The 55745-nt window shown below is 60.6% G+C and carries 53 protein-coding genes and 1 pseudogene (1 of these 54 running past the window's edge); 29 read left to right on the top strand and 25 right to left on the bottom strand.

Features of this window, described 5'->3' with window-relative positions; translation table 11 throughout:
• Positions 1-195 precede the first annotated feature (195 nt).
• Positions 196-513 carry a DUF2845 domain-containing protein gene (locus ACWKV4_RS19145; protein ID WP_483833741.1) on the top strand — a complete coding sequence of 106 codons (318 nt, stop codon included), beginning with the start codon at positions 196-198 and terminating at the stop codon, positions 511-513.
• Positions 514-532: 19 nt separating this feature from the next.
• On the opposite strand, the gene ACWKV4_RS19150 is transcribed toward ACWKV4_RS19145, so the two are convergent.
• Positions 533-1108, bottom strand: coding sequence for a xanthine phosphoribosyltransferase (locus ACWKV4_RS19150; protein ID WP_483833740.1), 576 nt, complete (start codon positions 1106-1108; stop codon positions 533-535).
• A 14-nt stretch (positions 1109-1122) separates the two neighbouring features.
• Positions 1123-3132 carry a DNA helicase Rep gene (rep, locus tag ACWKV4_RS19155; protein WP_483833739.1) on the bottom strand — a complete coding sequence of 670 codons (2010 nt, stop codon included), beginning with the start codon at positions 3130-3132 and terminating at the stop codon, positions 1123-1125.
• A gap of 246 nt (positions 3133-3378) precedes the next feature.
• Here rep and ACWKV4_RS19160 point away from each other — a divergent pair, with 246 nt between their 5' ends.
• Positions 3379-5061: a putative bifunctional diguanylate cyclase/phosphodiesterase gene (locus ACWKV4_RS19160; protein WP_483833738.1), complete on the top strand. Its 1683-nt coding sequence runs from the start codon at positions 3379-3381 to the stop codon at positions 5059-5061.
• Here the strand turns inward: ACWKV4_RS19160 and ACWKV4_RS19165 are convergent.
• Positions 5054-6448 (bottom strand): NorM family multidrug efflux MATE transporter, encoded by a 1395-nt coding sequence (locus ACWKV4_RS19165; RefSeq protein ID WP_483833737.1) that lies wholly within the window; start codon positions 6446-6448, stop codon positions 5054-5056. The two genes, ACWKV4_RS19160 and ACWKV4_RS19165, sit on opposite strands and share 8 nt — an antisense overlap.
• Positions 6449-6572: 124 nt before the next feature.
• Between ACWKV4_RS19165 and ACWKV4_RS19170 the strand changes: the two genes are divergently transcribed.
• The gene (locus ACWKV4_RS19170) at positions 6573-7493 is read left to right on the top strand and encodes a LysR substrate-binding domain-containing protein (RefSeq protein WP_483833736.1); all 921 of its coding nucleotides are present in this window, start codon (positions 6573-6575) and stop codon (positions 7491-7493) included.
• A gap of 147 nt (positions 7494-7640) precedes the next feature.
• Positions 7641-9626 carry a methyl-accepting chemotaxis protein gene (locus ACWKV4_RS19175; protein ID WP_483833735.1) on the top strand — a complete coding sequence of 662 codons (1986 nt, stop codon included), beginning with the start codon at positions 7641-7643 and terminating at the stop codon, positions 9624-9626.
• Between the two features lie 52 nt (positions 9627-9678).
• Here the strand turns inward: ACWKV4_RS19175 and hglS are convergent, their stop codons facing one another.
• Entirely contained in the window at positions 9679-11067 is a 1389-nt protein-coding gene (gene hglS / locus ACWKV4_RS19180) for a 2-oxoadipate dioxygenase/decarboxylase HglS (protein ID WP_483833744.1), read from the bottom strand.
• Between the two features lie 246 nt (positions 11068-11313).
• Here hglS and amaB point away from each other — a divergent pair, with 246 nt between their 5' ends.
• The 3 genes from amaB (at position 11314) to bla (ending at position 15119) form a co-directional block, all read left to right on the top strand.
• The gene (gene amaB, locus ACWKV4_RS19185) at positions 11314-12804 is read left to right on the top strand and encodes an L-piperidine-6-carboxylate dehydrogenase (RefSeq protein ID WP_483833734.1); all 1491 of its coding nucleotides are present in this window, start codon (positions 11314-11316) and stop codon (positions 12802-12804) included.
• Between the two features lie 32 nt (positions 12805-12836).
• A complete protein-coding gene (gene amaA, locus ACWKV4_RS19190; protein ID WP_483833733.1) occupies positions 12837-14126 on the top strand; it encodes an L-pipecolate oxidase in 1290 nt (429 codons plus the stop codon).
• A 120-nt stretch (positions 14127-14246) separates the two neighbouring features.
• Entirely contained in the window at positions 14247-15119 is an 873-nt protein-coding gene (bla, locus tag ACWKV4_RS19195; protein ID WP_483833743.1) for a class A beta-lactamase, read from the top strand.
• Between the two features lie 19 nt (positions 15120-15138).
• Here the strand turns inward: bla and ACWKV4_RS19200 are convergent, their stop codons facing one another.
• Positions 15139-16044, bottom strand: a complete 906-nt coding sequence (locus tag ACWKV4_RS19200; protein ID WP_483833732.1) for a LysR family transcriptional regulator — start codon at positions 16042-16044, stop codon at positions 15139-15141.
• A gap of 166 nt (positions 16045-16210) precedes the next feature.
• Between ACWKV4_RS19200 and ACWKV4_RS19205 the strand changes: the two genes are divergently transcribed.
• Positions 16211-17452, top strand: coding sequence for a cation:dicarboxylate symporter family transporter (locus tag ACWKV4_RS19205; protein WP_483833731.1), 1242 nt, complete (start codon positions 16211-16213; stop codon positions 17450-17452).
• Between the two features lie 20 nt (positions 17453-17472).
• On the opposite strand, the gene ACWKV4_RS19210 is transcribed toward ACWKV4_RS19205, so the two are convergent.
• From ACWKV4_RS19210 to ACWKV4_RS19235, 6 genes are all read right to left on the bottom strand, one after another.
• Positions 17473-19071 carry an argininosuccinate lyase gene (locus ACWKV4_RS19210; protein WP_483833730.1) on the bottom strand — a complete coding sequence of 533 codons (1599 nt, stop codon included), beginning with the start codon at positions 19069-19071 and terminating at the stop codon, positions 17473-17475.
• Between the two features lie 25 nt (positions 19072-19096).
• Positions 19097-20338: an OprD family porin gene (locus ACWKV4_RS19215; RefSeq protein ID WP_483833729.1), complete on the bottom strand. Its 1242-nt coding sequence runs from the start codon at positions 20336-20338 to the stop codon at positions 19097-19099.
• A gap of 602 nt (positions 20339-20940) precedes the next feature.
• Positions 20941-22434: a YifB family Mg chelatase-like AAA ATPase gene (locus ACWKV4_RS19220; RefSeq protein WP_483833728.1), complete on the bottom strand. Its 1494-nt coding sequence runs from the start codon at positions 22432-22434 to the stop codon at positions 20941-20943.
• Positions 22435-22565: 131 nt separating this feature from the next.
• Positions 22566-23258, bottom strand: coding sequence for a hypothetical protein (locus tag ACWKV4_RS19225; protein WP_483833727.1), 693 nt, complete (start codon positions 23256-23258; stop codon positions 22566-22568).
• Positions 23259-23403: 145 nt separating this feature from the next.
• Positions 23404-24984, bottom strand: coding sequence for a hypothetical protein (locus ACWKV4_RS19230; RefSeq protein ID WP_483833726.1), 1581 nt, complete (start codon positions 24982-24984; stop codon positions 23404-23406).
• A gap of 21 nt (positions 24985-25005) precedes the next feature.
• Positions 25006-26442: an OmpA family protein gene (locus ACWKV4_RS19235; RefSeq protein ID WP_483833725.1), complete on the bottom strand. Its 1437-nt coding sequence runs from the start codon at positions 26440-26442 to the stop codon at positions 25006-25008.
• A gap of 297 nt (positions 26443-26739) precedes the next feature.
• On the opposite strand from ACWKV4_RS19235, the gene ACWKV4_RS19240 reads away from it, so the two are divergent.
• From ACWKV4_RS19240 to yghX, 4 genes are all read left to right on the top strand, one after another.
• A complete protein-coding gene (locus ACWKV4_RS19240; RefSeq protein ID WP_483833724.1) occupies positions 26740-27879 on the top strand; it encodes a hypothetical protein in 1140 nt (379 codons plus the stop codon).
• 137 nt (positions 27880-28016) lie between these two features.
• Positions 28017-28796 (top strand): substrate-binding periplasmic protein, encoded by a 780-nt coding sequence (locus ACWKV4_RS19245; RefSeq protein ID WP_483833723.1) that lies wholly within the window; start codon positions 28017-28019, stop codon positions 28794-28796.
• A gap of 40 nt (positions 28797-28836) precedes the next feature.
• Positions 28837-29247, top strand: coding sequence for an NUDIX hydrolase (locus tag ACWKV4_RS19250; RefSeq protein ID WP_483833722.1), 411 nt, complete (start codon positions 28837-28839; stop codon positions 29245-29247).
• Between the two features lie 96 nt (positions 29248-29343).
• Positions 29344-30231, top strand: a complete 888-nt coding sequence (gene yghX, locus ACWKV4_RS19255) for a YghX family hydrolase (RefSeq protein WP_483833721.1) — start codon at positions 29344-29346, stop codon at positions 30229-30231.
• A 6-nt stretch (positions 30232-30237) separates the two neighbouring features.
• On the opposite strand, the gene ACWKV4_RS19260 is transcribed toward yghX, so the two are convergent.
• Both ACWKV4_RS19260 and ACWKV4_RS19265 read right to left on the bottom strand, forming a co-directional pair.
• Complete coding sequence (locus tag ACWKV4_RS19260; RefSeq protein WP_483833720.1) at positions 30238-31155, bottom strand: LysR family transcriptional regulator; 918 nt, start codon at positions 31153-31155, stop codon at positions 30238-30240.
• A gap of 54 nt (positions 31156-31209) precedes the next feature.
• The gene (locus ACWKV4_RS19265) at positions 31210-31491 is read right to left on the bottom strand and encodes an accessory factor UbiK family protein (protein ID WP_483833719.1); all 282 of its coding nucleotides are present in this window, start codon (positions 31489-31491) and stop codon (positions 31210-31212) included.
• Positions 31492-31900: 409 nt separating this feature from the next.
• Here ACWKV4_RS19265 and glnK point away from each other — a divergent pair, with 409 nt between their 5' ends.
• From glnK to sutA, 4 genes are all read left to right on the top strand, one after another.
• Positions 31901-32239, top strand: a complete 339-nt coding sequence (gene glnK, locus ACWKV4_RS19270) for a P-II family nitrogen regulator (protein ID WP_002555808.1) — start codon at positions 31901-31903, stop codon at positions 32237-32239.
• Between the two features lie 35 nt (positions 32240-32274).
• A complete protein-coding gene (locus ACWKV4_RS19275; protein WP_483833718.1) occupies positions 32275-33609 on the top strand; it encodes an ammonium transporter in 1335 nt (444 codons plus the stop codon).
• 210 nt (positions 33610-33819) lie between these two features.
• On the top strand, positions 33820-34242 hold the full coding sequence (locus tag ACWKV4_RS19280) for a secondary thiamine-phosphate synthase enzyme YjbQ (protein ID WP_483833717.1): 423 nt from the start codon (positions 33820-33822) through the stop codon (positions 34240-34242).
• Positions 34243-34333: 91 nt separating this feature from the next.
• Entirely contained in the window at positions 34334-34654 is a 321-nt protein-coding gene (gene sutA / locus ACWKV4_RS19285; RefSeq protein ID WP_483833716.1) for a transcriptional regulator SutA, read from the top strand.
• A gap of 109 nt (positions 34655-34763) precedes the next feature.
• Here the strand turns inward: sutA and ACWKV4_RS19290 are convergent, their stop codons facing one another.
• From ACWKV4_RS19290 to lptM, 6 genes are read right to left on the bottom strand one after another with little or no spacing between them, the layout of a single operon-like run.
• On the bottom strand, positions 34764-35471 hold the full coding sequence (locus ACWKV4_RS19290; RefSeq protein ID WP_483833715.1) for an HAD family hydrolase: 708 nt from the start codon (positions 35469-35471) through the stop codon (positions 34764-34766).
• 2 nt (positions 35472-35473) lie between these two features.
• Positions 35474-36370, bottom strand: a complete 897-nt coding sequence (gene xerC, locus ACWKV4_RS19295) for a tyrosine recombinase XerC (RefSeq protein ID WP_483833714.1) — start codon at positions 36368-36370, stop codon at positions 35474-35476.
• Between the two features lie 2 nt (positions 36371-36372).
• Entirely contained in the window at positions 36373-37095 is a 723-nt protein-coding gene (locus ACWKV4_RS19300) for a DUF484 family protein (RefSeq protein ID WP_483833713.1), read from the bottom strand.
• 19 nt (positions 37096-37114) lie between these two features.
• Positions 37115-37945 (bottom strand): diaminopimelate epimerase, encoded by an 831-nt coding sequence (dapF, locus tag ACWKV4_RS19305; RefSeq protein WP_483833712.1) that lies wholly within the window; start codon positions 37943-37945, stop codon positions 37115-37117.
• 6 nt (positions 37946-37951) lie between these two features.
• Complete coding sequence (gene lysA / locus ACWKV4_RS19310) at positions 37952-39199, bottom strand: diaminopimelate decarboxylase (RefSeq protein ID WP_483833711.1); 1248 nt, start codon at positions 39197-39199, stop codon at positions 37952-37954.
• 8 nt (positions 39200-39207) lie between these two features.
• A complete protein-coding gene (gene lptM / locus ACWKV4_RS19315; protein ID WP_483833710.1) occupies positions 39208-39345 on the bottom strand; it encodes an LPS translocon maturation chaperone LptM in 138 nt (45 codons plus the stop codon).
• A gap of 176 nt (positions 39346-39521) precedes the next feature.
• On the opposite strand from lptM, the gene cyaY reads away from it, so the two are divergent.
• Together cyaY and ACWKV4_RS19325 are read left to right on the top strand one after the other, a co-directional pair.
• Positions 39522-39854: an iron donor protein CyaY gene (cyaY, locus tag ACWKV4_RS19320; RefSeq protein ID WP_483833709.1), complete on the top strand. Its 333-nt coding sequence runs from the start codon at positions 39522-39524 to the stop codon at positions 39852-39854.
• A complete protein-coding gene (locus ACWKV4_RS19325) occupies positions 39854-40075 on the top strand; it encodes a DUF1289 domain-containing protein (RefSeq protein ID WP_483833708.1) in 222 nt (73 codons plus the stop codon). Before cyaY ends, ACWKV4_RS19325 begins: the two co-directional genes overlap by 1 nt.
• Here ACWKV4_RS19325 and ACWKV4_RS19330 read toward each other — a convergent pair.
• The 4 genes from ACWKV4_RS19330 to argH all read right to left on the bottom strand — a co-directional run bounded on the left by ACWKV4_RS19330 (position 40053) and on the right by argH (position 44922).
• Positions 40053-42878, bottom strand: a complete 2826-nt coding sequence (locus ACWKV4_RS19330; protein ID WP_483833707.1) for a class I adenylate cyclase — start codon at positions 42876-42878, stop codon at positions 40053-40055. The two genes, ACWKV4_RS19325 and ACWKV4_RS19330, sit on opposite strands and share 23 nt — an antisense overlap.
• A gap of 72 nt (positions 42879-42950) precedes the next feature.
• Complete coding sequence (locus tag ACWKV4_RS19335) at positions 42951-43196, bottom strand: TIGR02647 family protein (protein ID WP_483833706.1); 246 nt, start codon at positions 43194-43196, stop codon at positions 42951-42953.
• A gap of 51 nt (positions 43197-43247) precedes the next feature.
• The gene (locus ACWKV4_RS19340) at positions 43248-43517 is read right to left on the bottom strand and encodes a hypothetical protein (protein WP_483833705.1); all 270 of its coding nucleotides are present in this window, start codon (positions 43515-43517) and stop codon (positions 43248-43250) included.
• 10 nt (positions 43518-43527) lie between these two features.
• The gene (gene argH, locus ACWKV4_RS19345) at positions 43528-44922 is read right to left on the bottom strand and encodes an argininosuccinate lyase (RefSeq protein ID WP_483833704.1); all 1395 of its coding nucleotides are present in this window, start codon (positions 44920-44922) and stop codon (positions 43528-43530) included.
• Positions 44923-45226: 304 nt separating this feature from the next.
• On the opposite strand from argH, the pseudogene ACWKV4_RS19350 reads away from it, so the two are divergent.
• The 8 genes and pseudogenes from ACWKV4_RS19350 to rsd form a co-directional block, all read left to right on the top strand.
• Positions 45227-45346: pseudogene (locus ACWKV4_RS19350) on the top strand (sensor histidine kinase); the annotation flags it as partial.
• The gene (locus ACWKV4_RS19355) at positions 45343-46089 is read left to right on the top strand and encodes a LytR/AlgR family response regulator transcription factor (RefSeq protein WP_483833703.1); all 747 of its coding nucleotides are present in this window, start codon (positions 45343-45345) and stop codon (positions 46087-46089) included. The pseudogene ACWKV4_RS19350 and the gene ACWKV4_RS19355, both read left to right, overlap by 4 nt.
• A gap of 118 nt (positions 46090-46207) precedes the next feature.
• Positions 46208-47149, top strand: coding sequence for a hydroxymethylbilane synthase (hemC, locus tag ACWKV4_RS19360; RefSeq protein ID WP_483833702.1), 942 nt, complete (start codon positions 46208-46210; stop codon positions 47147-47149).
• Complete coding sequence (locus ACWKV4_RS19365; protein WP_483833701.1) at positions 47146-47895, top strand: uroporphyrinogen-III synthase; 750 nt, start codon at positions 47146-47148, stop codon at positions 47893-47895. Before hemC ends, ACWKV4_RS19365 begins: the two co-directional genes overlap by 4 nt.
• A gap of 27 nt (positions 47896-47922) precedes the next feature.
• Positions 47923-49092 (top strand): uroporphyrinogen-III C-methyltransferase, encoded by a 1170-nt coding sequence (locus tag ACWKV4_RS19370; protein ID WP_483833700.1) that lies wholly within the window; start codon positions 47923-47925, stop codon positions 49090-49092.
• The gene (locus ACWKV4_RS19375) at positions 49089-50324 is read left to right on the top strand and encodes a heme biosynthesis HemY N-terminal domain-containing protein (RefSeq protein ID WP_483833699.1); all 1236 of its coding nucleotides are present in this window, start codon (positions 49089-49091) and stop codon (positions 50322-50324) included. The genes ACWKV4_RS19370 and ACWKV4_RS19375 overlap by 4 nt, the downstream gene beginning before the upstream one ends.
• Before the next feature lie 210 nt (positions 50325-50534).
• Positions 50535-51023 carry a disulfide bond formation protein B gene (locus ACWKV4_RS19380; protein ID WP_483833698.1) on the top strand — a complete coding sequence of 163 codons (489 nt, stop codon included), beginning with the start codon at positions 50535-50537 and terminating at the stop codon, positions 51021-51023.
• A gap of 197 nt (positions 51024-51220) precedes the next feature.
• Positions 51221-51691: a sigma D regulator gene (rsd, locus tag ACWKV4_RS19385; RefSeq protein WP_483833697.1), complete on the top strand. Its 471-nt coding sequence runs from the start codon at positions 51221-51223 to the stop codon at positions 51689-51691.
• A gap of 5 nt (positions 51692-51696) precedes the next feature.
• Here rsd and ACWKV4_RS19390 read toward each other — a convergent pair whose 3' ends face one another.
• Entirely contained in the window at positions 51697-52356 is a 660-nt protein-coding gene (locus tag ACWKV4_RS19390; protein ID WP_483833696.1) for an FKBP-type peptidyl-prolyl cis-trans isomerase, read from the bottom strand.
• Positions 52357-52523: 167 nt separating this feature from the next.
• On the opposite strand from ACWKV4_RS19390, the gene ACWKV4_RS19395 reads away from it, so the two are divergent.
• Positions 52524-53249, top strand: a complete 726-nt coding sequence (locus ACWKV4_RS19395; RefSeq protein ID WP_483833695.1) for an AlgP family protein — start codon at positions 52524-52526, stop codon at positions 53247-53249.
• Here ACWKV4_RS19395 and ACWKV4_RS19400 read toward each other — a convergent pair.
• Complete coding sequence (locus ACWKV4_RS19400; protein WP_483839551.1) at positions 53246-53740, bottom strand: TIGR02444 family protein; 495 nt, start codon at positions 53738-53740, stop codon at positions 53246-53248. The two genes, ACWKV4_RS19395 and ACWKV4_RS19400, sit on opposite strands and share 4 nt — an antisense overlap.
• A gap of 1 nt (position 53741) precedes the next feature.
• Here ACWKV4_RS19400 and ACWKV4_RS19405 point away from each other — a divergent pair, with 1 nt between their 5' ends.
• The gene (locus ACWKV4_RS19405) at positions 53742-55652 is read left to right on the top strand and encodes an ATP-binding cassette domain-containing protein (protein WP_483833694.1); all 1911 of its coding nucleotides are present in this window, start codon (positions 53742-53744) and stop codon (positions 55650-55652) included.
• 31 nt (positions 55653-55683) lie between these two features.
• A protein-coding gene (rhtB, locus tag ACWKV4_RS19410; protein WP_483833693.1) for a homoserine/homoserine lactone efflux protein crosses the window boundary here: on the top strand, positions 55684-55745 show its 5' portion. The gene runs 571 nt beyond the window's last position; the window shows 62 of its 633 coding nt (coding positions 1-62); its start codon is at positions 55684-55686; its stop codon lies off the right edge, out of view.

Consider the following 55745-nt stretch of genomic DNA (forward strand, 5'->3'; position numbering starts at 1 on the left):
GAAGTCTTTTGAGTACTTACCCATGAAAAACGCCCCATAAGGTTGGATAGGTGTCCAACATTTGGGGCGCAGTTCAATTTGTAGGAGCCAGCAAAGCTGGCGAACAGGAGGTTGCAGGTGATGTATTGTCAGGGTGCAGTCACATTCGCCCGCTGCGCTGGCTCTTACTGGTGGCGGGGCTGAAAGGGGGGTGATATGAATACAGGTGGGTCTTTAAAAGCGTTTCCATTGCTCTGGGTCGCCCTTGCCCTGGCAGGCTTTCAAGGCCTTGCGTATGCAGACATGCGCTGTGGAACCGCTCTGGTTGCTCAGGGCAACTCCACTTACCAAGTGCAGCGCAAGTGCGGGCCGCCCGCGCACCGTGAGGTCATGCCTGCGGCGCCGAACCCTAATCAACGCGGCCACAATCACGCGGCAACCATTGAGCACTGGGTCTATGGGCCGCGAAACGGCGCCTCTTATCAGCTTAAGTTCATCGACGGGCAACTGGTCAAAATAGACTCGTCGCGTTGATCACTTCCGCTGCCAGGGCTTAGCTTGGCAAAAAGGTTACGGTACCGCCAACCAGCGACGCGACCCGCGCCAGGGACTCCACTCGGTAGCCTTGCTCATCCAACTGCGCGCGCCCGGTTTGGAAGGATTTCTCGATTACGATACCCAAGCCAGCCACATGGGCGCCGGCTTGATGGATGATGGAGATCAGTGCCTGGGACGCACGGCCGTTGGCCAGAAAATCATCGATGATCAGCACGTGATCGTCCTTGGCCAAGTGCCGAGGAGAGATGGCCACGGTGCTTTCGGTTTGCTTGGTGAACGAATACACCGACGCGGTGAGCAGGTGTTCGGTCAAGGTCAGCGAGGCATGTTTGCGGGCGAAGATCACCGGCACCCCAAGGCACAGGCCGGCCATGACAGCGGGAGCGATGCCAGAGGCCTCGATGGTGACGATCTTGTCAATCTTCACACCCGCGAAGCGGCGGGCGAATTCTTCACCGATGGCTTGCATCAGGGCAGGGTCGATCTGGTGGTTCAGGAAGGCGTCGACCTTCAATACCTGATCGGATAAAACGATACCTTCTTCGCGGATCTTGTTATGCAGGGCTTGCACGGTGGTTCCTCGGCTCAACGCTTGAGCATGGCACGAATGTCGGCCAATGCATGGTTGCCCCGGGCGGCTTTTACCTCCACGGGGGTGTCTTGCAAACCTTCCCAGGCCAGGTCGTCCGGGGGCAGTTCGTCCAGAAAGCGACTGGGTGAACAGTCGATGACCTCCCCATATTGCTTGCGCTTGGCCGCAAAGGTGAACGCCAGGGTTTGGCGGGCGCGGGTAATGCCCACGTAGGCCAAGCGACGTTCTTCCTCGATGGTATCGGCTTCGATACTGGAACGGTGGGGCAGGATTTCTTCTTCCATGCCCATGATGAACACATAGGGAAACTCTAGCCCCTTGGACGCATGCAGGGTCATCATCTGCACGCCATCGGCGCCTTCTTCTTCCTCTTGCTGGCGCTCAAGCATGTCCCGCAGCACCAGCTTGCCGATGGCGTCCTCGATGGTCATGTCGCCGTCTTCGTCTTTTTCGAGGGTGTTCTTCAAGGCCTCGATCAAGAACCACACGTTCCCGATACGGTAGTCGGCGGCCTTGTCGCTGGAGCTGTTCTGGCGAATCCAGTTCTCGTAGTCGATATCCGTGACCATGGCGCGCAGTGCGGCAATGGGGTCAGCCTGGGCTACCTGATGGCGAACGCTGTCCATCCAGCGCTTAAAGCGCTGTAGACGGTCTACGAAGCGGCTGTCCAGGTGTTCGCCCAGGCCGAGCTCGGCGCTGGCGGCATACATGGAAATACGCCGCTCGGTGGCGTAGTTGCCCAGCTTTTCCAGGGTCGTCGAGCCGATCTCCCGGCGGGGCACGTTGATCACCCGCAGGTAAGCGTTGTCGTCGTCCGGGTTCACCAGCAGGCGGAAGTAAGACATCAGGTCTTTGACTTCTTGGCGCGCGAAAAAGCTGGTGCCGCCACTCAACCGATAGGGCACCTGATGGTGCTGCAATTTCAGCTCGATCAGCTTGGCCTGGTAATTACCCCGGTACAGGATGGCGAAGTCTCGGTAGGGGCGGTCGGTGCGCAGGTGCAAGGTGAGGATCTCCATCGCTACCCGCTCGGCCTCGGCGTCCTCGTTCTTGCAACGGATCACCCGAATCTCGTCGCCATGACCCATTTCGCTCCACAGTTGCTTTTCGAACGCATGGGGGTTGTTGGCGATCAGGGTGTTGGCACAGCGCAGGATGCGGCTGGTAGAGCGGTAGTTCTGCTCCAGCATCACAACCTTGAGCGAGGGGTAATCCTCTTTGAGCAGCATCAGGTTTTCAGGCCGCGCGCCACGCCAGGCATAGATGGACTGGTCATCGTCGCCCACCACCGTAAACTGATTGCGCGTGCCGATCAGTTGCTTGACCAGCAGGTACTGGCTGGCGTTGGTGTCCTGATACTCGTCCACCAGCAGATAGCGCACGCGGTTCTGCCATTTTTCCAGGATGTCCGTGTGTTCCTGAAACAGTTTGACCGGCAGCAGGATCAGGTCATCGAAATCCAACGCGTTGTAGGCCTTGAGGGTGCGCTGGTAGGCGGCATACACCACGGCGGCGGTTTGCTCACGCGGGTTACGGGCATTGGCCAAGGCCTCTGGTGGCAATATCAGGTCGTTCTTCCAGTTGCCGATCATGTGCTTGATGTCGTCGGCGCCGTCGTCCCCGGAATATTCCTTTTGCATGATATCGGTCAGCAACGCCTTGATATCGCCCTCATCGAAGATCGAAAACCCTGGTTTGTAACCAAGCCGGGCATATTCCTTGCGGATGATGTTCAAGCCCAGGTTGTGGAAGGTCGATACGGTGAGGCCACGGCCCTCGCTGCCACGCAGCAGGCTGGTGACACGCTCTTTCATCTCCCGCGCCGCTTTGTTGGTGAAAGTCACCGCAACGATGTACTGGGCACGCACGCCGCACTGTTGCACCAGGTAGGCGATTTTGCGAGTGATGACACTGGTTTTGCCAGAACCCGCGCCGGCCAGCACCAGCAGCGGGCCACCAACGTAGTTCACGGCTTCTTGTTGCCTGGGGTTGAGCCGGGACATAGGTATCAGGGGTTTGCTGAAAAAAAGGTCGCGCATTTTAGCAGGACAGGCGCTATATGCCGCGACCGTCTCTCGTACCTCTATGTTTTTTTGCAAAATTTGTTACTTTGCTTGTACGTGCCAGCCAACCGCCGGGAAGTGCCCCTGGGGCGCAGGTTTGCGGCCACGTAAACGGACCATGCCTGGGTGTTGGCTGGCATTTGGGCGCCTTTGCCCGCAGCCTTGCCATGCTCATAAGGAGCTCGCTTGTCTACGCTCACCGAACCCATGCGGCTGCTGCTGATCGCGCCTCAGGAAGGCTGGGAGATAGCGTTACGCGATTGTCTGCCTGGCTTGGGCGAGCCCTGCACGCTGGCGTGCGCGCCCGTTTGGGCCCCGCCGTGGGACGCACCTGGCGTGGAGGGCGAAGGCGTGCTGGTTGTGCTGGCCGCCCCTGAAAGCCAGCCGCCGGCCGGGCGTTGCACCTGGCCGCAGGTGCTGTTGCTGGACCAAGAGCCCAAGGAATCGCCAGTGGGCGCCAGTGATTGGTTGGTGCTGCCTGAATTGAGCCCCGGCGTGCTGCGCCGCTGCCTGCGCCACGTGCGAGAGCGCAGCGTATTGCAAGGCACCCTACAGCGCTTGGCCGAGCAAGACCCCCTGACGGGTATCGCCAACCGCCAAGGCTTTCTGACCATGCTAGCGACCAGCCTGGCCAGTGGCGATGGGCGCGGCTTGGCCCTGGGTCACCTGGACCTGGACAACTTCCGCCATGCCAATGACTCCTTGGGTTACCAGGCGGGGGATCAGCTTATCTTGCAGATGGTAGAAAGGCTCAAGGCGCAGCTGGAGCCTGGAGACCGGCTGGCTCGCCTAGGCGGTGACGAATTTGCCCTGCTGATCGACACCCGGCGCGATGCCCAGCGCGCCGAGCGCTTGGCCGAGCGTATCGTCGAAGCCCTGGGCGACCCCTACTGGGTCGGCGGCGAAAGCCTGTTGATCGGTTGCAGCCTGGGGATTGCCCACGGCAGCTTGCATACCGAGCCCGACCCACTCATGTGGCATGCTCACATCGCCATGCGCCAGGCCAAAAGCGTTCAGGGCTGCGCCTTCCACGTGTTCAACGAGCAGACCTACCTGCATGCGCGCAGCTTGGCCGATCAAGAGGGCGAGCTGCGCAGGGCCCTTCGTCGCGACGAATTCGAGATGCACTATCAGCCACGACTGGACCTTTCCAGCCAGCGGATCGTCGGCCTTGAGGCATTAGTGCGCTGGCGGCACCCAGAGCGTGGGCTGTTGGCGCCCAGTGAGTTCGTGCCCCTGGCTGAGCAAAGCGGGTTGATCATACCCTTAGGGTATTGGGTGCTGGCGCGGGCGCTGGAGGATATGCAGCGGCTACACAAGGCCGGCCTGGAGCCTTTGCACATGGCCGTGAATCTGTCCTTCCGGCAGTTTCAAGACAGCCAACTACTGAGCACCCTTAGCCGCCTGATTACTGAACGGGGCATTGACGCCAGTTGGCTGGAATTCGAATTGACCGAAACAGCGGTGATGCGCCGTAACGATCAGGTACGCCACACCATGGATGCCCTCGGCCAATTGGGCGTGCGCTTTTCTCTGGACGATTTCGGCACGGGCTTTTCCTCGTTCGTTCACCTGAGCAGCCTGCCTATCACGCTGTTGAAGATCGATCGCAGTTTCGTCGCCAACATGGAAGAACGGGCCGAAAGCCGTCAATTGGTGAAGGCAATGGTGGACCTGGCCCATAACCTGCGGCTACAGGTGGTCGCCGAAGGGGTAGAAACGTTGCGGCAACTGCACGAGCTTCGCGCCTTTGGTTGCGATCAGGTGCAGGGCTTCTTGATCAGCCGCCCCATGCCCATGCAACCCTTGCTAACGTATTTACACGCGGGGATGGGCACGCGAGCCTGGGCAGTGAGCGTTACTAGGTAGAGGCCTGAGTGATAGGCGCGGCAGCCGCGCCCAGCGGTGGGCTAAGCCGTTTCATTTTGATTTCGAAGGCGAGGGTCAGGCTGATGGCGGCGCAGGCCAGCCCCAGCGCCAGCCCCCACCAAACGCCCACCGCGCCAAAACCTGAGTGAAAAGCCAGCAGCCAGGCACAAGGCGCGCCGATCAGCCAGTAGCAGGCCAGGCCTACCAGGAAGGTCAGCCGGGCATCCTTCAGGCCCCGAATCGCGCCCATGGCCAAGGTTTGCACCCCATCGAACAGCTCGAACCAGGCCGCTACGGCCAACAGCTTCAGCGCCAGCTCGAAAATACTGGCGAAGGCAGGGTCTTTGCCGTCGATAAACAGGCCCACCAACACTTGTGGCGCTACCCACAGCACTACCGAAAAGCTCAGCATGATGAGGGCACCCGTACCAATCCCGATGCGCCCAGCCCTGCGGGCCAGTGCCAGGTGCCCGGCGCCGTAGTGGCCGCCAATGCGCAAGGTCACGGCGTAGGACATGCCTGCGGGTACCATGAACGCCACGGAGACGATCTGCAACGCGATTTGGTGCGCGCCCAGTTGGGTTTGCCCCAGGTTGCCCATGCACAGTGCCGCGAACGCGAACAGGCCCACTTCCACAGCGTAAGTGCCACCGATAGGCAAGCCCAGGCGCCACAGTTCCTTGATTGCCTGCACCGGCGGGCGGCTCAAGCCCTTGAGGAAGGGGTAGGCCGCAAAGCCCCGGTGGCGATTGAGGTACCACGCCAGGCTCAGCGCCATTAGCGTGAACACCGTGGTGGTGACCAAACCGATGCCCTTGAGCCCCAACTGCGGTAACCCAAGCCAGCCGTCGATCAGCGCCAGGTTAAGCACCAGGTTGAGCAGGGTGCCGGCGATACTGATCACCATCACCGGCGTAGCCTTGCCCACTGCGCTGGTAAAGCCGCGCAAGGCCATGAAGCTCAGCGAGCCGGGCAGGGCAAAGGCCAGCACCTTAAGAAAATCACTGGCCGTGGCAACGTTTTCGGCGGTTTGCCCCAGGTGCGGCAGGATCAATGGCAGGCACCACAGCACCACGCCCGCCACCAGGGCCAGGCACCAAGCCAACCATAAGCCGCCTTGGGTCAGGCGAGTAACACCTGCTGTATCCGCCGCACCGTGGCGGATGGAGACCAAGGTGCCGACGGCGGCCATCACCCCGATGCAAAAAATCGAGACAAAGGAATAACTGGCCGCGCCCAGGCTCCCGCCCGCCAGCGCTTGGGGGCTAATACGGGCCATCATCACCGTATCGGTAAGGATCATCAGCATATGGGCCAGTTGCGAGGCGATCAAAGGCCCGGCCAGGCGCAACAGGGCAGTGAGTTCAGAGCGAGCAGTCATGGGCATGGGAGGGCAAGTTTTATCCGAAACCGCGATTCTGCGCTTTGGCAGCACACCCGACAAAAGGATAATAGCGATTGCTGGCATGAGTTTTACTCATACTTGAGCAATTTTCAGAAGGAACCGCTCGATGACGCCTCGTTTGCCGCCTCTCTATGCCCTGCGCGCCTTCGAAGCCGCCGCGCGGCATTGCTCGTTCACCCGCGCCGCCGAAGAACTTTCCATCACCCAAAGCGCCGTCAGCCGCCACATGCGTACCCTGGAGGATTACTTCGGCTGCCGGTTGTTTATCCGCGCAGGCCGCAGCCTGGCCTTGAGCGAGTCGGCAAGGTTGTTGTTGCCAGGTATACGTGAAGGGTTTTCGTCCCTTGAGCGGGCATGCGCCACACTCATGAACGAAGATGGCACTGTACGCATGAAGGCGCCGCCCACCCTGACCATGCGCTGGTTACTGGCGCGCATCAGCCGGTACCGTCACCTACAGACCGGCAGCGAGGTGCAGCTCACCAGTGCCTGGATGGATGTAGACAACGTGGACTTCAGCCTGGAGCCCTTCGATTGCGCGGTATTGGTCAGCAACGGTCATTTCCCCCCAACCTGGGAGGCGACCTGGCTGTTCGATGAGCTATTGATCCCCGTGGGCGGGCCGGAACTGACGGGCCAGGCCCCATGGACCGTTACCGACCTGATAGGCACCGAACTGCTTCATCCCACCCCAGACCGCCGTGACTGGCGCTACTGGCTAAAACACATGGGGCTGGATACCCAGGTGTCCCTTAGTGGCGGCCAGGTATTCGATACCCTTGAGCTTGGCATGCTCGCCGCTGCCCGTGGCTACGGGATTTCCATCGGCGATTTGTCCCTGGTGGCCGAGGACGTGGCCGCGGGGCGGCTGAGCTTGCCCTGGCCTACCGCGGTCGCCAGCGGTGACAGCTATTATCTGGTATGGCCTGCCACGCGGCCAGGCAATGAGCGCATTCACCGGCTCAGTGAATTTTTGCGGCTGGAAGCGGCTGCCATGGTGTTGCCAGAGGTCACGCGCTTACGCTGAGCTTGGCAAAAAACCTCGCGCTAGGCTCAAGTAAACGAACATGCCGCCGAACTCTTGGCTAGAGATCCGGTAGAGGATCCACAAACCAACGCTTATACCCTTGGAAGCTCACGCCCGGAGCAGCCGGCATTTTCATCAGGAGCTAGAATGACTCAACCCCGCGCCCTTATCGCCAGGCAACTTGGCATTGCCTTGACTTTAGTCCTGGTGGTGGTGATCAGTGGCAGCACGGCCTTTGCCTTGCGTTCGCTGGACCAGGCTAACCTGGCTACCCGCGAACAACACATGGCCAGCGAGGCGCGGTTGTTGTCCGATCAGCTCGATACCTTCCATGACACCCTCCGGGAGAGCACCCAGCGCCTGAGCGGGTTGTTCGAGTCCCGTTTCGCCGCCGGGCTGACCCATCACCCTGAGCAGCCGATAACCGTGGCCGGTACCGCTACCCCTGGGCTATGGCTGGGTGATGAAGTGCTTAACAACAACCTGGCCGAGGCAGACGACTTCCGCAAGATGACCGCGGGCGTGGCCACAGTGTTCGTGCGCAGTGGCGACGACTTTATCCGTATCAGCACCTCCGTGACCAAGCAAGACGGCAGCCGCGCCATCGGCACCGTGCTCGACCATGCCAGCCCCGCGTACCCGCGCCTGATCGCGGGCCAGAATTATGTAGGCGCCACCGTGCTGTTCGGGCGCAACTTCATGACCCAGTACACCCCCGTGCGGGACGCTGGCGGCAAGGTGATCGCAGTATTGTTCGTAGGCTTCGATTACACCGACGCGCAAAAAACCCAGTTCAACAACCTGGGCGAGTTCCGTATCGGCAAAAGCGGCTCGCTGGCCTTGCTTGATGCCCAGAATCAATGGCTGGTACCGCCCGCGGGCGTGAAAAACCTCGAAACGGCAGCCAAGGTTATTCGCGAAGACGGCGAAGCCATGAAAAAAGGCCACTTCTGGAACGACGGCGAAGGTGATTTCTATTCGGTGGCCGTTCCATTCGCCAAGGGCCCCTGGAGCGTGGTCGCCACCATGCCGATGGAAGAGCTGCGCGCAGTGACTTGGAGCGTGGGTACCAAGCTGGTGCTTGGCAGCCTGTTGGCTACGGTGCTGGCGGTCGCCGCGGCGATGATCCTGCTGCGTCGGCGGCTCAAGCCCTTGGGTGACTTGGTTCGCCAGGCAGAAGCCCTGGGCGCGGGGGACCTGGAAGCGCGGCTGAATGTGGCCGGCAACGACGAAATCGCCCAACTGGCGCGCAGCTTCAACCATATGGGCGACGCCCTGTCGACCATGGTTCGCCATATTCGCACCGCGGCTGGGCAAGTCAGCGACCGTGCCCAGGCGTTGTCCAGCCTGTCTGCCGGGGCTTACGAAGGCATGGAACAACAAAGCGGCGAAATCACCAGCATGGCCGGCGCCGTGGAAGAGTTCAGCGCTACCTCTTTAAACATCGCCGACAACATGAGCGAAACCGAACGCCTGGCCCAACAGAACGCCGAGCATACCCGCACCGGTCGCGCTTCCATGGAGCAAGCCTCCGCGTCCCTGGAACAGATCGCGGGGGCCTTGAGCGATACGGCCAAGGTGGTCGACACCCTTGGCCAGCGCTCTCAGGAAATCGGCGGGATTGTTGGGGTCATCACTTCCATTGCTGAGCAAACCAACCTGTTGGCGCTCAACGCGGCCATCGAAGCGGCACGGGCGGGTGAGCAGGGCCGGGGCTTTGCGGTGGTAGCGGACGAAGTGCGCAGTTTGGCCTCACGCACGCGGCAGGCGACCGATGAAATCTCCTCGATGATCGCTAACATTCAGCAGCAAACCGGCCAGGCGATCCAGACCATGGAGCAGGGCAACCACCTGATGCAAGAAGGCCTGTCCCGTAACGCTCGGGTAGCCGATGCCTTGTCGCGGATCGACGAACAAAGCCGTATGGCTGGCCAGCAGTTTGCGGCTATTTCCACGGCTACTCAGGAGCAAAGCGAAACCGCTACCTTGCTGAGCAGCAACCTGCAAAGTATCGCCTCGGTCAACAGCGAGCAGCGGGAAGTGGTATCCAACCTGGCGAGCACTGCCCGGGATTTGGAAAACCTCGCCGCTGGGCTGAACCGCGAAGTGGACCGGTTCCGCGTTCGCGGCTGATTCACCCCCCGCGCGAGCCTTGGACTAACGCGGGTGCGCGACAGGGTAGGGCTTATACCAGCCTTACCCCGAGCCGAGCCGCGCAGGCTTCCAGCGAGCGCTGCTGGGTTTGGGCGTACAGCGCCATTTCATCGACAACCGGCCGCCCCAGGGCCTGTTCGAACTGCTCGCGGTTGGCGTTACTGCCGTAATCGCTGCGGGCGTCCCCTCCCAGGTTGGACTGGAATATCCCGGCCGCACTGACCGGCAGAAAGTCTTCGTACACCACCGGTTCGCAGCGGATGGCGCCCTCTGTCAGCAACGCCTCCAGGCTTTTCTCCTGGCCCACCTGGGCCGTTCCTTCGGCCGTGGGCCAATAGCGAAACCACGCCAGTTTCTGGGTACGCAGTTGCTTGGCATCATCGGGGAAGCCCTTGAACGCGGCCTGTAGCAGGGCGTTATAAGCTTGAGGGTCGCGCTCGGCAGGTACACCCTTGAGGCCAGCGCGGGCTTCCTCTAACAATTGGTCATACAAGGCGCGCCCCTTGGGGGTCAGGGCCGCGCCGCGTTGTTCTATCTCGCCGAAGCGCGCGCTATGGGAGCCTGCCGCCGCGCCTTCTGGCCCATTGAAGGCAACTCCTTCTTCCAAGGCCTTGAAACTGGTTTGCCGTAGCAAGATCGGCTGGTGTCGAGCCGGCGGGCCCTCGACCACTGCCTTTGGGGCAATGCCATGGCTGGGCATCAGCTGCTGTACACGGTCGATATCCAGCGTGCGCGGGGTAAGGTGATTGATATGGGGCCCTTTGAATGCCACGACATCGGCGATCAACCGGTGCTGCCCAAGCAATTGCTCGTACTGCGCGCGGCTCACCCTGGCCTGCGGGTGCCAACGGAAGGTTTCCAGGGCATGGGTCACAAAGGTTTGGGCGTCTGCCTCGGTCAGCCCGCCTTGGGTTTCGTGCCGCTCGATCAACGCTAGCGCCTGAGGGGTGAATATCTGCCGGCTGGCCAGCAGCTGACTTGCCAGGGCGCGAAGCTCGGCACTGTCGATCAGCTCCAGGCGCAGCAACGAGGTGAACACCCGAAACGGGCTGACCTTAAGGCTGTCTTCGTGAACGGGCCTAAAGGCTGTGGAGTGCACTGGCACGCCGGCTGAAGACAAATCGTAGTAGCCCACCGGCTCCATGCCCATCACCGCGAACAATCGCGCCAGGGTGGCCAATTCCTGCGCGGTACCGACCCGGATCGCCCCATGGCGCTCCTCGCTCAGCCGCTCGAACTCACCCCCTTGGCGCAGTGCCTGGGCGATGTTCGGCTGGGCCTCAAGGGTATCGCGGTTCACCTGAGCGACCAGGTCGAGCAGGTTGCCATACAGGGGTACTTCTTCTCGATACATGGCGGACATCGCTTGGGAGAAGCGGGCACGGATGTCATCGGGGCGGGCAAAACCGGTGGTGGGCATGGGAGGCTCCGTGGCGGAAATCGGCAGGGGTATATAAGCGGCCACGCCTGTAGCCAGGCAAGCGAAAAAAAGTCCCAGGGTCATTCCTGGTTTTCCTGAATCAAAGCACTGGCCTGGCATGCTGTATTGGGTAGCTGTCGTCATTCCGGGTAGGAATGATGTGCTGCCAAAACCTCGCTTGAGGTATAGCCCATGACAAGGCGACTATCCTTGTCATCCTCGCCTGACCCGTTTTGGAGAAATCATATGATCGACGGCTTGCTGGAGCGCTTGGGTGTACCTGCCCCGGCCTACAAAGGCGGGGGGCACCCCGTGCGTACCCCCATCGATGGCAGCCAGATCGGCGCGGTGCGGCTGCAAGGCAAGGCCGAGGCTGACGCCTGCATCAGCACGGCCCATGACGCCTTTTTAGCCTGGCGCAACGTACCCGCGCCTCGCCGTGGTGAGCTGGTGCGGTTGCTGGCCGAAGTGCTACGCGAGCACAAGGCCGCGCTGGGCGAGCTGGTTTCGGTAGAAGCCGGCAAGATCACCCAGGAAGGGCTGGGTGAAGTGCAGGAAATGATCGACATTTGCGATTTCGCCGTTGGGCTGTCCCGCCAGCTTTACGGCCTGACCATCGCTTCGGAGCGCCCCGGCCACCATATGCGCGAAACCTGGCACCCGCTGGGTGTGATCGGGGTGATCAGCGCGTTCAACTTCCCCGTGGCGGTATGGGCCTGGAACACTGCGCTGGCGCTGGTGTGCGGCAATGCGGTGGTGTGGAAGCCTTCGGAAAAAACCCCGCTCACCGCGCTTGCCTCCCATGCCTTGCTCGAAGAAGCCATCAAGCGCTTTGGCGAGGCCCCGGCGGGCCTGTCGCAGGTCCTGATCGGTGACCGCGAAGCAGGCGAAGCCTTGGTGGATAATCCCAAGGTCGCGTTGCTTAGCGCCACGGGCAGCACCCGCATGGGCCGGGAAGTCGGCCCACGGGTGGCGGCACGCTTTGGCCGCAGCCTGCTGGAACTCGGTGGCAACAATGCGATGATCCTGGCGCCCAGTGCCGACCTGGACCTGGCGGTGCGCGGCATTCTATTTTCGGCGGTGGGAACGGCAGGCCAGCGTTGCACGACCTTGCGGCGGTTGATCGTCCATCGCTCCATAAAGGATGAAGTGGTCACCCGGGTAAAGGCGGCCTACGCCAAGGTACGCATTGGCGACCCCCGCGAGCACAATCTGGTTGGCCCGCTGATCGACCAACAAGCCTTCGAAGCCATGCAAGACGCCCTTGCCCGCGCCAGAGCCGAGGGTGGCCAGGTGCATGGCGGCGAGCGTCAGCTTCAGGCGCAATACCCCAATGCCTGGTACGTCTCCCCGGCATTGGTTGAAATGCCGGGGCAAACCGCTGTCGTGCGCCATGAAACCTTCGCGCCCATCCTCTATGTGATGGCCTACGATGACTTCGAGCAGGCGTTGGCCCTCAACAACGAGGTGCCGCAAGGCCTGAGCTCGTGCATCTTTACCACTGACCTGCGCGAAGCCGAACGCTTCCAGGGTGCGTCGGGCAGTGACTGCGGCATCGCCAACGTCAACATCGGCACCAGCGGCGCGGAGATTGGCGGCGCTTTCGGGGGTGAAAAGGAAACCGGCGGGGGTCGTGAGTCCGGTTCGGATGCCTGGCGGGCCTATATGCGTCGGCAAACCAACACGGTCAACTATTCCCGCGAACTGCCGCTGGCCCAGGGCATCGTGTTCGACTGACCCATCTAACCGCCACTTGCGGAGCGCTTGCGATGCCGCCACGCCCGTTGCGCCAAAGCTGTTTGTGGGAAGCCGTACTGCCCCCCGCGCATAACGGCAGGGCAAACCTGCCAGCGCGTGCTCAGGTATGCGTGATCGGTGGGGGCATCACCGGTTTGAGCGCGGCGATCCGCCTGCTGGAGCGGGGTTACCAAGTGCTATTGCTCGATGCTTATCGGGTAGGGCATGGAGGGTCCGGGCGCAACGTGGGCCTGGTCAACGCCGGTACCTGGATCAAACCTGATGAGGTGGAAGAAACCCTGGGTACCGAAGTGGGCAAGCGCCTGAACCAGGTACTGGGCGAGGCGCCGGCGAAGGTATTCGACACCATTGCCCGTCACGGTATCGACTGCCAGGCGCGCCACCAGGGCACCCTGCACATGGCCCACAATGCCCGTGGCGTGGCTGACCTTCAGGCTCGGCAGCAGCAATGGAGCCGCCGCGGTGCGCCAGTCGAGCTGCTGACCGGCGCCCGTTGCAGGGAGTATTGCGGCACTGACAAGGTGTCCGCGGCTTTGCTAGACCACCGGGCTGGCACCCTCAACCCCATGGCCTATACCCGTGGGCTGGCTGCTACCTTGGAGCGCCTCGGCGGCACCCTTTGCCAGGAGGCGCCGGTCACCGGGTTGCACCGAGAAGGCTCTGCCTGGCGGGTGACCACTAGCGCGGGCAGCGTGGAGGCAGACAACGTGGTGATCTCCACGGGTGCCTACACCGAGGGCGACTGGAACACCCTTAAGGCCAATTACTTTCGCGGCTATTACCTGCAAGTGGCGTCCACGCCGCTCAGCGGCCCAGCGGCAGACGCCATCCTGCCCCACGCCCAAGGCTCTTGGGACACCCGCACGGTACTCAGTAGCATTCGCCGCGACGATCAGGGCCGTCTGTTATTAGGCAGCCTGGGGCGGCTGGATAACAAGCCTGAGTGGTTCGTGCGCAGTTGGGCCGATCGCATCCAGCGCCATTACTTCCCCGAACTGGGCAAGGTGGAGTGGGAATGCCATTGGACAGGCGCGATCGACTTCACCCCCGATCACCTGATGCGCCTGTACGAACCTGCCGCCGGCCTGATTGCCGTGACAGGCTATAACGGCCGGGGCAACACCACTGGTACCGTGCTGGGGGCTGCCATGGCGGACTTTCTTATCAATGGCCGGGCCGATGACCTGCCCATGCCCTTTTCCAGCAGCCGCCCGGTCAGTTTGCCTGGCCTACGCACTGGGTTCTACGAAGCCGGCTTCTCGCTCTACCACGCTGGCCAGTGCCTGAGGGTGGTGCTGTAGGAAACATGCCGAATCTGCGCGCCTAATAACGTTCAAGTCAGTCATTGCCGGCAAAGCGGTTGCCTGTGCCGTGCCACTGCTGTTCGAATAGGCCTCTGTTAACGGACAGAGGCTGTGCCAGTGCTACACCGACGCCATGTGTTAACCCTCACCGCCGCTGTCGCGCTAGCGCCCTGGCTTGGCGCGGTCGCCTCCGACGCGTCGTCCTTCACTGAGCGCTTCCAGACCTTGGAGCACGCATTGAACGGCCGCCTGGGGGTGTGTGCGCTCGCGGTCGAAACCGGCCGTCTGCTCACTTGGCGAGGTGACGAGCGCTTCCCTGTGTGTAGCACCTTCAAATGGGTATTGGCCGCTGCCGTGCTGCACCAGTTCGGCCACGGGCAAGACCTGCTGCGGCGAATACGCTACGGCCAGGCTGACATGGTCGCTTACTCACCCATCAGCGAGCAGCACATGGCCGATGGCATGACCCTGGGCGAACTCTGCGCTGCGGCCGTGCAATACAGCGACAACACCGCTGCGAACCTGCTGCTGCGAGAAGTAGGCGGCCCTGCCGGGCTAACGGCCTTTGCCCGAGGGCGCGGTGATCAGCAGTTCCGCCTGGACCGGTGGGAGCCGGACCTCAACACTGCCATGCCCGGCGACCCTCGGGACACCAGCACCCCCAGCGCCATGGCGCACACGTTGCACAACCTGCTGCTCGGCAACGGCCTGACCGATGCCCAACGGCGACAATTGACCAACTGGATGCTGGGTAATACCACCGGTAACGCACGCATACGCGCAGGCGTGCCGAAAGGCTGGGCCGTGGCCGACAAAACCGGCACCGGCGCTTACGCCTCGGCTAGCGACGTGGGCATGGTCTGGCCAGCCCAAGGCGGCCCCGTAGCCATTGCCATCTACACCACGCAGCCGTCTTCGGCCAAGGCGGCTCCACGTGACGACATCATTGCCGGGGCCGCCAAGGTGGTTGTGGAGTGGGCGCGGGGCTAGGGTGGTGATCTTGAACAAGTCAGGCCATGGCGCAGGCCATCTCCACGAAATTGGCCAGCACCGGAATGTTGGCTTCGCGGGCATGTACCAGGGTGATGGGCGCGACCAACCGGGGCGTGGCTTCCAGTAGCTTGCAATACACCACGCTGGCGCCGTGAAACCCGCGCATGGACGCCGGCACCACAGACACGCCCGCACCGGCGGCCACCAGGTTGATGTTGGTCAGCATGCGCTCAACCTCGAAGGCAATGCGTGGAACGAAGCCTGCGTGCTCGCAAGCCTGTACCAGGTTACCGTAGAGCCCCGGCGCGCCGTGGCTGCGAACCAGAATAAACGCCTCCTGCGCCAGTTGGGCCAGGCTGAACCCGTGGTCCTCAGTGCCACGCTGAGCCAGCAGCGGATGGCCGACGGGCAATACCAATAGCATGTCTTCTTCAAGCAGCGCACGGAACGTCAGGTTTTCCGGGCGGGCTACGGGGGCGCGTAGAAACCCGATGTCTAGCCGCTGCTCGGCCAGCTCACAGGTCAACTCGCGGGCGTTGCCTTCACTGAGCAGCAGGCTGACGCCAGGGTACTGGGCGCGATAAGCCCTGAGCAGCGCCGGAATGGCCGGGTGCGCGGCGGCAGAGGTAGTGAACCCGACCTTTAGGCTGCCTGCATAGCCAGCGGCAGCCAGGGCCGCGTGACGGCTCGCATCTTGAACACGGTTGAGGATCTCTCGGGCCTCGGCAAGAAATACCTGCCCGCCAGGGGTCAGGTCTATGCCTTTGGGGTGGCGGATAAACAGCGCGAAACCCAACTCTTGCTCCAGCGCCTTGATTTGCTGACTTAGCGGCGGCTGCTGCATGTTTAGGCGGGCGGCGGCACGAGTGAAGTGGCGCTCCTCAGCGACCATCAGGAAGTAGCGCAGGTGTCGGAGTTCCATAGTGCCATGGCCATGAGAGCGAGGGATGGCACCAATGGCGCTACCCAGGCGGACGTTTTATTATGATTGCCCGCCGGTACCGGGCGCCGTTCGACAAGCCTGCCCAATCCCGCCCGAGATTGGCAAGGTGTTAAGCATCATAATAACGATTACAAGCGGACCGCCAATGCTCGTCAGGTTACTCAAAAGCTCAGCATTGCATATTGTTGTGGCGATCGTTGCAGGCGTGGCGTTAGGCCTGCTGGACCCGCCGCGGGCCATAAGCATGAAGGTGCTCAATGACTGCTTTATTCGAGTGGTCGGGTGGCTGTTGCCGGTCATGATGTTCCTGCTGGTGGCCTCTGGCGTAGCTGGGCTAATGGGCACAGGCCGCGCCCTGGCCCTGCGCGTGGCGCTGTATTTTCAAGCCATGGCGCTGTTGTCGCTGGCGATTGGCGCGGCAATCGCGCTAGTGATGCGCCCAGGCAGTAGCTACGGCCTGCCGTTGCTCCACACCACCGAGTGGCCCGCCGAGGTCAATTCATTGCCGGCCTACGGTGGTTTGCTGGAGCAGCATGGGCTATGGGTTGCTCAGGTGCTGGGCAAAGCGCTAAGCCATAGCTTGGTACTGCAGGTCATGCTCGCCGGGCTATTGTTCGGTGCTTTCGCGGGGCGTGCGGCGCCTACTTCCGTGGCACTGCGGGCCCACCTGGAGCAGTGTCTCGCATGGCTGTTCAAGCTATTGAGGAAGGTGCTGCTGTTCGCACCCTTAGCCGCTTTCGGCGCCATGGCCTTTACCTTCGGTAAGTTCGGGGTGGGGTCAGCCTGGCCGTTGCTTAAGTTTGTCGTAGTGATGTACTTGGCCTCTGCACTGCTCATAGGGTTAGCGTTCACCCTGCTGGCGCGCTTGGCCGGGGCGCGGTTGTGGCGCTTGATCTTGTTTATCAAGGAGGAGCTGCTACTGGTGGTGTTCACCGGTTCGTCTGTCGCGGCACTGCCCGGCTTGGTGAGCAAATTGCAACAGCTAGGCTGCGATCTCCACGTTGTAAGGTTGGTACTGTCCACCGGCTACACCTTCAACCTTAATGGCTCAAACCTTTACCTCATCACCGCCCTGTTGTTTCTGGCGCAGATGGCGGGGGTCGAGTTGAGCCTAGCCCAGGTAGCCACGCTACTAGCGGTGGCCATGGTGACCTCCCTTGGCTCTACCAGCATGGCCGGCTCGGCCTTCTTTACTCTTCTTCTTACCCTCGACCTGCTACAGCTGGTGCCGCTGGAGAGTGCGGGCCTTCTGTTGGGCGTTGAGCGCCTGCTGAAATGCCGCTCCGTGACCAATGTGCTGGGCAACTGCGTAGCCTGCCTGGTTATGGCGCGCTGGCAGCACACACTGGACCGCCCGGCATTGCAGCAAGGGTTAAGCGCAAGCTGAAGGGCCTGCGCTTAGGCTTATCAATTTTTCGACGGTGATAGCTTATTGAAGGCACGGTCGAGGCCGCTTTCGGCGTTGACCAGCTTGTCGCGCTTTTCCTTAAGCCACTGGCGGTCGCCATCGAGTGCCTTGTGAGCTTCGGCAAGCATGCGTTTGACCTCTTTAGGCTGCGGGCCACCAGTGCCTTTGCGGGTGTTGACCATATTCTGCGGGGATAGCGCGGCGCGGAAGGTGGCTTCATCCAACGGCAGGGTATTGGCCGTCCACTTGTACTTGTCAGCGGCCTGAGCATAAAGCTTCTGCGCATGATCGTAGGGGAAGGTCTTGGGGGTAAAACCGTTGTCGCGTGCTTCTTCCACAATCAGCGAAGCGAAGCTGTGGCCGATGCGGAAGGGTACTTTATGCAGCCGCTCAAGGGTGTCGGCCAACTCCATGGAGGTGGTCCATTCGTTTTCCAGCTCCTGAAGCGCGCGTTGCGGATTCACCTGTAGCGCATCGAGCACGGCGTCCATGGCGCCGAACATGTCACGGGTGGAATCGAACACGCCCAGGGAGTCGAAGGCAAACTTGTAATCGGTCATGCCGGTGGTCACGTTGTGCGCGCGCAGGGTCACGGTCTGGGCCAAGCCGACGACGTCTGAAGACGTCTCGCGGGCCCGCATCAACAGACCAGGGTTACGCTTCTGGGGCATGGCGCTGCTGGTGTAGGTTTTTTCTTCATCCAGCAGCAGCCAGGGGCGGATCTGGTGGTATTGGGTGTGGATGTCACCAATCATCGCGCCAATACGAATCGCCGCGGACGAAGTAATGTTCGCCGCCTCGATCGGAATGTCATAGGTCGATACCTGGCTGGAGTCCAAGGAGTTTTCCCGCACACCGTCAAAGCCCAGCAGCTCGGCCAGGCGCTCACGGTTCAAAGGGTAGGCAGAGTTGGCCAGTACGGCAGTACCCATTGGGCTGAGGTTCAGCCGCTGATATAACTCACGAACGCGCTGACCATCGCGGTCGAATGCCGCCTCGAAGGCTAGTAGGTAATGGGCATAGCTGATGGGCATGGCCTGCACGCCGTTGGTGTAAGCCGGCACCAGGGTGTCGATGTTTTTGCCAGCAAGCTCGAGAATGCGCTGGCGAGTAGCGTTCAGCGCTTCGTCCATGGCCAGTACGTCACTGCGCAATTTGGCCAGGCGGTAGGTAGCGAGCATGTCCTGGCGGCTGCGGCCAGAGTGAATCAGCGAAGCCTCTGGGCCGATCTTGTCGGTCATGATCTGCTCCAGCTGCAACACATCCGTAAGGCGCTTGCCGTTGGCCTGCTCGCCTTGGTCGATGGCGTAACGTACGCCGCCAGCGATCTTCTGGCCCAATTCTGGCGTGACGATGCCTTCTTCGGTAAGCATCACGATAGAGGCCTTGTTGATGCGGTTGAGCCAGGCGAATTGGCCCTCGCTTGGGTTGCCCTTGGCCTTGGGTTTCTCAACGGAGGCTCCGATCTTCGCGGCTTGGGCTGAACACTGTTCGGTGGTGGTGCAGGGCACCTCGGCGGTATTGGCGGCGTAAACCTGGTGGCTGCCGAACAAGGCAAAGGCGACGGCCAGGTGAAGCAGGCGTTTGGTGCTGGGCATAGCGGGCACTCCTAGTAGTGAGGGGTCAAAGCAGCGGCAGGGTGTAGCTCACGATTACCCGGTTCTGGTCGATGTTGTTGCCGCCGTTGCTGCGGTAGCTGCCGTTACGCCATTTAAATTCGAGGTGCTTCAATACGCCGCTCTGGAAGGCGTAGGCAATGTCGGTATTGCGCTCCCATTCGGTACCTTCCTTGGCACCACGGGCGAAGTTGTCGCCTTTGAGGTAACGGGTCATAAAGGTCAAACCGGGCAGGCCGATCGCAGCAAAATCGTAGTCATAGCGCGCCTGCCAAGAGCGTTCGCCAGGGCTGGCAAAGTCCGCGGAAATCATCACGTAGTTCACCAGGAACGAGTCCGTACCGGCCAAGTGGGGGAAGCCGGTATTGCCATTCATGCGTTGGTAGGCCACACCGAAGGCATGGCCGCTCAGGCTATAGGTGAGCTTGCCACCCAGCGCCGTATTGTCCACATTGGTGTTGCCATCGGCGGTAGAGCGGGCATAGCGCAGGTCGCTCTTGAAGGTTTGCCCGGCACCCAACGGAAAGCTGTGATTGAGGGTGACAATGTGCTGTTTGTAGTTGTTTTCCAGGGCGCCATAGTTGTAGGCGGTGTTTAAAGCCTTGGTCCAGTTGTAGCTGGCCGTGGCGAAATCAAACCTGTCGCTCGGCGTGCCCCCGCTGATGCCCTTGCCCTCTACTTCAATGTGGGCATGGCCGCTGTCGTTACGCTCGGTGTTGCTGGTCAAGCGGCCCAAGTGCAGGGTAAGGGCAGTGATCTCCTTGGACGTCAGCTGAGTGCCACGAAAGGTCTGCGGCAAAAGCCGCCCATCGTTGGGCACTACCGTGGGCAGCTTGGGAATCAACGTACCGACCTTCAGCACGCTTTTGGACATTTTGACCTTGGCGACAACCCCCGCGCGACCATAGTTATCCGGCGCGCGCTCGTCCCCCACCGGCAGCAGGCCCGTATTACGGCGGTCAGGGCTGGAGTCCAGTTTCAGGCCGAACGTGCCAATGGCATCCAGACCAAAGCCCACGGTGCCCGCAGTGAAGCCAGACTCATAGTTGAGAATAAAGCCTTGCCCCCACTCGTCACGCTTGGACTGCGTGGCGCCTGGCTGGCGATAGTCGCTGTTGAAGTAGAAGTTACGAAGTTCGAGGTCAGCCTTGCTGTCTTCGATAAAATCCGCTTCGGCGATGCAAGGAAAGGTCAGCGTAAGGCCAAGGGTGGCGCACCCAAGCCCGGAAGAAACGGCCATTCTTGTCATTGTTATGCCCACTGTATACAGCGCGTTTTTATTGGATTTTTAGGCCAGCAGGGCTGGCTCGAAAAAGCCTACAGGGGCGTTTGGCAAATTTGAAATATGTAAAAAAGGGTGGGTTGAGACGTTTTGAATATGGAGGTTTTGGCTAGGCGAGTTAGTCAGCCTTTTGGGGCTAGCTTTCCTCCCTCAACTTCTTGGAGATTTTCCTCGAATCATTGCAGCCTTCGACGACTCCTGAAATGGTTGAACTAAGTCCTCTGCAAGTGCGTCAAGCGCTACAAGGAGTTTAGCTAGCTCAGTCAGGTTGGCTGCCGTCACGATGTCATATTCTCCTCGGCTGCTCAGCCGATAAACCGCTCGAGCCTTTTTTACCCGTTCCAATAGGGGAACGATCGCAGAACGCGACGCATCGGGGGTCAGCCAGGCGATCATGAGCGGCAGGCAAAGAAGGTTGGATTGACAATTTGACGGTAATTGCTGAGCAGAGGCCTGTGGCTAATGTCGAGGAGTTCGACTTCAGGAAGGGGGTCTGTATACCACTTGAAGGCTTGGCGAGCAGTTCATATCCCTTCCTCGTCCGACTTTTGATAATGAGGAGCCCACCATCACCCCCCCGCCGGCCGATACTGCAACGCCTCGGCCAAATGCTCTCGCGCTATCTGAGGCTGGCTGTCGAGGTCGGCCAGGGTGCGGGCGACTTTCAACAGCCGGTGGGCGGCGCGTAGGGATAGGGTAAGGCGCTCGCAGGCTTGTTCCAGCCAGTGTTCATCCGCCTTGCTGAGCTGGCAGTGGGTGCGCAGGCGGTTGAGGTCGAGGAAGGCGTTGGCGCAGCCTTGGCGTTGCAGTTGAACGTCTCGGGCGCAAGCGACTTGGGCGGCGACTTGGGCGGTGGAGTCCCCTCGGGGGCCGTTGGGGCTGAGTGTGGTGGTTTCTCGGGCGACGGTTACGTGCAGGTCGATGCGGTCCAGCAGCGGGCCGGACAGTTTATTGCGGTAGCGGTCGATCTGTTCGGTGCTGCAACGGCAGCGGCCGGTGCTGTCGCCCAGGTAGCCACAAGGGCAAGGGTTCATGGCGGCTACCAGTTGGAAGCGGGCGGGAAAGCGGATTTTGTCCCGTGCCCGGGCGATCACGATTTCGCCGGATTCCAGCGGCTCACGCAGTACCTCCAATACCTTGCGGTCGAACTCTGGCAGTTCGTCCAGGAACAGCACCCCGTGGTGCGCCAGGGTGATCTCCCCCGGCTGAGGGCGCCCGCCGCCGCCCACCAAAGCGGCCCCGGAGGCGGAGTGGTGTGGGTGTCGAAACGGCCGTTGGGGCCAACTGCTCAAAGGGACATGGCTAGCCACGGAGTGAATAGCCGCCACTTCTAAGGCCTCATGTTCGCTCAAGGGGGGCAACAGGCCAGGCAAGCGGCTAGCGAGCAGGGTTTTGCCCGTGCCGGGAGGGCCACTGAACAAAAGGTTATGGGCGCCTGCCGCAGCCACCAGCAGCGCCCGTTTAGCGGCGATTTGACCTTGTACTTCGTTAAGGTCGGGATAGGGGCGCTGGACCAGGCACAAACCCTCGGCCTTGAACGGCGCCAAGGGGGCATGGGCGGTGAAGTGGGCCACCAGCTCCGTAAGGCTACCCACTGCGATTACCGTCAGGCCGTTGGCCAGGGAGGCTTCCTCGGCATTGGCGTGGGGGACGATCAACGCGCGCCCGGCGTCCCGCGCGGCCAGGGCGGCGGGCAATACCCCTTGCACGGGCCGCACCGCGCCAGACAGCGCCAGTTCTCCCAGGCACTCCACCGCGTGCAAGGCATCCGCTGGCACCTGCCCACTACCAGCGAGGATACCTAGGGCGATGGCCAAATCGAAACGCCCGCCATCCTTGGGCAAATCCGCAGGGGCCAGGTTAAGGGTGATACGCCGGGGCGGGAAGGTCAGCCCGGAATTGACGATAGCGCTGCGTACACGGTCTTTGCTTTCCTTGACCGAGGCCTCCGGCAGGCCGACCAGCGTCAGGGCTGGCAAGCCATTGGCCAGGTGCGCCTCAACCAATACCGAGGGCGCGCCGACGCCTACCTGAGCACGGCTGTGGACGATAGCGAGGGACATGGCAACTCCGGGATACGCTTCCTTGCGACTGGGGGAGCTTAACCCAGCATTGGTGACCAGCGAGGGGGAGTGTTTGGCTGGATGTGTACATACCAGCTTACCTCCCGAGCGACTGAGTGGTGCTGTGTGGATTACTCCAAATCGACTGTTAGCGAGGGTGCGCCAAAGCTTACTAGGTTCGCATGAGAGCGGGCCAGATAGTCGCGCCAGAACGCTTCGAGCTTTTGTACCGTAGTACCTGCCCGGTAGCCGTTCTTAGAGGCTTCCGGCACTAAGCCTGCACCCATTACATACACCCGGGCCCCACCTAGATCAGCGAACAGTTGATGCTGCTCTACTTTTTTCATCTCGGCGGCTGGGTCAATTCCGCGCATTTGATTTTTACTGTAGAAGCTGCTGGAAGCGCTGTTTTCGAGCATATCGCTGATCAATAGCACGACCTTTTGCTCTGCAGGGCGCTGGCTGATGTCCTCGCCAATCTGTTTGAGGCTAAAAAAAATCTCGCTTTTGGCAATGTCTTGCCCTGGTTGGGCGAAGCTTTCGACAAATTTCATGCCCAGGGCCTTCTGGAGAAAGGCGCGCTGCTTGCCCAGGCAAGTATCGAGTTGGCGCAAGCTATTCATGCCAATATCGCCCCGCACGTTTTCTTCTAAGGCGCCTTCTAGCTGGCCGCTATACATCAGTGCCATGTAATTGCCCGCCAGGTAGGCGGAAAATTGATACATTCGAACGCTGTCGCCGGGCTTAAGGTAGCGCAGGGCGTGATTGTAGGCGGAGGTTTGCAGCTCTTTCGGGAGTTGCACGGTTTTATCGACAATAATCATCAGTTCTCGCCCAGACCCGGGCGGGCGGGCGTGACTCAATTTCGCATAGTCATAGCAGCTGGGCAGATCGTTACGCTCGGCGGCTTGCAGCAGCGAAGCGCTAAGTACTGAGCAGACAAGCATTAGCGAGTTGTGCCATTTCACGTTACACCTCCCGTCTTGGGCTGGCCTTGGCTGCCATGCGTTGCAAGCGCTGTACTTTCTTGAGCTGTTCTACCGTGACGTTGAATTTGCTCGCCAAGAAGGCAAGATCAGCGTCATCGAAATCGCTCAGATCATCGAAAGTATTTGGATCTACTGTCGTGCCAACAGTAGGAATCACGACTGCGGTAGCCAAGGGGCTGGGAGTCGAAACGGGACTTGGCTCGGCCTCTACATAAACCGGAGTGGTCTTAGGTGATTCCTGGTTTAAAGGCGCTTGGGTTGGGCTGGTGTAGTTCTTTTGAGCGTTGCCGTGATATTTGGCCACGTATGCACTGAAGGTGCGATGACCAAAGCCCTTGAGCAAGTGTTCGCGCTCGTGGCCAGAAGTCGTGACGCGGCTAGCCAGGTTGCTTTGCAACGCTGTGAGCTTGGCTTGTGCGTCCCGTGCTACCCGCTCTCTCAGGTTTTGGAAGTGATTGGCAAATTCTTGAGCGTTATTGAAACCGCGGGTGTAATGCCATGCTTGGCCTGACTGTTTACCGGCAAAGCAGAAGCGATTAGCTAGGATGATGCCTACCCCCTGGATGCCGAGAAAGATAACCGACAGGATGATATAGGTGGTCAGTGATGCAGCGCGAATAGCTTCCATCTTGTCGTGTGCTGAAGTCTGGTCTGCCGATTGATTTTCCTGGGTACTTTCGGCAGGTAACTCAAAGGGTGAATCAGGTAGTTTGGCATCGCCGCCCTGTACCTGTGCAAATGCGTCTGGATTGCTGATCACGTCCACTTCCATGGACTTCAGGCTATAGTTGCGGATCGCGAACGCACCAATGGCGATTGCTAGAACGTATATCAGGCATATCGTAGTCCAAGTGTATTTGGGTGTGACGCGAGCGTTGCAATCTACGCGGTTGAGCAATTTCAGGTAATTGGGTTCATCGTTATCTCGGTAGGTGCGGTCGAGGTCGACCTCAGTACTGGCCTCCAGGTCGCGAGGCGTGCGTGACTGTTCATACCAGGCGCGAATCTTCTTGATCAGCCCGCTATGGTGCATTTCCCGGCCAGCCATTTCAGTGAAGAACACTGCGGCGACTGAAAGCAGGAACGCGGTGAACCAAGCCAGCATGCCGGCTACATTGGCGGATATGTTCTGTACCATAAAGGGTGCCAGCACATAGGCGAACCCCACAGCTTCGAAAAAGATCAGCCCGATCACCAACAGCCACAATAGAAAGCCTTTTTCACGCCGCCCTGTCTCGTGCACTTTGTTTAAGTAATCACGGCATTTATCGTAAAAGTCAGGGCTTTTATTAAGCTCGTTGTAGTAAGCATGGTAATCGGCGCAAAGTCGGGTTTCGCTATCCATCCACCCGTCTTTGTCCGTAATAGCTGGTTTTTTGCTTCTCGTAGCATTGCGGCCTATTATCGGAAAGGCGTAAGCCACGTTCATGCAGAAATAACTGACTTTCGACCACCAGACCATGATTGCTACCAGCAACACCATAGTACTGAGAATCAGCCCTACCGCTACGCGGTGCATCAGGAGAAAGGCAGACAGGCTGTCCATCGAGAACTGTTCCATGTTTTTCCTTGAAATGCAGTTTTAGGTGCGAATGGGCATGAATCGAGCTACATAGGTGTCGCCGGCTTTGTCGTAGAACAGCTCCCCGTCTACCGTCTTGCTGCCGAATTTATCCAGTACGATGTCCATGCAACTCACCGGTGCTGTACCGTCCTCAATAAACACTCGGTAAAGTAAGTTACCTTCCCCCTCGAAGGTATTGGCTACCGCATTGAGCGTAATGGCTTTGCCTTTCTTGTTTTGCGAGTAGCCTTTTACCAGTTGAATACGCGGTTGTTTGGCCACCTCAGCGTTATCTCGGAGTATCGCCAATGGGGTGATGGTCACCAGGTTGCCATTGACCGCATCCGCCCATACCTTGCCGTTGTACCCCGGAAGGTAGTCGCTGGTTTCATGGCTGTTCAGCGTTTGGCCGCTAGCAAGGTTTTTGACCGTACCACTCACCCGTGGTCGGTCGGCCGCGCAGGTAGCAATAGGTGGGCTGGCATAGGCTTTGGTGATCAGGCTGAAACCACCAGGGTTCACCGGCTTGATCAGTTGGGCAAGGTGGCTACTGCTGTTGTCGATAGCGTGGCCGCCAAAATCAATGTAGGTAGCAGGCAGGCTGCTTCCGGTATCAGGCATGGTAGCGGCGGTTCGAGGCGCTTCAGGCGTAGGCGCCTTGGTCTTGGGCGCCGCTTCAGAACGGGTGCCATGTGCCAGGTAGCGCGGGTTGCTACGTTCCTCGCGGGCACGGTGCGCCAGTAGCGCGGTGCTTTCCATCTGTACGATTTCCACACGGCGATTCTGCGCGCGCCCGTCGGTGGAGGTGTTGTCCGCCAACGGTCGTGCCGCGCCAACGCCTTGGAAGTATAGGGTTTGGGCAGGGATACCTTCCTGCGCTAATACCTTTCCGACAGTGCGGGCACGCCGTTCCGATAATTGTTGGTTGAATTCAGCGGTACCGGTAGCGTCGGTATGGCCTACAACCAATATGGACTGGGGCTTGGCCGCTGTTGCACCTGGCTTGAACGCTTCGGCCAACTTTCGCACTTGACGCAAGCCTTCGGGCGAGAGTTGATCGCTGCCGGTAGGAAACATGCCTTGGTCTTGGATTTGCGCCACGATGCCGGCTTCGGCCATGCCAGCCGCCTGACCTTGGGCCGCGGGTACAGCTACTTGTAGGGTCTGTACCTGCATGTTCAGGTGTTCTTCTTGGGCAATTCGTTCCAGCGCTTTTTGCCGGTCCTGCCACACATGGCCAATCGCACAGCCAGCCGTGCCGCCTAGCAGGCCGCCGGCGACTGCCTTGCCAGCATCTCGAGTTGCCGCGTAGGTCAAACCCGCGCCTAGCAATGCCCCGCCGGTACAGCCAATGACCATTCCATAATCACGGCCTGCCTGATTTACGCTGGCACAGCTGCCAAGGCTAAATGCCAAGGCAATGACTGCAAGCCTGCCCGGTTGACGGTAATTCATTACAGTACTCCTTGTATAACCCTAACCATCACTGACACGTGGTCGAGTAAATGGCCCGATTTCGTCCGTGAATAAAGGCTTGAAGGTGGATCCGTTTATAAAGCCGGCCATTTCAGCACAGCGTGATAGGGGATTCAATGTAAAGCGCTGTTAGGGCGTGCCAATGGAGCGCTCGATTTGCCAGCGGCTTGGGTACCTATCGCTTTGCTACACGCCGTCGCCTCCCGCAAATAGAAGGGAACCGGCCATTAACAAACACCACACAGGCCCTATTCACTGTACCCGTGGGGGTGTCGCATGAACATGAGAGTAGGTGGGCCGTCTGAGCAAAGTTTCAATCTAGACCTTAGCGATCTGGTTAGCACCAAGCAATATGGGGGTGGGCGCCAACAGCAAAGTGGGCAGGTTGATTTTGGTAATCTTTCTGGCAAGGGCGTGCAGAGTGAACAAGTAAACTTTGGCGGCCAATCCCCAGCCTTTAGCGATAGCCGAGTAGGCGGCGTTGAGAAAACGGCCGGTGATGGCGAGGGAGGGCTTAGCGCGCAGATACGTGACTTGATGCAACAGCTGCTTCAACTGCTCAGCCAGATGATGCAGCAAAATCAGGGCGACTCCGGCAAGCAGTCGGGTGACAAGGGTGGGGTAAGTAAGGCCTCGGCCCCTCAGGGCAATTCACCTGCGGCGTCCGCAGCGCCTGAGGCCTCATCCCCCACGCCTGCCGATGGCCAATTGGGCGACCTCAGCCGCAAACAGGCCTCCCCCGCAGGCGGGGCGCCTGGCCAACCCGCGGCCCAAGCGTCGGAAGGGGCGCAGCCGACTACCGCATCAGCCCAGCCCGTACAGTCAGCCGGCGCAACGGCGGCAGTGGGGGACGGACCTACGGCGGGTACCGGGCCACGCTCGTTCAGCATCACCAACACCTTTGACCATGACATTACCCTTGGTAAGCATGAGCAGGTCGACGGCAAGGAACAAATGACCGGCGAAATTACGTTGAAGCCTGGCCAGACCGGCACGTTGAAATTTGAAAACGACACCACCGGCTTGGTGAAGATGGCGAATGCCGAAGGCAAGTATCAGGCGGATGCGAGCCGTTTGGAGTATTACAACGGCTTTATCAACGTGAGCGACATCGATGGGCGTAACGCGGCCATTCACGCCACTGACGATAAGGGCTTCGAGATCGGCAACAAAAATAGCATTATTGACAAAGCCCCTAGTGACATCGTGTCCAAAGACTCAGGTGGTAGGGAGACCATCGCTGGATTCTACGATGGGTCCACCGAGAAAATGAGGAAAGGTGGAGAATTCATGACCAAGGAAAATGGCACGGGCATGACCTATCAACACCCGGATGATGACCAATTGGGCCCAGGCAACAACCCAATGCGCCAAACCCAGTCGATGGCCCTGAACGTTACGTTCGGCAAGCCGTGATTCGCAGCCAAGCGGCCTGAACCGCCGGTTCTTCTGATGCGCTGCCGTTAGGTTACCCTGGCAGCGCATCGGCCTCGATTTCCATCTATGCTGTTCCAACCTTCAGCTCGATGGCCGTTGTATCAATAGGTTGTGTAATGGGTTATTCATTCAATAGGTTGTGCTGCTGCCCCGGCTGGGCGCCGCTCTTGCTATGGGCGCTGTTGGCCGGCGCCGTAGGTGCCCAGGCTGGCCCTAAGGTTGTGCTCTACCTGCCTGAGGCCCCGCCGTTAAGCCTGTCTGGGGAGGTAGGGCAGCAGGGTATCGTCGGCGATGTGGTGGTGAAGGCCGCCACCATGGCAGGGTACGAATTGCAGTTTATGTCCCTGCCATGGTCCCGGGCCCAACTGACCGTAGAAGCTGGTCAGAGCTTGCTAATCATCCCCCTGTCCCGTACGCCGGCCCGAGAGGCGCGCTACACTTGGATTGCCCCTATCCTTACGCTGGATCGAGCGTTCTTCAGCCTGGATAAACGCGTGGAGAGCTTTGAGCAGGCTCGGCGAACGTTCGGGCGGATCGCGGTGGGCCGGGGCAGCGCACAGGAGCAAAAACTGCGAGACGAAGGCTTTAGCGAGCAACAGATCTACCCCCTGAAGATCGGTGAAAACCCTGCCCAAATGCTGCTGCTTGGGCGTGTGGATGCATGGTTCAACAGCATTCCAGAAAGCCGTTATATCTGGCGGGAAGTGTCAGACAGGCCTTTGCAGATGAGCCCGGTGCTAATGACCGCGGATGTGTATTTGGCGTGCTCCAAAGCGTGCGACAAAACCATGGCAAAGCGCTTGCGCGCGGCGGTCGATACCCTGCGCAAGGACGGTACGGTCACGCGAACCATCGATACCTATATGCCTGCGCCCAAACTGGGCAAAACCCCTTAAAGCTGGTACCGGTTTGGCCGGTTCGTTATCCTCGCGCCCCATGAAAATACCTATCTTGATTGCCGCGGCCCTGCTGCTCGATGCGCAAGGCCGCACCCTCTTGGTCCGCAAGCGCGGCACCGCCTTTTTTATGCAGCCTGGTGGCAAGATCGAGCCCCATGAGCAGCCGGTGCAAGCACTGGCGCGGGAGCTCGAAGAGGAGCTGGGCGTGCGTATCCAGCCGGAGCAAGCCCTCTATCTCGGCTGCTTCAGCGCGCCGGCCGCCAACGAGCCGGGCTATGAAGTGTGCTGCGAACTGTTTAAGGTGGTGATAGATCACGCCGTGGAGCCTGCGGCGGAAATCGAAGAAGCGGTGTGGGTGAGCGCGGAACAGGCGTATGAGCTGAATCTGGCGCCATTGACGCAACATTGGGTGCTGCCTAGCGTCTTCGCGCAGGCCTCCGTGAGTTAAGCGCCTAGGGGGAGGGCACGGGTGCCGCTACCATAGCGCCCCGTTGTGTAACGCTCGGCTATAGTCCTTCGACGCCTAACGCCGAAGGAGCGCCCCATGGAACGCCTTACCGCCAAAGACTTTGCCCCTGAGCTGCTTGAGCTCTATGACTACTATGCCCACGGGCGGATCAGCCGCCGGGCTTTCCTCGACTGTGCGGCAGCCTTTACCGTGGCGGGGCTCTCGGCCTCGGCGTTGCTGACGGCCTTGAGCCCCAACTATGCCCTGGCCGAGCAGGTAGCCTTCACCGACCCGGCCATCCTCGCTGAATATGTGACCTACCCCTCGCCCAATGGGCATGGCACGGTGCGGTCGTATCTGGTGCGGCCGGCGCAGGCACAGGGCAAGGTGCCCGCCGTGGTGGTGGTGCATGAGAACCGTGGGCTGAACCCCTATATCGAAGACGTAGCCAGGCGTCTGGCAAAGGCGGGTTACCTGGCCCTTGCACCGGATGGCCTGAGTTCAGTGGGCGGTTACCCGGGTAATGACGAAAAAGGCAAAGCCTTGCAGCAGAAAGTAAACCCCGAGCAACTGATGAACGACTTCTTCGCCGCCATCGACTGGCTGGAGAAGCATCCGGCAGCCACGGGGAAGGTGGGCATTACCGGCTTCTGTTACGGCGGCGGAGTGGCCAATGCCGGGGCCGTGGCCCATCCTGCCTTGGCGGCAGCGGTACCCTTTTACGGGCGCCAGCCCAAGGCAGAGGACGTAGCCCGCATCAAAGCACCTCTGCTGTTGCATTACGCGGAGCTAGACACTGCCATCAACGAAGGCTGGCCGGCCTATGAGCAGGCGCTGAAGGCGGCAGGTAAAACCTATGAAGCCTATGTGTACCCAGGCGTGAACCATGGCTTTCACAACGATTCTACCCCACGCTACGACGAAGCCGCGGCGAACCTTGCGTGGGAGCGCACCCTGGGCTGGTTCAAGCAGTATCTGGTGTGAAGCCCGTTAGTGAGTTAGCCCACCGTCGCCCATATGCTGTTCCAGGCGCATGCGCAGCCAACGCTCAGCGGGGTCGGTGTCGGTAATGCTCAGCCATACCATCGACAGCTCCAGCGCCTGGTTCTCAAACGGCAAAGGCTCGGCGCGCAGGGTACCCCAGGCTTCCATGGCCGTGGCCGCGTAGTCTGGGCAGCCTGCCAACAAGTCCGTGCCCGCCAGAATGGACGGCAATGAACTGAATTGGGGCACCGACAGCACTACCTTGCGGGTACGGCCGATCTCGTCCAGCCACTCGTCGGCGATTCCTCGGGTGTTGGCGGTATGGGACACCACCACATGAGGGCGAGCGCAGTATTCCTCCAAGGTTAGAGGATGGTCGGAGTGATCGGCCCTCAATACCCGGGCATACATGCGCCGCAGCAGCTTGCGCTTGGCGTTGGCCGGCAGGCCGCGGGTCTGGCTGATCCCTACGGTAATGTCCCCGGAGGCGAGCAGGTCAGGAATGCGCCAATAGTCCACATGCTGAACCACCACGATCACATCCGGCGCCTCCTGGCGCAGGGCACGCAGCAGCGGCGGCAGCAGCCCGAATTCCACATCATCCGACAGGCCGATGCGAAACGTCATTTTGCTGGTGGACGGGTCGAAATCGTGGCTCAGGCTCAGGGCGACGGACATGGCGTCCAGCGCTGGCGACAGGTGTTTGATCAGCTCTTCGGCACGGGCGGTGGGCTCCATCCGATGGCCCACGCGAATGAACAGCGGGTCGTTGAACAGTGTTCGCAGGCGATTGAGCGCCGCGCTGATGGTGGGTTGCCCCAAGAACAGTTTTTCCGCCACGCGGGTCACATTGCGCTCAAGCATCAGCGCCTCGAACACCACCATCAGGTTGATATCGGCCTTGCGCAGTTCGTTGCGGTTCATCGGCGAGCATCTGGGCTGGCGAAAGAGCTGCGCGGGCAGGGCGCCCGCGAGGGTTTACACGTCTTGGGGTGGCGTGAGCTTGGGTTCCGCGGGAAGGCGGGCTTCCAACTCGGCCAGGCGCGCTTCCAGAGCGTCCACTTTTTCGCGCGTGCGCGCCAGTACGACCATCTGGCTATCGAATTCTTCCCGGCTGACTAGGTCGAGGCGGGAGAAGGCGCCTTGTAGCAGCGCACGGAATTGGCTTTCGAATTCCTGGCGCGGTGGCAGGGCACTGCCGCCGAGCAAGCGGCTGGCCTGGTCGGTAAGGGCATCGAGGAAGGCTTTGGGTGCGAGCATGGGTGGCGGTTCCATGGCGGTTGAATGCGCAAAGTGTATCACGCGCTGGGCTAGCAGCCGGTTTTCAGGCATGCACAGTTATTGGGCGGCCCCCAGGTGGAAGTTGCACCAAGCCTGTGCGCGTGTGATGGGGCGCTGGGCTTTTTAGCTAATAGACCTGCGCCTGACGGCTGAATTACGGGCAGTGGCAAAGCTGGCAAGCTTTCTGCTTGGACCCAAGCGACCCCTGCACTGATGGTGGCCTGGAAGGCCAATGCAGCGCGCAGCGGCGGGGAAAACGTTTCGTCATAAGGCATGTTGAAGGCCGAGCCGGCAAAGGCCGCGGCGCGTTACAAAGCCAGACACTGCGCTTAGACTTGAGCCGGGTTTGTTTTCCTGGGGCAAGTCCACCATTTCGGGAGAGAGTTTCATGAAGCTAGTCACTGCCATCATCAAGCCGTTCAAGCTGGACGACGTACGCGAGTCGTTGTCGGAAATCGGCGTGCAGGGCATCACGGTCACCGAGGTCAAAGGCTTCGGGCGGCAGAAGGGCCATACCGAGTTATACCGTGGCGCGGAGTACGTGGTGGATTTTCTACCGAAAGTGAAGATCGACGTTGCCATCGATGACAAAGACCTGGACCGTGTGATCGAGGCCATCACCAAGGCCGCGAACACCGGCAAGATTGGCGACGGCAAGATCTTCGTGGTCAATCTGGAACAAGCCATCCGCATCCGTACCGGCGAAACCGATACCGACGCCATCTAAGCCGCCCTATAAAAAAAGCCCCAGGAGTAAACAATATGACTCTGCGTCAATTCGCAGGGCTAGGCGCCCTGTTGTCTCTTGTAATACCAGGCCTGGCCATGGCCGACGAGACAGCCGCCCCTGTGCTCAATTCTGGCGACACCGCCTGGATGCTGACTTCCACCGCCCTGGTGCTGTTCATGACCATTCCTGGGCTGGCCCTATTCTATGGCGGCATGGTGCGTTCCAAGAACGTGCTGTCGGTGATGATGCAGTGCTTCGCGATCACCGGGTTGATCACGGTATTGTGGTTCATCTATGGCTATAGCCTGGCGTTCGATACCACCGGTATGGAGCAGGGCGTTATCAACGTCCATTCGTTCTTTGGCGGCATGGGCAAAGCCTTCCTTGCCGGGATCACGCCTGCCAGTATCACCTCCGCCACCGCGCTGTTTCCCGAAGCGGTGTTCGTGACCTTCCAGATGACCTTCGCCATTATCACCCCCGCCCTGATCGTGGGTGCCTTTGCCGAGCGCATGAAGTTCTCGGCAATGCTGATCTTCATGGGCATCTGGTTCACCCTGGTATACGCGCCGATCGCCCATATGGTGTGGAGCGGTAACGGCGGCCTGATGTGGGACTGGGGCGTGCTGGACTTCGCGGGCGGCACCGTTGTGCACATCAACGCCGGTATCGCTGGCCTGGTGACCTGCCTGGTGTTGGGCAAGCGCAAGGGCTATCCCACCACCCCGATGGCACCCCATAACCTGGGCTATACCCTGGTGGGCGCCGCCATGTTGTGGGTTGGCTGGTTTGGTTTCAACGCAGGCTCGGCCGCAGCCGCCAATGGCACGGCGGGCATGGCCATGTTGGTCACCCAAATCGCCACCGGGGCTGCTGCCTTGGGCTGGATGTTTGCTGAATGGCTCAGCCACGGCAAGCCCAGCGCATTGGGGATCGCTTCGGGCGTAGTGGCGGGTTTGGTCGCCATCACCCCGGCCGCCGGTACCGTGGGCCCCATGGGGGCTCTGATCATTGGCCTGGTGGCGGGCGTGCTGTGCTTCTTCACCGCCACTACCCTCAAGCGCAAGCTGGGTTATGACGATTCGCTCGACGCTTTTGGCGTTCACGGCGTGGGTGGCATTATCGGCGCGCTGCTTACTGGCGTATTCGCAGCCCCCGCTCTGGGCGGCTTCGGTACCGTGGAAGACGTGGCAGGTCAGCTGTGGATTCAGGCCAAGGGCGTAGGCTTCACCGTGGTTTACACAGCGATCGTGACCTTTGTCATCTTGAAAGTGCTGGACCTGATCATGGGCCTGCGGGTTTCTGAAGAAGAGGAAGCCGTGGGGCTGGATTTGGCTCAACACAACGAGCGGGGTTACAACCTGTAAACCTTCTAACACCGTTCGAGAAAAATGCCCGGTTTGCCGGGCATTTTTTTATTCGGCATTTGTCACTGCTTGGAGCGTCTTCACAATGGCCGGCCAGCGGCAGTGGGGAGGGCCAGATTTTTTATGTCTGTAGGAAATGCCTACACAAATACAGGACTTTGCTTTTTTTTCGAGCGCGCTAGAATGCGCCCCGAATGCGCGGAGAACGCCATGTGGCAGCAAACGACTATCACTCTCAAGGCACGCCCCAGGGGCTTTCATCTGGTCACCGACGAAATCATCGGCGGGTTTCCAGCCCTGGCAGATTGCGAGGTTGGCTTGCTGCACATCTGGTTGCAACATACCTCCGCTTCACTGACGGTCAACGAAAACGCTGACCCTGCGGTGCGCCGAGATTTCGAGCGGTTCTTCAACCGCTTGGTACCCCAGCGCGAGCCTGGCTATGAGCACAATGACGAGGGTGAGGATGACCTTCCCGCGCATTTCAAAGCCAGCCTGCTGGGTTGTCAGCTCAGCCTGCCAATACGGGCAGGCCGCTTGGCAATGGGCACTTGGCAGGGTATTTACCTGGGCGAGCACCGGGATCACGGTGGCTCCCGGCGGCTGATCGCTACGTTACACGGTGAAGGGTAAGTACCCAGGCCTTTGGTATTTTTTCCGGCGCTGTCGACTTTCGGCGCGCTGGGCTTTAAACAACTGCTCCGGCAACACATGAGGTAGGACCATGAGCGACGACGATCTGGAAGATGACCTGGAAGTAGGTGACGAGGACGACACCGAGGAGGGCCTGGAAACGGCCGCTGAAGACGTTGCCGATGATAGCGGGGCCACTGATAGCCCAGCCCCCGCGGGCAAGGGTAAAAAAGCCGCTGTCAGCGTAGACGAGCTGCCCAGTATCGAAGCCAAGCAGAAGGAGCGTGATGCCCTGGCCCGCGCTATGGAGGAGTTTCTCTCGCGGGGTGGCAAGATCGAGGAAGTCGAGGCAAACGTCGTGGCCGACCCGCCCCGTAAGCCAGACAACAAGTACGGTAGCCGTCCTATCTAAAGCATCTGTGTGGGTTGGCTGTAGAGTTTGAAACGTCTTCGCGAGCTGTCGCTGGCTCCTACACGCCCACATCAGCGTAGGACCCAGCGAAGCTAGCGAAGATGATGCATCAGGCGCTTTCGGAATTCCAGGTAGCCAGCAGGGCAGGCAGCTCGCTTAAGGTGGCTACCTCGCCATGAGGCGCTGATCCCCCTTCCCAAGGCTGACGTGTTGGGTTGTACCAAACGGCGCGAAAGCCCGCCTGCAGCGCGCCTGCAATGTCGTCATGGGGGTTGTCGCCCACATGCACAGCCGTGGCTGCGCTAGCCCCGCCTCGGCGCAGGGCCTCTTGGAATGGCCGTGGGTCTGGCTTGCCCACGCCTACCTCTTCCGCGCACAGGGCAAAGCTGAAGTAGTCCGCAACACCTAGCCGACGCACATCTGCATTACCGTTGGTAAGCGCACCCAGGGTATAGCGCTGCGCCAGGGTTTCCAGCGTAGTTGCAGCATCCGGGAAGAAACTTACCTGATGCCTGGCTTGTAGAAACACTTCAAATGCCTGTTCGGCCAAGGGTTGGGCCTCCGCTTGCGGGTAACCCGCCTCTTGCAAGGCAATGAACAACACCTGCCGCCGCAAGCTACTGATGCGGTGCGCCAAGCCAGGCTCGGCGGTTACTAGCCGCTGGCGGATGGCGTGCAATTGTTCAGGAGGGAAGGGCCCCAACCGCGGGGCGTGATTGGCCAGCCATTCTCGCAATGCGACTTCCGCGCCCTGGATCACCGGGGCGGTATGCCATAGGGTGTCGTCCAGATCGAAGGTTACGAGCGTGATACTCATGGCTATTCATCGCCTTTGTTTCGCTTGGCCCGGGGGTGCGCGCTGTCGTACACACGAGCCAGGTGCTGGAAGTCCAGATGGGTGTAGATCTGGGTGGTAGAAATGTCGGCATGGCCAAGCATTTCCTGTACCGCGCGCAGGTCTTGAGAGGACTCAAGCACGTGGCTGGCGAACGAATGCCTCAACATGTGAGGGTGAAGGCGCTGACCCAGTTCCCGCTGCCCTGCCGCTTGCACTCTGAGACGAATCGCTTGCTGCCCCAGGCGTTCCCCGCGCTTGCTGATGAACAGGGCATTGCCCACCGGGTTTGCTAGCCCGCGAAAAGTCAGCCACTGTTTCACGGCGACCCTGGCCTTGCTGCCCATGGGCACCAACCGGGCCTTGTTGCGCTTGCCCTGTACCTGCACCAAGCCTTCGGCAAGGTCCACTGCGCTTAGGTCCAGGCCGGCGAGTTCCGACAGGCGCAGGCCAGAGGAATAGAAAAGTTCCAGCATGGCGTGGTCGCGGCGTCCAATAAAATCGTCTTCTATGGCGCCATCCAGCAGCTGTTGGGCACGGTCGGCATCCAACACCTTGGGCAGGCGTCGCTCACCCTTTGGGGCAGATAAACCCACTGCAGGGTTGTGCTCGCACAGCCCTTCGCGTAGCAGCCAGCCGTAGAAGCCCCGAACCGCCGATAGCAAGCGCGCCAGGCTGCGCGGGGCCTGCCCGTGCTGGTGCAAGCGGGCCACCAGGCGGCGCAATACAGGCGCGGTAAGGGCTGGCCAAGCGGCAATACCGGTTTGCTCGCAGTACTCGAGCACCTTGGCCAGGTCGTTACGGTAGGCTTGGAGGGTATGGGCGGATGCCTGGCGTTCGGTGCGCAGATGGTGGTAGTACCCGCCCAGTTGCGCTTGCATGGTCAGCGAACCGGCCGGGGGGCGCCGTTAAAGCGCGGTATCACACGGCTGAGCACTTCGGCGATATGAGAGAGGAACAGGGTCCCCACCGAGCTACGGTAGTGTTCCGCGTTGGCGCTGCCGATGGCGAGCACGCCGTGCAGCCCTTGATGAACCAGCGGTGCCAAGGCCGTGGAAGCCACTTGCCCGTGCTGGGCGGTGCCGAAGATGAACTCAAGCTCAGAGGGGCGTAACGTGCCCGTCACAGGCCTGGCATCGGTCAACAGGGCACCGATGGCCTGCTGCGCCTCGCCCAGGGTAACTGTGCGGCCCACCGGCGCGGGCGTATCGGCGAACAGAATAAGGCTGACGAAGGGCACCTTGAATGACTGACGCAAACTGTCATCCACGGCCATTACTACCTCTTCAAGGCTGGTGGCATCCAGGAGATCCAGCATTAGACGGCGGGTTTTTTCGAACAATCGGTCATTGTCACGGGCGACATCCATCAGTTGCCCCAAGCGCTGCCGGAGTTCGCTATTACGCTCGCGCAGCAGCTTGAGTTGGTGCTCGACCAGCGACACGGTATCCCCCCGTTTGTGGGAGATACGCAGGGTAGCCAGCAGTGCCTCTTGCCCCTCGAAGAAATCCGGGTGCTGTTGCAGGTAAGCCACCACCGCACCGGCACTGGCAGGCTCACCCTCATATGCCTGTGGCGTGGCAGGCTGAAGTGGCTCGTCGCTCATCGTGGCTTTGCTCCCATGGTCACAGGCGAACCTGACCTTCGTAAACGCGCACCGCAGGCCCGGTCATCATCACCGGTTGCCCTGGCCCTGCCCATTCCAACGCCAACTGACCGCCAGGCAATTCAAGGGTAAGGGGCGAGTCCATCCAGCCTTGGGCGATGGCTGTTACCGCCGCGGCGCAAGCCCCGGTACCGCAGGCCTGGGTTTCCCCGGCGCCACGCTCCCATACCCGCAACTTGGCGTGCTGGCGATCGATCACCTCTAAAAAGCCCACGTTTACCCGTTCGGGGAAGCGCGGATGGTGCTCGATGCGCGGCCCTAGGGTATGCACGGGGTAGCTCGCTACATCGTTGACGCGCATGACCGCGTGGGGGTTGCCCATGGACAGTGCGGCGATGTCGTAAGGCTGGCCGTCTACTTCCAATACATGGGTGAGTTGATCCATGTCTGCCTGGAAGGGCACTTGCGCCGGAGATAGGTAGGGCGGCCCCATGTCTACCCTAACCTGACCGTCGCTACGCACATCCAGCTCGATGATGCCTTTCTTGACCTGCACGCGGATTTTCTTTTTCGCGGTCAAGCGCTTGTCGAGCACGAACCGGGCAAAGCAGCGCGCGCCGTTGCCGCACTGCTCGACTTCCGAGCCATCGGCGTTGAAGATCCGATAACGAAAGTCTACATCCGGGTTGGTTGGGGCTTCTACCAGCAACAGTTGATCGAAACCTATGCCAGTGTGGCGGTCACCCCACTCGTGTGCATGCTTGGGGGTGATGTGCGCATGCTGGCTGACCAGGTCGATGACCATGAAGTCATTGCCCAGGCCGTGCATTTTAGTGAACCGCAGCAGCATGGCGAGTTACTCCGGCAGCAGGCTTTCGCCCGCATAGAGCTCGGCGATGGTTTCGCGGCGGCGAACCACGTGAGCGGCATTGCCGTCTACCAGCACCTCGGCGCAGCGGCCACGGGTGTTGTAGTTGGAGCTCATCACAAAGCCATAGGCACCGGCGGAATGCACCGCCAACAGGTCGCCCTCGGCCAGGGCCAGTTCGCGGTCCTTGGCCAGAAAATCCCCGGTTTCACAGATCGGCCCAACGATGTCATAGGGCCGAGCCTGGCCATCGCGAGGGCGCACCGCGGTCACGTTCATCCACGCCTGGTACAAGGCCGGGCGGATCAAATCGTTCATGGCGGCATCGACAATGGCGAAGTCTTTGTATTCGGTATGCTTGAGGTATTCGATGCGGGTAACCAGCACGCCGGCATTGGCTACGATATATCGGCCAGGCTCAAACATCAGCGCCAGGTCGCGGCCGGCCATGCGCTCACGCACTGCCTGGATATACGCGCTGACCTGGGGTGGCTGCTCGTCGCGATAACGCACGCCCACGCCGCCCCCCAAATCGATGTGGCGCAGGTGAATACCGCAGTCGCCAAGGCGATCGACCAGAGCCAGCAAGCGGTCCAGGGCATCGAGGAAAGGCGCCAGGGTAGTGAGCTGCGAGCCGATGTGGCAATCCACCCCAACCACATCCAGGTTAGGCAACTGGGCGGCACGCAGGTACACGGCCTCGGCCTGCTCGATGGAAATGCCGAACTTGTTTTCCTTAAGGCCCGTGGAGATATACGGGTGGGTACCTGCGTCGACGTCGGGGTTGACCCGCAGGGAAATCGGCGCCTGTACGCCCAGCTCGGCGGCCACGGCGTGCAGCCGCTCCAGCTCGTCAGTGGACTCCACATTGAAGCAATGCACGCCTACTTCCAGGGCGCGGCGCATGTCCGCGCGGGTTTTGCCCACGCCGGAGAACACCACGCGATCGGCACGGCCGCCAGCGGCCAATACCCGCTCCAGTTCGCCTCCGGACACGATATCGAAGCCAGCCCCCAGGCGCGCCAGCACATTGAGCACGGCCAGGTTGGCATTGGCTTTCACCGCGAAGCACACCAAGTGCTCCATGCCCTGCAAGGCATCGGCATAGGCCCGATATTGGGCTTCGATGTGGGCCCTTGAATAGACATAAAGGGGCGTGCCGAAGCGTTCGGCCAGGGTCGAAAGCGCTACCCCTTCGGCGAAGAGTTCACCGTCACGGTACTGAAAAGCATTCATAGGCGGCCTTATTCGTGTTTGTGCGACTGGCTATGGCCGTCGTGCTTGCCGTCATCGGGCAGGTACAGCGGGCCCTTTTGACCACAGGCGGACACAAGGCAGGCTACCGCGACGAGCGCAGCGAATGAGGCGATCAGGCGCTTCATGGGAAATCCTTTGGATAAACCGTCAGTTGCGCCGGAGTATACCGGCGAGGGGCCGCCTTGCCTACGAAATGACCACCCCGCCCAGCGGCGACCTTGCAACGGATAGGCTTTGCATTCGCCTTGATCTGCTCGTATCGTGCCGCAGTTGTTTCGCCCCATCCGATACCGAGGTTGCCATGAGTTTGACCGAAGCGCGTTTCCACGATCTGGTCGATGCCACCCAGCAGCAGTTGGATATTGTGTTCGAAGACAGCGGCCTGGACGTGGACGTAGAAAACTCCGCGGGCATCCTGACCGTGCGTTTCGATAACGGCACCCAGTTGATCTTCAGCCGTCAGCCGCCCCTGCGCCAGCTGTGGCTCGCGGCAAAGGCAGGGGGGTTCCATTTCGACTACGACGAAGACAACAAGCAGTGGATGTGCGAATCCACGGACGAGTTGCTCGGTGAAATGCTCCAGCGCCTGGTGTTCGATCAAACCGGCGAAAAACTGGACTTCGAAGACATCTGATGGCTGCCAAACCGCTGTATACGAACATCAGCACCGCGGTGAAGTCCCCTTGCGTGAGCCTGTGCAAGCTCGACGAAGACCGCTATTGCCAGGGTTGCCTGCGCCATGTGGAACACATCCGCGAATGGCGCGCGGCCAGCGACGAGCGTCGGCGAGAGATTCGTGCCTTGGCCGAGCAGCGTGCCAGTGCCTTGGCCACTAGCGAGCCAGCGCGGCATTGAGCGCTGCCTCTAGCGTGGTTTTATAGCGCAGGTAGCTGCTGCTGGGCAGCACCTGATCACCGGCCAGGCCAGACACGTCCAGGTCGGTGATATAGCACCGGTACGGCTCGTGGCCGCGGCGCTGGCTCAGGATCTCCCGGGCCACTTCTTCATACAGGCGGTCGGTGTATTCCGCGTCGCTGAACTCTCTGTCCTTGCAGAACAATGTTACCCGCGGCGGCCCGTCCGGGTTCTTACCCAGAATGGCCTGCACTTCGTAAAAGCCCGCTTCATTGGCCCCGCGCGGTGGCGGGCGACGCTCTACCGCTCGGGGTTGCCCACCACTGCTGACGATCTGGTAGAACAAGGTCCCCAGGCCGTTGGGCTGGTCCAGCGTCAGCAATGCTTCGCGCCTATAGGCCACCGCTTGCAGAAAGCGGTGTAAGGGCAGTAGCAGGCTGGTTTCGTCAAAGAACGGAAGCTGCTGGCGCCACAGGCCGTTGTGTTCGTCCAGTACGTACACCATGGCCTCTTCGCCTTGTCGGCTGTAGAACACCTGCACGCAATCGGGGTGGCCATGGGGCAGCACCAGCGCCAGCTCATGGCCGGCCAATGCGTAAGCATCCAAATGCAACGGGCTATAGCGTTTCAAGGGGCGCGCCAGGTAGTCGAGCAACACCTGTACACCGGGCAGGGGAATATGGCGCACGTTGCCAGGGTGTAGCTCCAGTATGTGATAGCGTTGCTCGACCTGAATCAGATAGCGGTGGCCCAGTTGCCCCTCCAGTAACCGCGCCGCGGCGTCGAACAATGCCTGCACCCGTGTGCTGATGGCCTGGGCCCGATTATGGCAGTAGCAGTACACCTGTAAGCGCGGCGCTGGCCGTTGCGCGGTCAAGCCATTGAGGTAGTCGCGCAGGCAGTCGAGCAGGGCGTGGCGGCCGTCATAACGGTGATATAAGGTCTCGTTCCAACTGTTGAGGGTGACCTGATCCAAGGTCAGCACCAGATTGTCGCGCACCCCCGCGTAACTCAACGAGTCGGTGCGCTCGGTGGTCATCAGGATGTTCAACTCACGGTGGTGCTTGAGCGGGTCTACGCCAACGTTTACCAGCAGCATGATCTCGGCAGGGGCGCTGGGCTGAAGCAGTTGGGCTTCGCTCACCAGGGGCATGGGCAATGCGAGGGTGCGCTGCAAGGCCCCCAGCAGGTTGAACAGCTCCTGCTCGGTCAGATCGGACTCACCAGGGTGCAACGCCAGGCGAGTGCCGGTATCGATCACGCCATTGCGATGGCACCAGGTCAGCAACTCGATCAGTTCATGGCTGCGCTTGAGCGGGCTGTATAGTTCACACTCGGTTGCGCTGTAGTTACCTCGATACAGGTACCACAAGCGCTTGCCAGGCTCGCGCCGGTTTGGGCCTTCCAGCAGTGTCAGGGTGCCTTCCGCCAAATCGGGGGCGATGCCTGGGTTGATCAGCTCGACCTTGCCGGCGCGGCGCTCGAAGGCGGCATACAGGCGCCGCCCCAGCACAGTGAGGTCTTTGCGGTTAGCGGCGTTGTCGGCTTGTTGCTCTCGGGAAAAACGGTTGAGGAAGCGGTAACTGGTATTGAGCTCACCCACCAGTGCTTGGCGCTCGGCCAGTACCTGGGCGACTTTCCATTGCCCCCGGCTGTCCAGCAGGCGCAGTTGTGGTTCGCCCCAGCCCCATTCGGTGGTAAGCCGCTGCATGGCGTGCAGCTGCCAGCCGCCTGATCGGGCCACACTGACCTTACGGTTGACCTTCAGGTACAGGGCGCGCCGCACCAGCTCCAGCCGGGCGTCCTCGCCGCGAGCCAGCAGGTAGCTTTCGATGCGGCGATAGACCAGCACATAGGGGTCGAGCTCATCGAGGTTCAGGGCGCCTTGATAAACCGCCTGTTTGAGCTGAAGGCTGATGCACTGCACGGCGGGGTGTTGATCGGCATAGACCTCGGCCAGCAATAGCTTGAGTAGAGACTTGTAAGGCGACTCGAGGCCTTTGAACAACTGCCATAGCCCAGCGCCGATGTACTCGCCTGGCGGGATGCGAGACAGGTTGCCCAGGTCGAGCACCTCCTGCGCCCGGATAAACCGTTTGTTCAGTAGCGCTTGGGTGAAGGCTGCGTAGTTCGCTTCTTCGTATACCGGCACCAGCCACCACAAAGGAGTACGCCCGGCCAGCCAAATGGCCGTGCGATAGAACTCATCCAGCAACAGGTAATGCTGGGTCGTGCCGCTGTCATCGGAGCTGAGCTGGTTGTCGCGGTCTTCCCGCACGAAACGTTCACAGTCGATCAAAAAGAAGTGTGCCTCGGCGCCCAAGCTAGCGGCCCAGCTTTCGATGGCCTGGCATTTGCGACGCAGCTCATCAAGCGCTTGGGCAGGCAGGTTGGGGCCGTGACAGACCCATACGTCCATGTCACTCCCTTCGTCCTGGGCCAGGCTGCCCAGGCTGCCCATCAGAAACAACCCGAGTATGGGCGCGGGGGCGTTGCCTCGGCGCGGCTTATAAGTAAACGAACGGGTTAGCCGTTGCGCCTCGGCCAGTACATCCTCGCCCGGTTCATAGGTGCTTACCCCGGCAGGGGTAAACCCGGATACATACCCGGGCAGTAGCGGGTGGTTCACATGGAACAGCAGCGGGATCAGGCGTAATACGGCTTGTTGTCGGCTCGCGAACCCGCCCAAGGCACGGGTTAACCGCCCTTGGTTGACCGATAAAAATCGCTGGCGCAGTTGGGTCAGCACCTTGCGGTCGATGCCAGCGCCCAAGTCGGGCCGAATTTCTCGGGTACGTTTCATTTCAAGCTCGGGTGCCGGGCCGACAACGGGTTATGGGCGTTATCGGCAGGCCACCGCAGAGGTTGAGCGCCGTCAGGCAGTTTGCGCGGTGCGCAGAATGGTCACCAGGCTTTGGGCATGTTCGGCGGCGTCCAGCCCAAGGCTGGTAAGGTAACCCCCATCGGGGCGGGTGATGAGTTCTTTCTCATGCAGCCGGGCAGCGGCGGCAATGGCCTCGGGCGTAGCGCTTTGATGCACTTTCAACCCTTCCTGGGTGTTGGCAAGGTTGAACAGGGCGAGCAATTCGATTTCGGCGATCAGTTCTGGGCTGTAGGTCATTGAGCGGCCTCGCTGTTGTTATTGTAGGAAGGCCGCATCGACAGCGACTGGTCAGGCTTCGTCTGGAAGCTCGGGCAAGGCCCGGAGCGCAGCCTCGTACCAGTCACCGTCAAAGGGCCGGTCGGCCTTGAGCATGTTGTCGATTTCGATCGCCAACACGTGGGCCATGAGGTTGAGAATATCTGCTTCTTCGTATCCCACCAGCTTGAGTTTGTTAAAAGTTGCCTGAGCGGCAGCAGGCTCGCCGCTTTCCAGTTGGTTACGGACCGCTTCGGTCAGGGTCACCTCGGCGAAGCTTTCGTCATCCAGTTCATCAGTCATGGGGCAGTTCTCAACGTTGAGCCAGTAGGGATTGGCCGCGAATGACGGCAGTACGTACTTGTGCCGGGGCCGTGCCGCCAATGTGATCGCGAGCATTGACCGACCCCTCCAGGGTCAGTACGTCGAACACGTCAGCGTCGATCTGGTCACTGAATTGACGAAGCTCCTCCAGGCTCATTTCCGCGAGGTCCTTGCTGGCGTGCAAGCCGTATTTCACGGCGTGGCCGACAATCTCGTGGCAATCCCGGAAGGGCAGGCCGCGGCGGACCAAATAATCGGCAAGGTCCGTGGCGGTGGAGAAACCGCGCAGGGCAGCCTCACGCATTACTGCGTGGCGAGGCTTGATCGCCGGGACCATGTCCGCGAAGGCGCGTAGCGAGTCACGTAGGGTGTCAGCGGCATCGAACAGCGGCTCTTTGTCTTCCTGGTTGTCCTTGTTATAGGCCAGCGGCTGGCCTTTCATCAGGGTCAACAGGCCGGTGAGGGCGCCGAACACGCGGCCAGCCTTGCCGCGAACCAGCTCGGGCACGTCTGGGTTTTTCTTCTGCGGCATGATGGAGCTACCGGTGCAGAAGCGATCCGGCAGGTCGATGAACTGGAACTGCGCGCTGGTCCACAGCACCAGCTCTTCGGAGAAGCGCGACAGGTGCATCATCGCCAGGCTGGCGGCGGCACAGAATTCAATGGCGAAGTCCCGGTCAGACACGCCGTCCAGGGAATTGCCGCTTACCGCCTCGAAGCCCAGCAGCGCGCAGGTCGCTTCGCGGTCGATGGGGTAAGTGGTGCCGGCCAGTGCCGCGCTGCCCAGGGGCATGCGGTTGGTACGCTTGCGGCAGTCCACCAGGCGCTCGTAATCGCGGCTGAGCATTTCGAACCAGGCCAGCAGGTGATGCCCGAAGGTTACCGGTTGCGCGGTTTGCAGGTGCGTAAAGCCTGGCATGATGGTCTCGGCCTCACGCTCGGCGACGTCCAGCAAGCCCTTCTGCAGGCGAGTGATCTCACCGAGAATGGCGTCGATCTCGTCTCGCAGCCAGAGGCGTATGTCCGTGGCGACCTGGTCGTTACGGCTGCGGCCGGTGTGCAGCTTTTTGCCCGTGACCCCGATGCGGTCAGTCAACCGGGCTTCGATGTTCATATGCACGTCTTCCAAGTCCACCCGCCAGTCGAAGCTGCCTGCTTCGATTTCAGCCTGGATGGCATGGAGCCCCTCGATGATGGCGTCGCGCTCAGCCTCGGTCAGCACGCCCACTTGGGCCAGCATGGTTGCATGAGCCACAGAGCCCATGATGTCGTGGCGGTACAGGCGCCGGTCGAAAGTGACCGAAGCGGTAAAACGGGCGACGAAGGCGTCGACGGGTTCGCTGAAGCGGCCGCCCCAGGATTGGTTGGTCTTGTCGGTGCTCATGACTGGCTCGTTCAAAAGTGAAACGGAAAGTGCCGCATCATAGCAGGCTCGGATAGCCGTTGGCGGTCAAGGCCTCTAAGGCAAGCGGCGATAGATCCAAACCGATTGAGCAATGTGCTGTCGACGAGCGTCTACAGTATATGGAAGCCGCGAGCTCGATAACGGCAGGCTGCAAGGCGACCCCAGCGTGGGGCGGCGGCAGGCGACCATAGGGAGAGTCCAGTTGCGCCCCAATCACTGTGCGGCACCCGCGGTAAATCTGGCCTTGCAGGCCGTTGCGAAGAAGCGAAACAGCGCGTCGCTGCGTTTTCGGGCACTTTTCAGCACTGCCGCCAGTCTCAGCGTGGAACGCCGCCACGGCCGTCAGTTCACCTGTCTACGCTATCTATCCGCGAGACTCATGCAGGAATCCGGCACGCTATGAATGTCCTGATCGTTGATGACGAACCCATGGCCCGCGAGAAACTGAGCCGAATGGTCAGCGACCTCGAAGGGTATAGCGTCTTGGAGCCTGGCGCCGGAAGCGGCGACGAGGCCCTGACGCTCATTGAAAGCCTAAAGCCCGATGTTGTACTGCTGGATGTGCGCATGCCTGGCCTTGATGGCCTGCAAGTCGCGGCCAAGTTGTGCGAGCGCGATACTCCGCCCGCGGTGGTATTTTGCACCGGTCAGGATGAGTTCGCAGTCAATGCGTTTGAAAGCAACGCCGTGCATTACCTGATGAAACCGGTAAGCTCGGAAAAACTGTCCGATGCCCTGAAGCAGGCCGAGCGCCCCAATAGGGCAACGCTGGCCGCGTTGACTCGGCCTGCGGCCAACAATGGCAATGGCCCACGTACTCATATCAGTGCCCGTACCCGCAAAGGCATCGAGCTGATTCCGCTGGACCAAGTGATTTACTTCATCGCAGATCATAAATACGTCACCTTGCGCCACGATCACGGCGAAGTGCTGCTTGATGAACCGTTGAAGGCCTTGGAAGACGAATTCGGGGACCGCTTCGTGCGTATCCACCGCAATGCGTTGGTCGCCCGTGAACGAATCGAACGCTTGCAGCGTACGCCTCTGGGGCATTTTCAGTTGTTCCTCAAGGGCCTTAACGGCGATGCGCTGATTGTTAGCCGCCGCCATGTGGCGGGCGTTCGCAAGATGATGCAGCAGCTATAAGCGAGCAGTGTTCCAGTTGATTTTTCAGGCGTTTCTATCCACCCAATAGGGGCGCTTGAAGGTCAACCCTGATGCTGAGCTGGTATGATTGGCTGTATTTCGGCCTCTGGTATTTCCCATGTACGCTCGACCGGTCCGCATCGCCACGCGCAAAAGCGCCCTAGCCCTTTGGCAAGCCAACTATGTCAAAGCTCGCCTTGAGCAGGCACACCCAGGGTTGCAGGTAAGCCTGGTGCCCATGGTCAGCCGCGGCGACAAACTGCTCGATTCCCCTTTGGCCAAGATTGGCGGCAAGGGGTTATTCGTCAAAGAGCTTGAAACAGCGTTGCTGGAGAACCACGCGGATATCGCGGTGCACTCGATGAAAGACGTGCCTATGGATTTTCCAGAGGGGTTGGGGTTGTACTGCATTTGTGAACGCGAAGACCCTCGCGATGCGTTCGTGTCCACTACCTATGGCAGCCTCGCCAGTTTGCCTAAAGGTAGTGTAGTGGGCACGTCTAGCCTGCGTCGTCAGGCACAGTTGTTGGCGCGGCGCCCAGACCTGCAAATCCGCTTCCTTCGCGGTAACGTAAATACTCGCCTGGCTAAGCTCGATGCTGGTGAATATGACGCGATCATCCTGGCAGCCGCTGGGTTGATCCGATTAGGATTCGAAGATCGCATTCGGGATAACCTTGATGTAACCGACAGCCTGCCGGCTGGTGGGCAGGGGGCCGTAGGTATCGAATGCCGCACGGGCGACCTTGAACTGCATGCTTTGCTCGAACCCCTGCACCACGGGCCTACGGCGGCCCGGGTGGAAGCGGAGCGGGCCATGAACCGTCGACTCAACGGCGGCTGTCAGGTCCCTATCGCTGCCTATGCAGTGCTGGAAGACGATCAGTTGTGGCTGCGAGGCCTGGTAGGCCGCCCAGACGGCAACGCTCTGTTGTTGGCTCAGGGTCGCGCCCCTAAAGCAGAGGCCGAAGCCTTGGGTCAACGGGTGGCCGATGAGCTGCTGGCCCAAGGCGCGCAGATCATACTGGACGAAATCTACGCCCCGGACGCTACCCCTTGAGCGAGTGGCGGTTGTTGCTGACCCGCCCTGAGGCGGAATCTCGAGCACTAGCCGAGGCCTTGGCCAGTCATGGGCATTACTGCAGCCTGTTGCCCATGTTGAAGATTGAGCCCCCATCAACGCTACCGGTTTATCCGCCAAGTTGGCTTGAGGGGTTCAGCGCGGTGATTGTAGTCAGCAAACCCGCCGCGCAGCTTTGCCTGCGCGCGCTTTCACCCCGCCTTTACGCCACGGGGCCGCGTTGGTTCGCCGTAGGCGCGGCGACCGCGGCTATTCTTCAAGCCTACGGGCTGAGCGTTAACTACCCTGCGCAACGGGATGATAGCGAAGCGTTGTGGCGGCTCCCCGCGTTGGCAGCCGTATTGGCCACGCCCGGGGCCCGTGTGCTGATCGTGCGAGGCGAGGGCGGCCGTGAGTGGCTGGCCGAGCAATTGACAGCCCAAGGCGCCGAAGTCCATTACCTGGAATTGTACCGGCGTGCCGTTCCTGATTATTCTCCCACCCTTATCGCCGAGCGGCTGCAAGCGGAACACTTGAATGCCGTGGTGGTCAGCAGTGGTCAGGGGCTGGAGCATTTGCACTGCCTGGCGGGTGACGCCTGGTCGACGATCACGGCCTTGCCGTTGTTCGTTCCCAGTGCCCGTGTGGCTAGCCTCGCCCAAGCGTTGGGCAGCCGTGACCCGATCAACTGCCAAGGTGCGGGCAGCGCGGCGCTGGTGGCCGCCCTGGCCACTCGAAGCCCCTGAACCGCGCCCTCTACAAAGGAAGGACACGTGAGCGAAACAGCCCCGCCCCAAGACCCCAAGGAACCGCCCCGCAAGCCTGTGCCGGACCCGGTCAAAGCCCCCGCGCCTGACCCAGTGGTAAAGCCGGCTACCGCTCCGGTCACGCCTGTTCCGTCTGTTCCCGTTCGGACAAAGGGTTCCAAGGGCTTGGCACTGCTGGCCTTGCTAGTAGCCGCCGCAGGCGTGGGCGTTGGTGGTTGGGCCGCCTGGCAATTGCGCCAGCTCGACGCCGGGCAGCGCCAGCAAAGCATTCAGTTCCAAAGCCTGAGCGCCACCAGCCATACCTTGAGCGAGCAAGCCCGCAGCCTGGATGAGCGCCTGGCGCAGTTGCCTGCCGCTGACGAGCTGGAAAACCGTCGTCGTTTGGTCGCGCAGTTGCAGAGCGATCAGCAGCGCCTGGGGCAACGGTTGGAGACCGTGTTGGGTGCAAGCCGCCAAGACTGGCGCCTCACTGAGGCTGAACACTTGGTGCGGCTTGCCAGCCTACGGCTTTCGGCGCTCCAGGATGTAAACAGCGCCAGGGCGCTGGTGCAAGGGGCCGATGATATTCTGCGTGAGCAGGACGACCCCAATGCCTTTGCCGCCCGTGAGCAATTGGCCCGCAGCCTGGCGGCCTTGCAGGCCACCGAGCAGCCCGATCGCACGGGTTTGTTCCTGCAACTGGCCGCCCTGCGCGAACAGGCGGTGCAATTGTCGGCCCTGGCGCCACAGTTCGAAGCCGATCGCGAAGCTGCCGTACTGGCCAACGACGACAGCGCGTTACACTGGCGGCAGTGGTGGGCGCGTATTTCTGGCTTTTTCCGCGTGGACTTCAATCCTGATGCCAACGTGCGCCCGCTACTCGCCGGGCAGAGTCTGAACCAGGTACGTCTTGCCTTGGGCCTGGCCTTGGAGCAAGCCCAGTGGGCCGCGCTCAATGGCGAACAACCGGTATTCAGGCAAGCGATGGCTCAGGCGCAAGAGATCCTCAGCGCCAACTTCAATCAGGACAATACCCAGAGCCAGAACTTGGTGGCGCGATTGAAGGAGCTGGCCAGCAGCCGCGTCACCGTGGCAACGCCTGACCTGGCTGACAGCCTGGCTGCGCTGCAAGGGTACATGGCGCGGCGTCACCAGGCCGCTGGAGCCGCCCCAGGCCAGCAGGAGCATCAACCATGAAGCGCCTGTATGTGCTGCTGTTCGTAACCATTGCCCTGGCGTTGGTTGTTGGGCTGGGGGTCTCGCTGCACCCAGGGTATGTATTGATTGATTACCCCCATGTGTTTCGCTATGAGTCTGGGCTCTGGACCACCCTGGCAGCCCTACTGGCAGTGGTGCTGTTAGCCATGCTGTTGCTCGGCCTGGTGCGCTTGCTCACCACCTCCAGCGGCGTGGTCAACCCTTGGTCTCGGCGTAACCGTCGCCGGCGCGTGCAAACGGCTGTTGCCCGCGGTCAGATCGACTTGGCCGAAGGCCGTTGGGCCAGCGCGCAAAAGCACTTGAAGGTCGCGGCGGAAAGTGAACGGTATCCCTTGTTCTATTATTTGGGCGCTGCCAGGGCCGCCAATGAACAGGGCTTGCATGACGAAAGCGACGCCTTGTTGGAGCGTGCCCTTGAACGTCAGCCCAAGGCAGAACTGGCCATCGCGCTGAGCCATGCGCAATTGCAGGCCGACCGAGGTGATAGTGAAGGCGCGCTTGCCACATTGCAGGTAATGCATGAGCGCCATTCTGGCAATAGCCAGGTCCTACGCCAGCTAACAGGGCTGTGTGTGCAACGTAACGAATGGGCCACGGTGATTCGCCTGCTGCCCGAGTTGCGCAAACATAAAGTAATGGTGGCCGCGGACCTCGCCGACTTGGAACAGCGCGCATTGGGTGAGCGCTTGCTACCCGCCATTCCTCAAACTGAAACCGACGACGAAGCCGGTGTCGACAAAGCCTGGCAGCAGCTCAGCAAGCATCAGTGCCAGGAACCTGCATTGGTGCTGAGCTACGCCGAACGCCTGCGCCGCCTGGGCGCCACTGCCAAGGCAGAGGTCGCGCTGCGCGAAGCCCTCAAGCGCGGCTATGACAGTCATTTGGTACGGTTGTATGGCGTTGTGCCGGGGGACGAGCCGACCAAGGCGTTGGCTTTTGCCGAAGGACTGCTCGAAGAACATCCAGAGGACCCTAGCCTGCTGTTGACCCTTGGCAGGCTATGTTTGCAGAACCGGCTGTGGGGCAAGGCGCGGGATTACCTCGAAGCCAGCCTTCGCCAGCAGCGTAATGCCGAGGCCTGCGCAGAGTTGGCTCGGCTTTTAGCGCAGTTGGGCGATACTCAGCGCAGTAATGCATTGTTCCAGGAAGGCTTGGGTTTGCTAGATGAGCGTTTGCTTGCAATCCCACTGCCGGGCCCGGTGCGGGCTTAGGTAATAGTTATAGCCGCCGTGCCTGTTTTGACAGTAAGGCACGGCAGGCGCTGACAGGCATACGTGGTAGACGAATCCGCGCTAGCCGCTACCCGCGTGGTTTGAAATGCGTAGGGCTTTTTTCAGAGCTGTTCTTATACCCACTATCTTGAAAGGGTATCTGCGTTTCCACTAACGTTGGTGCTCGTTAATCGAGCATCTGGATCGCCCATGCCTTCGGCCCGTTCGCGTTATCTGTTCGTGCTGGCCGGTTCCCTGGCCATGTTGGCTCTAAGCGCATCTATCTACCTTGAAAAGATAGTCATGCTGCGGCCTTGCTCCCTATGCTTGGTGCAACGTGGGTGTGTTGCCCTGATAGCACTTATGTGCGCGTTGGCCAGGCTGCATCGACCAAGCCTTGCGGGTACCCGCGCCTATGCCGTCGGCGCATTGGGATTGGCTTGCATCGGTGCCGCGTCTGCTACTCGTCAAATATGGATGCAGCTCCAAACCTCCTTGTCGGCACTGATGTGCTACCCGAACCTTTTCCATAGTGGTCAGTCTCAGCCTCTGCTCGAAACATTGAAGATGTATGCGTTGGGCTCGCCCGACTGCGGCGTCATCAATTGGACGCTATCAGGCATGAGCCTGCCGGAGTGGAGCTTGCTGGTGTTCGCAGGGCTTGGGATGATCAGCCTGCTTCAACTGTTCGAGCGGTGATTGCACCCTGGCTGCGTCGGTACGTCGCATCGGCCATGAAACGCTTGGCTTGCCGCCAAGATCACCAAGGCATACTCTCTAAACGCACCGGATCGTGGCCCTTTGCTACGGCCGTTAGGACGTACAGTACTGGTTCGCTGGCCATTGGCTGGTTTGCGTTCCGTCCTTCAACGTGAACCTCAAGGGAAGAACAGACCATGCTGGAAAGTTGTCAGAATGCGCAGGAACGTTGGGGTGGAGTTCACCTGATCATCGATCGCTGGTTACAGGATCGTCAACGGCTGATCCTGGCCTTCGGGGGCATTGAGGAGGCGTCCGAAGAAGGGCGCCTGCGACGGGCCGGGCTGCAGGATTTCTGCGGCATCTTGATGGATTACATCTCGGCCGGGCATTTCGGCGTTTACGTTGAATTGCAGCGGGAAGCCAAGGCGTTCGGTGACGATCGCGGCCTGGAGCTGGCAAAGCAAATTTGCCCCCGGCTGGATGTGCTTACCGAAGGCTGCTTGAAATTCAATGACCACTGCGACAAAGGTGATTGCTCCGACTACGCGGACCTTTCCGCGCGCTTGCGGCACCTGGGCGGGATCATGCACGAACGCTTCGAGCTCGAAGACTGCCTGATCGAAGTGCTGCATACCTCACACCGCGAAGAAGCCGCTCAAGCCTGAACGGCCTAATTGGCCACGTTGCGTAATTCGATTTCGAACACCAACGGTGTATAGGGTGGAATCAGCTCACCGGCGCCATCCGCGCCGTAGGCTTGGTCTGATGGCACCACCACACGCCAGCTTGCCCCTTGCGGCATCTGCTGCAGGGCGACCTTCCAGCCATCGATCACGCTGTCCAGCCGGAACCATTGAGGCTGGTTGTTTTGGTCGAACACCGTGCCGTCCGGTAATAACCCTTTGTAACTTACCTCTACCCGTGAGTTCAGGGTGGGTTTGCTGCCCTGCCCGGGTGCAAGCTCTGCATACAGCACGCCATCGCTTAGCTCGTGTGTGCCGGCCTTGGCACGTTCGGTGGCCATAAAGCGTTTCTCAGCCTGCAATGCCGCTTCAGTGCCAGACCCTTGCGCGGAAGCGTCAACCCGGGCTTCGTGGGCGGCCAGTATTTGCCGGATGCGCTCGTTTCCCAGCGCCAGCGGCTGATTGCGATACGATTGCCGCAGGCCCTCTAGCAATGCGTCAAGGTCCAGCTGAGGCTGGTCATCTCGCAAACGTTCCCCGATGCTGGCGCCGAGGCTATAACCCAGGTCGTGAGCCGAAGGCGCGGCCTCTTGCGCCATGACCGCTGGCGCGGCGAGGCAGAGCGTGAGCAGCAGGCGACGCGACATGTAATAGCTCCTTGAGTGAACATCGATTATCGCTGGCCAATCCTGACCTTTCAAACCCTGTACTTACTGGCTGCTTGAACTCAGGGCTTACAAAATTTATATATGCTCGCTAGCGAGTCGGCCCAGCCCGGCATAACATGAGCAACCATTTGGTGAGGAAGAACGTCATGTCGGCCAAGAAGAAGCCTGTAAGCACACCGTTGCACCTGCTCCAGCAACTGACCGCAAGCCTGCTGGACCATTTCGAGCAAGCGTGCGCTCAAGCCCTCGCCGATGCCGAGAAAGTCCTCGCCAAGCTGGAAAAGCAACGGGTCAAGGTACAGGAAAAACTCCATAAGCAGCACGAGCGGATCGAAACCGCCGCTGTCGCCGGCAAGCGCAAGGCCCAGGCCAAGGCTCGCGCCAATGTTGAAGCCCTGGACGCTTCCTTGAATGAGCTGCAAGGCCGCCAGGCTGAAACTCGCCAGTACATCGGCGAGCTTAAAAATGATATCCAGGCCAGCTTGGCGCTGGTGCAGGGCGTTAGCAAAGTGCGTGAAGCCGCGAGCAAGGCTTTGCAAAGCCGCCCGGCGAAGTCGGCCGCAGCCTGGGGCGCGAGCGTACCCCCCACCGAGCCTGGCAGCCTAGCCCAAAAGCAAACCGCTGCCGTGCAGGCCATTGCCAATGCCTCCATCGGTGAGGTTGTGTTAGGCGCGCCAAAGCCCAGGTCCCGCAAGCCCGCACCTAGTCAGCTTGCGCCCCTGGCAGACGGCGTAGCCCAAGCCACCGTGACGGCAACCGTGCGACGAGCCCCACGTAAACCTCGCTCGGCCGCTAGCTCGCTGCCTATGAATAACGCAACGCTGCCCGAATCACAGGCTGGGGAAGCGCCATCCTCAGATAACGCCTCTTAAGCCAGGCCCAGGGCGGCGCGCACCGCCGCCTGGATGGCTGGGCTTGGTACTATCAGGCTTAGCCATTGAAGTTGGTCGGTTTCCCCTTCAGGCCAGGTTTGGGCAGTGACCTGCAAGCGCGCCAAAAGGGTTCGCTCCGCATTCAGCTCAAGCTGTTTAACGCCATTTCTGATATACGCCAGCTCATCGCTTGTCTGCGCGGCTGGCCGCCACTGTTGACGTAGCGCGCGTAAGGGCTGGATCACCTCGCGTGCCCAAGGCAGGGTGGTCTCCTCCAGGGCTTGAGCCCGGCTAGGGGACCACGCTACCCCGTGCTGCTCCAGCCATAGGCCACAGAGCACCAGGCATACTTCTTGACCGTCGGCCTGGGCCGCCATACAAGCGGCCTCCATGCCAGGGCGTGCGTAAACATCGCATGCGAAGCGCCATAGATCGTTGTGCATCACGCCCTCACGCCATGGGGCAGGGAAGCTGGTAAACTCCGCCGCCATTATGATCCGAATACATAACCTTACTTTACAGCGTGGCCCGCAACGTCTGCTAGAAGACGCCGAGCTCACTCTGCACGCCGGCCAAAAAGCCGGTTTGATCGGCGCCAACGGTGCTGGTAAATCCACATTGTTCGCCCTGCTGCGTGGCGAGCTTACGCCTGATGCAGGTACCTGCGATCTGCCGCCAGACTGGCGTATCGCCCATATGCGGCAAGAGATCGATACCCTTGAGCGCATCGCTGTGGATTATGTCCTAGACGGCGACCAGCACTTGCGTGCCATCGAACAAGCCCTCGCCAGTGCCGAGGCAGCCCAGGATGGAACCGTGCTTGGGCGCTTGCATGCCGAGCTGGACGGCGCCGACGGGTACACCGCTGACGCGCGTGCCCGCAAGCTGCTGGCGGGGCTGGGCTTCAGCAACGCGCAAATGGACCAGCCGGTGGGGGATTTTTCCGGCGGTTGGCGCATGCGGCTCAACCTTGCCCAGGCATTGATGTGCCCGTCCGACCTGCTGTTGCTTGACGAGCCCACCAACCACTTGGACCTTGACGCCATTCTGTGGCTGGAAGACTGGCTCAAGGGTTACCCCGGTACCTTGCTACTGATTTCCCACGACCGTGATTTTCTCGATGCGGTGGTGGACCATATTGCCCATGTGGACCAGCGCAAGCTGGTGCTCTACCGCGGCGGTTATACCGCCTTCGAGCGGGCCCGGGCCGAACGCCTGGCACAACAGCAGCAAGCCTACGACAAGCAGCAGGCACGCCGCGCCCACATGGAAAAATACATCGCCCGCTTCAAGGCGCAGGCGACCAAGGCGCGTCAGGCACAGAGCCGAATCAAAGCCCTGGAGCGGATGGAAGAGATTTCAGCCGCCCATGTGGACTCGCCTTTTGAGTTCATCTTCCGTGAGGCGCACAAGCTTTCCAGCCCCTTGCTGGATATCTCCGAGGCACGCTTGGGCTATGGCGCCAAGGTAGTGCTGGAGAAGGTGAAACTGCAACTGACACCAGGGGCACGGATCGGCTTGCTCGGCCCGAATGGCGCGGGTAAGTCCACCTTGATCAAGAACCTTGCGGGCGAGCTTGAGCCCTTGGCGGGCACCCTGCGTCGCGGCGAGAACCTGGAGGTAGGTTACTTTGCTCAGCATCAACTGGACTCGCTCGATGGCAAGGCCAGCCCTTTGTTGCACCTGCAGCGCTTGGCGCCAAGCGAGCGCGAACAAACCCTGAAGGATTTTCTCGGTGGCTTTGATTTTCGCGGCGCCCGTATCGACGAGCCGGTGCTGAATTTCTCTGGGGGTGAGAAAGCGCGCCTGGCGTTGGCGCTGATCGCCTGGGGGCGGCCGAACCTGCTGCTGCTGGACGAACCTACCAACCACCTGGACCTGGAAATGCGCCTGGCACTGACCATGGCGCTGCAGGAGTTCGGTGGGGCGGTATTGGTCGTCTCCCACGATCGGCACTTGCTCAAGAGCACCACAGACGACTTCTTGCTGGTAGCCGACGGTAAGGTGGCGCCCTTCGACGGCGACCTGGACGATTATGCCCGCTGGCTGGTGGACTATCGCCAGCGCAATGCTCCAGCTGGCGCGCCCTCCGGTGGCGGTGAGCGTACGGACAAAAAGGCCCAACGCCAGGCCGCCGCGGCCCTGCGCCAACAACTGGCCCCTCATAAGCGTGAGGCCGAACGCCTGGAAAAGGCGTTGGGCAAAGTACATGAGGCCTTGGCGCAGATTGAAACCCGGCTTGGGGATGCCGCTGTATATGAGGTAGCACGCAAGGATGAATTGCGCCAGCTGCTGGCCAAGCAGGCAACCCTCAAGGTAGAGGAGGGCAACCTCGAAGATGCCTGGATGCATGCCCTAGAACAACTGGAGAGCCTTCAGGCCCAACTGGAAACCCTGGCTTAACAACCCCCCTTGGCACCGATGGAGGCAACACATGGCGCTGCATACATGGCTGGCGTTTTTAGCCGCGAGTTGGGTAATTAGCCTGTCGCCGGG

The organism is Pseudomonas artemisiae (assembly GCF_057128685.1).

What these genes read in the sequence shown, in the direction of transcription:
- ACWKV4_RS19145 (WP_483833741.1), top strand. Translation starts at nt 196, where the DNA reads ATGAATACAGGTGGGTCTTTAAAAGCGTTTCCATTGCTCTGGGTCGCC.
- rep (WP_483833739.1), bottom strand. Translation starts at nt 3,132, where the DNA reads ATGTCCCGGCTCAACCCCAGGCAACAAGAAGCCGTGAACTACGTTGGT.
- ACWKV4_RS19165 (WP_483833737.1), bottom strand. Translation starts at nt 6,448, where the DNA reads ATGCCCATGACTGCTCGCTCTGAACTCACTGCCCTGTTGCGCCTGGCC.
- ACWKV4_RS19170 (WP_483833736.1), top strand. Translation starts at nt 6,573, where the DNA reads ATGACGCCTCGTTTGCCGCCTCTCTATGCCCTGCGCGCCTTCGAAGCC.
- ACWKV4_RS19175 (WP_483833735.1), top strand. Translation starts at nt 7,641, where the DNA reads ATGACTCAACCCCGCGCCCTTATCGCCAGGCAACTTGGCATTGCCTTG.
- hglS (WP_483833744.1), bottom strand. Translation starts at nt 11,067, where the DNA reads ATGCCCACCACCGGTTTTGCCCGCCCCGATGACATCCGTGCCCGCTTC.
- amaB (WP_483833734.1), top strand. Translation starts at nt 11,314, where the DNA reads ATGATCGACGGCTTGCTGGAGCGCTTGGGTGTACCTGCCCCGGCCTAC.
- amaA (WP_483833733.1), top strand. Translation starts at nt 12,837, where the DNA reads ATGCCGCCACGCCCGTTGCGCCAAAGCTGTTTGTGGGAAGCCGTACTG.
- ACWKV4_RS19200 (WP_483833732.1), bottom strand. Translation starts at nt 16,044, where the DNA reads ATGGAACTCCGACACCTGCGCTACTTCCTGATGGTCGCTGAGGAGCGC.
- ACWKV4_RS19205 (WP_483833731.1), top strand. Translation starts at nt 16,211, where the DNA reads ATGCTCGTCAGGTTACTCAAAAGCTCAGCATTGCATATTGTTGTGGCG.
- ACWKV4_RS19210 (WP_483833730.1), bottom strand. Translation starts at nt 19,071, where the DNA reads ATGCCCAGCACCAAACGCCTGCTTCACCTGGCCGTCGCCTTTGCCTTG.
- ACWKV4_RS19215 (WP_483833729.1), bottom strand. Translation starts at nt 20,338, where the DNA reads ATGACAAGAATGGCCGTTTCTTCCGGGCTTGGGTGCGCCACCCTTGGC.
- ACWKV4_RS19220 (WP_483833728.1), bottom strand. Translation starts at nt 22,434, where the DNA reads ATGTCCCTCGCTATCGTCCACAGCCGTGCTCAGGTAGGCGTCGGCGCG.
- ACWKV4_RS19225 (WP_483833727.1), bottom strand. Translation starts at nt 23,258, where the DNA reads ATGATTATTGTCGATAAAACCGTGCAACTCCCGAAAGAGCTGCAAACC.
- ACWKV4_RS19230 (WP_483833726.1), bottom strand. Translation starts at nt 24,984, where the DNA reads ATGGAACAGTTCTCGATGGACAGCCTGTCTGCCTTTCTCCTGATGCAC.
- ACWKV4_RS19235 (WP_483833725.1), bottom strand. Translation starts at nt 26,442, where the DNA reads ATGAATTACCGTCAACCGGGCAGGCTTGCAGTCATTGCCTTGGCATTT.
- ACWKV4_RS19240 (WP_483833724.1), top strand. Translation starts at nt 26,740, where the DNA reads ATGAACATGAGAGTAGGTGGGCCGTCTGAGCAAAGTTTCAATCTAGAC.
- ACWKV4_RS19245 (WP_483833723.1), top strand. Translation starts at nt 28,017, where the DNA reads ATGGGTTATTCATTCAATAGGTTGTGCTGCTGCCCCGGCTGGGCGCCG.
- ACWKV4_RS19250 (WP_483833722.1), top strand. Translation starts at nt 28,837, where the DNA reads ATGAAAATACCTATCTTGATTGCCGCGGCCCTGCTGCTCGATGCGCAA.
- yghX (WP_483833721.1), top strand. Translation starts at nt 29,344, where the DNA reads ATGGAACGCCTTACCGCCAAAGACTTTGCCCCTGAGCTGCTTGAGCTC.
- ACWKV4_RS19260 (WP_483833720.1), bottom strand. Translation starts at nt 31,155, where the DNA reads ATGAACCGCAACGAACTGCGCAAGGCCGATATCAACCTGATGGTGGTG.
- ACWKV4_RS19265 (WP_483833719.1), bottom strand. Translation starts at nt 31,491, where the DNA reads ATGCTCGCACCCAAAGCCTTCCTCGATGCCCTTACCGACCAGGCCAGC.
- glnK (WP_002555808.1), top strand. Translation starts at nt 31,901, where the DNA reads ATGAAGCTAGTCACTGCCATCATCAAGCCGTTCAAGCTGGACGACGTA.
- ACWKV4_RS19275 (WP_483833718.1), top strand. Translation starts at nt 32,275, where the DNA reads ATGACTCTGCGTCAATTCGCAGGGCTAGGCGCCCTGTTGTCTCTTGTA.
- ACWKV4_RS19280 (WP_483833717.1), top strand. Translation starts at nt 33,820, where the DNA reads ATGTGGCAGCAAACGACTATCACTCTCAAGGCACGCCCCAGGGGCTTT.
- sutA (WP_483833716.1), top strand. Translation starts at nt 34,334, where the DNA reads ATGAGCGACGACGATCTGGAAGATGACCTGGAAGTAGGTGACGAGGAC.
- ACWKV4_RS19290 (WP_483833715.1), bottom strand. Translation starts at nt 35,471, where the DNA reads ATGAGTATCACGCTCGTAACCTTCGATCTGGACGACACCCTATGGCAT.
- xerC (WP_483833714.1), bottom strand. Translation starts at nt 36,370, where the DNA reads ATGCAAGCGCAACTGGGCGGGTACTACCACCATCTGCGCACCGAACGC.
- ACWKV4_RS19300 (WP_483833713.1), bottom strand. Translation starts at nt 37,095, where the DNA reads ATGAGCGACGAGCCACTTCAGCCTGCCACGCCACAGGCATATGAGGGT.
- dapF (WP_483833712.1), bottom strand. Translation starts at nt 37,945, where the DNA reads ATGCTGCTGCGGTTCACTAAAATGCACGGCCTGGGCAATGACTTCATG.
- lysA (WP_483833711.1), bottom strand. Translation starts at nt 39,199, where the DNA reads ATGAATGCTTTTCAGTACCGTGACGGTGAACTCTTCGCCGAAGGGGTA.
- lptM (WP_483833710.1), bottom strand. Translation starts at nt 39,345, where the DNA reads ATGAAGCGCCTGATCGCCTCATTCGCTGCGCTCGTCGCGGTAGCCTGC.
- cyaY (WP_483833709.1), top strand. Translation starts at nt 39,522, where the DNA reads ATGAGTTTGACCGAAGCGCGTTTCCACGATCTGGTCGATGCCACCCAG.
- ACWKV4_RS19325 (WP_483833708.1), top strand. Translation starts at nt 39,854, where the DNA reads ATGGCTGCCAAACCGCTGTATACGAACATCAGCACCGCGGTGAAGTCC.
- ACWKV4_RS19330 (WP_483833707.1), bottom strand. Translation starts at nt 42,878, where the DNA reads ATGAAACGTACCCGAGAAATTCGGCCCGACTTGGGCGCTGGCATCGAC.
- ACWKV4_RS19335 (WP_483833706.1), bottom strand. Translation starts at nt 43,196, where the DNA reads ATGACCTACAGCCCAGAACTGATCGCCGAAATCGAATTGCTCGCCCTG.
- ACWKV4_RS19340 (WP_483833705.1), bottom strand. Translation starts at nt 43,517, where the DNA reads ATGACTGATGAACTGGATGACGAAAGCTTCGCCGAGGTGACCCTGACC.
- argH (WP_483833704.1), bottom strand. Translation starts at nt 44,922, where the DNA reads ATGAGCACCGACAAGACCAACCAATCCTGGGGCGGCCGCTTCAGCGAA.
- ACWKV4_RS19355 (WP_483833703.1), top strand. Translation starts at nt 45,343, where the DNA reads ATGAATGTCCTGATCGTTGATGACGAACCCATGGCCCGCGAGAAACTG.
- hemC (WP_483833702.1), top strand. Translation starts at nt 46,208, where the DNA reads ATGTACGCTCGACCGGTCCGCATCGCCACGCGCAAAAGCGCCCTAGCC.
- ACWKV4_RS19375 (WP_483833699.1), top strand. Translation starts at nt 49,089, where the DNA reads ATGAAGCGCCTGTATGTGCTGCTGTTCGTAACCATTGCCCTGGCGTTG.
- ACWKV4_RS19380 (WP_483833698.1), top strand. Translation starts at nt 50,535, where the DNA reads ATGCCTTCGGCCCGTTCGCGTTATCTGTTCGTGCTGGCCGGTTCCCTG.
- rsd (WP_483833697.1), top strand. Translation starts at nt 51,221, where the DNA reads ATGCTGGAAAGTTGTCAGAATGCGCAGGAACGTTGGGGTGGAGTTCAC.
- ACWKV4_RS19390 (WP_483833696.1), bottom strand. Translation starts at nt 52,356, where the DNA reads ATGTCGCGTCGCCTGCTGCTCACGCTCTGCCTCGCCGCGCCAGCGGTC.
- ACWKV4_RS19395 (WP_483833695.1), top strand. Translation starts at nt 52,524, where the DNA reads ATGTCGGCCAAGAAGAAGCCTGTAAGCACACCGTTGCACCTGCTCCAG.
- ACWKV4_RS19400 (WP_483839551.1), bottom strand. Translation starts at nt 53,740, where the DNA reads ATGGCGGCGGAGTTTACCAGCTTCCCTGCCCCATGGCGTGAGGGCGTG.
- ACWKV4_RS19405 (WP_483833694.1), top strand. Translation starts at nt 53,742, where the DNA reads ATGATCCGAATACATAACCTTACTTTACAGCGTGGCCCGCAACGTCTG.